This window comes from Streptomyces sp. RKAG337, from assembly GCF_023701715.1.
GTDB lineage: Bacteria > Actinomycetota > Actinomycetes > Streptomycetales > Streptomycetaceae > Actinacidiphila.
In genome coordinates, this window is sequence record NZ_JAJOZA010000001.1 from 339,629 (window position 1) to 397,299 (window position 57,671).

At 69.7% G+C, this 57,671-nt stretch carries 44 protein-coding genes and 2 pseudogenes (1 of these 46 cut by a window edge); 24 read left to right on the plus strand and 22 right to left on the minus strand.

Annotated features, from left to right (window positions below; all coding sequences use genetic code 11):
* A protein-coding gene (gene panD / locus LNW73_RS01540) for an aspartate 1-decarboxylase (protein WP_250988534.1) crosses the window boundary here: on the minus strand, positions 1-382 show its 5' portion. The gene continues 68 nt to the left of window position 1, outside the view; the window shows 382 of its 450 coding nt (coding positions 1-382); the start codon lies at positions 380-382; the stop codon falls past the left edge of the window.
* Between the two features lie 611 nt (positions 383-993).
* Between panD and LNW73_RS01545 the strand changes: the two genes are divergently transcribed.
* The gene (locus LNW73_RS01545; protein WP_250988535.1) at positions 994-1,986 is read left to right on the plus strand and encodes a helix-turn-helix domain-containing protein; all 993 of its coding nucleotides are present in this window, start codon (positions 994-996) and stop codon (positions 1,984-1,986) included.
* A 100-nt stretch (positions 1,987-2,086) separates the two neighbouring features.
* On the opposite strand, the gene LNW73_RS36600 is transcribed toward LNW73_RS01545, so the two are convergent.
* Positions 2,087-3,550 (minus strand): CHAP domain-containing protein, encoded by a 1,464-nt coding sequence (locus LNW73_RS36600; protein ID WP_374118023.1) that lies wholly within the window; start codon positions 3,548-3,550, stop codon positions 2,087-2,089.
* Between the two features lie 188 nt (positions 3,551-3,738).
* Positions 3,739-4,185 carry an RICIN domain-containing protein gene (locus tag LNW73_RS01560; protein WP_250988536.1) on the minus strand — a complete coding sequence of 149 codons (447 nt, stop codon included), beginning with the start codon at positions 4,183-4,185 and terminating at the stop codon, positions 3,739-3,741.
* Between the two features lie 969 nt (positions 4,186-5,154).
* On the opposite strand from LNW73_RS01560, the gene LNW73_RS01565 reads away from it, so the two are divergent.
* Entirely contained in the window at positions 5,155-5,562 is a 408-nt protein-coding gene (locus LNW73_RS01565) for an SgcJ/EcaC family oxidoreductase (protein WP_250988537.1), read from the plus strand.
* A 238-nt stretch (positions 5,563-5,800) separates the two neighbouring features.
* On the opposite strand, the pseudogene LNW73_RS01570 reads toward LNW73_RS01565, so the two are convergent.
* The 6 genes and pseudogenes from LNW73_RS01570 to LNW73_RS01595 all read right to left on the minus strand — a co-directional run.
* A pseudogene (locus tag LNW73_RS01570) lies at positions 5,801-6,289 on the minus strand (RNA polymerase subunit sigma-70); the annotation flags it as partial.
* Between the two features lie 68 nt (positions 6,290-6,357).
* Entirely contained in the window at positions 6,358-7,383 is a 1,026-nt protein-coding gene (locus tag LNW73_RS01575) for an AI-2E family transporter (protein WP_250979095.1), read from the minus strand.
* A 316-nt stretch (positions 7,384-7,699) separates the two neighbouring features.
* Positions 7,700-8,563, minus strand: coding sequence for an RNA polymerase sigma factor SigF (locus LNW73_RS01580; RefSeq protein ID WP_250988538.1), 864 nt, complete (start codon positions 8,561-8,563; stop codon positions 7,700-7,702).
* 207 nt (positions 8,564-8,770) lie between these two features.
* Positions 8,771-10,501 (minus strand): thiamine pyrophosphate-dependent enzyme, encoded by a 1,731-nt coding sequence (locus tag LNW73_RS01585; protein ID WP_250988539.1) that lies wholly within the window; start codon positions 10,499-10,501, stop codon positions 8,771-8,773.
* 94 nt (positions 10,502-10,595) lie between these two features.
* Positions 10,596-12,170, minus strand: coding sequence for an FMN-binding glutamate synthase family protein (locus LNW73_RS01590; protein ID WP_250992770.1), 1,575 nt, complete (start codon positions 12,168-12,170; stop codon positions 10,596-10,598).
* A gap of 406 nt (positions 12,171-12,576) precedes the next feature.
* Positions 12,577-12,900, minus strand: a complete 324-nt coding sequence (locus LNW73_RS01595; protein WP_250988540.1) for a plasmid stabilization protein — start codon at positions 12,898-12,900, stop codon at positions 12,577-12,579.
* A 654-nt stretch (positions 12,901-13,554) separates the two neighbouring features.
* Here LNW73_RS01595 and LNW73_RS01600 point away from each other — a divergent pair.
* Positions 13,555-13,776, plus strand: a pseudogene (locus tag LNW73_RS01600) (protein kinase family protein); the annotation flags it as partial.
* A gap of 503 nt (positions 13,777-14,279) precedes the next feature.
* Positions 14,280-16,880, plus strand: coding sequence for a discoidin domain-containing protein (locus tag LNW73_RS01605; RefSeq protein WP_250988541.1), 2,601 nt, complete (start codon positions 14,280-14,282; stop codon positions 16,878-16,880).
* A 173-nt stretch (positions 16,881-17,053) separates the two neighbouring features.
* Here LNW73_RS01605 and LNW73_RS01610 read toward each other — a convergent pair whose 3' ends face one another.
* Genes LNW73_RS01610 through LNW73_RS01620 form a run of 3 tightly spaced genes read right to left on the minus strand, consistent with a single transcriptional unit; the run spans position 17,054 to position 17,942 of the window.
* Entirely contained in the window at positions 17,054-17,419 is a 366-nt protein-coding gene (locus LNW73_RS01610) for a hypothetical protein (protein ID WP_250979089.1), read from the minus strand.
* A complete protein-coding gene (locus LNW73_RS01615; protein WP_250988542.1) occupies positions 17,416-17,748 on the minus strand; it encodes an ArsR/SmtB family transcription factor in 333 nt (110 codons plus the stop codon). Before LNW73_RS01615 ends, LNW73_RS01610 begins: the two co-directional genes overlap by 4 nt.
* Before the next feature lie 5 nt (positions 17,749-17,753).
* Entirely contained in the window at positions 17,754-17,942 is a 189-nt protein-coding gene (locus LNW73_RS01620; protein WP_250979087.1) for a hypothetical protein, read from the minus strand.
* 184 nt (positions 17,943-18,126) lie between these two features.
* Here LNW73_RS01620 and LNW73_RS01625 point away from each other — a divergent pair, with 184 nt between their 5' ends.
* The 7 genes from LNW73_RS01625 (at position 18,127) to LNW73_RS01655 (ending at position 27,828) form a co-directional block, all read left to right on the plus strand.
* On the plus strand, positions 18,127-20,259 hold the full coding sequence (locus LNW73_RS01625; protein WP_250988543.1) for a discoidin domain-containing protein: 2,133 nt from the start codon (positions 18,127-18,129) through the stop codon (positions 20,257-20,259).
* Positions 20,260-20,661: 402 nt separating this feature from the next.
* A complete protein-coding gene (locus tag LNW73_RS01630; RefSeq protein WP_250988544.1) occupies positions 20,662-21,744 on the plus strand; it encodes an ABC transporter substrate-binding protein in 1,083 nt (360 codons plus the stop codon).
* Between the two features lie 86 nt (positions 21,745-21,830).
* Positions 21,831-23,477, plus strand: a complete 1,647-nt coding sequence (locus tag LNW73_RS01635) for a sugar ABC transporter ATP-binding protein (protein ID WP_250988545.1) — start codon at positions 21,831-21,833, stop codon at positions 23,475-23,477.
* Positions 23,474-24,445, plus strand: coding sequence for an ABC transporter permease (locus tag LNW73_RS01640; protein WP_250988546.1), 972 nt, complete (start codon positions 23,474-23,476; stop codon positions 24,443-24,445). Before LNW73_RS01635 ends, LNW73_RS01640 begins: the two co-directional genes overlap by 4 nt.
* Complete coding sequence (locus tag LNW73_RS01645) at positions 24,442-25,485, plus strand: ABC transporter permease (RefSeq protein WP_250988547.1); 1,044 nt, start codon at positions 24,442-24,444, stop codon at positions 25,483-25,485. Before LNW73_RS01640 ends, LNW73_RS01645 begins: the two co-directional genes overlap by 4 nt.
* A gap of 132 nt (positions 25,486-25,617) precedes the next feature.
* Entirely contained in the window at positions 25,618-26,634 is a 1,017-nt protein-coding gene (locus tag LNW73_RS01650) for a LacI family DNA-binding transcriptional regulator (RefSeq protein WP_250988548.1), read from the plus strand.
* Positions 26,635-26,706: 72 nt separating this feature from the next.
* Positions 26,707-27,828, plus strand: a complete 1,122-nt coding sequence (locus LNW73_RS01655) for an aldose epimerase family protein (RefSeq protein ID WP_250988549.1) — start codon at positions 26,707-26,709, stop codon at positions 27,826-27,828.
* A gap of 70 nt (positions 27,829-27,898) precedes the next feature.
* On the opposite strand, the gene LNW73_RS01660 is transcribed toward LNW73_RS01655, so the two are convergent.
* Positions 27,899-29,683: a cellulase family glycosylhydrolase gene (locus LNW73_RS01660; protein WP_285392190.1), complete on the minus strand. Its 1,785-nt coding sequence runs from the start codon at positions 29,681-29,683 to the stop codon at positions 27,899-27,901.
* Positions 29,684-30,044: 361 nt separating this feature from the next.
* On the opposite strand from LNW73_RS01660, the gene LNW73_RS01665 reads away from it, so the two are divergent.
* The 4 genes from LNW73_RS01665 (at position 30,045) to LNW73_RS01680 (ending at position 35,802) form a co-directional block, all read left to right on the plus strand.
* Positions 30,045-31,259 carry a glycoside hydrolase family 6 protein gene (locus tag LNW73_RS01665; RefSeq protein WP_250988551.1) on the plus strand — a complete coding sequence of 405 codons (1,215 nt, stop codon included), beginning with the start codon at positions 30,045-30,047 and terminating at the stop codon, positions 31,257-31,259.
* 385 nt (positions 31,260-31,644) lie between these two features.
* Positions 31,645-33,993 carry an AbfB domain-containing protein gene (locus tag LNW73_RS01670; protein WP_250988552.1) on the plus strand — a complete coding sequence of 783 codons (2,349 nt, stop codon included), beginning with the start codon at positions 31,645-31,647 and terminating at the stop codon, positions 33,991-33,993.
* A gap of 331 nt (positions 33,994-34,324) precedes the next feature.
* Positions 34,325-35,173 (plus strand): alpha/beta fold hydrolase, encoded by an 849-nt coding sequence (locus tag LNW73_RS01675; protein WP_250988553.1) that lies wholly within the window; start codon positions 34,325-34,327, stop codon positions 35,171-35,173.
* A gap of 68 nt (positions 35,174-35,241) precedes the next feature.
* Positions 35,242-35,802 (plus strand): hypothetical protein, encoded by a 561-nt coding sequence (locus tag LNW73_RS01680; RefSeq protein WP_250988554.1) that lies wholly within the window; start codon positions 35,242-35,244, stop codon positions 35,800-35,802.
* Here the strand turns inward: LNW73_RS01680 and LNW73_RS01685 are convergent.
* Both LNW73_RS01685 and LNW73_RS01690 read right to left on the minus strand, forming a co-directional pair.
* Entirely contained in the window at positions 35,767-36,216 is a 450-nt protein-coding gene (locus LNW73_RS01685; protein ID WP_250992771.1) for an RNA polymerase sigma factor, read from the minus strand. The two genes, LNW73_RS01680 and LNW73_RS01685, sit on opposite strands and share 36 nt — an antisense overlap.
* A 228-nt stretch (positions 36,217-36,444) precedes the next feature.
* Positions 36,445-36,915, minus strand: a complete 471-nt coding sequence (locus tag LNW73_RS01690; protein ID WP_244809593.1) for an SLATT domain-containing protein — start codon at positions 36,913-36,915, stop codon at positions 36,445-36,447.
* Between the two features lie 164 nt (positions 36,916-37,079).
* On the opposite strand from LNW73_RS01690, the gene LNW73_RS01695 reads away from it, so the two are divergent.
* Positions 37,080-37,352, plus strand: a complete 273-nt coding sequence (locus LNW73_RS01695; RefSeq protein WP_250979074.1) for a GlsB/YeaQ/YmgE family stress response membrane protein — start codon at positions 37,080-37,082, stop codon at positions 37,350-37,352.
* 48 nt (positions 37,353-37,400) lie between these two features.
* On the opposite strand, the gene LNW73_RS01700 is transcribed toward LNW73_RS01695, so the two are convergent.
* Positions 37,401-38,999 (minus strand): Na+/H+ antiporter, encoded by a 1,599-nt coding sequence (locus tag LNW73_RS01700; RefSeq protein ID WP_250988555.1) that lies wholly within the window; start codon positions 38,997-38,999, stop codon positions 37,401-37,403.
* Positions 39,000-39,067: 68 nt separating this feature from the next.
* On the opposite strand from LNW73_RS01700, the gene LNW73_RS01705 reads away from it, so the two are divergent.
* From LNW73_RS01705 to LNW73_RS01715, 3 genes are all read left to right on the plus strand, one after another.
* The gene (locus LNW73_RS01705; protein ID WP_138354227.1) at positions 39,068-39,328 is read left to right on the plus strand and encodes a UBP-type zinc finger domain-containing protein; all 261 of its coding nucleotides are present in this window, start codon (positions 39,068-39,070) and stop codon (positions 39,326-39,328) included.
* A 364-nt stretch (positions 39,329-39,692) separates the two neighbouring features.
* Positions 39,693-40,964: a serine hydrolase domain-containing protein gene (locus tag LNW73_RS01710; protein ID WP_250988556.1), complete on the plus strand. Its 1,272-nt coding sequence runs from the start codon at positions 39,693-39,695 to the stop codon at positions 40,962-40,964.
* A 133-nt stretch (positions 40,965-41,097) separates the two neighbouring features.
* Positions 41,098-42,492, plus strand: a complete 1,395-nt coding sequence (locus LNW73_RS01715; protein ID WP_250988557.1) for a DUF1254 domain-containing protein — start codon at positions 41,098-41,100, stop codon at positions 42,490-42,492.
* 47 nt (positions 42,493-42,539) lie between these two features.
* Here LNW73_RS01715 and LNW73_RS01720 read toward each other — a convergent pair whose 3' ends face one another.
* The gene (locus LNW73_RS01720; RefSeq protein WP_250988558.1) at positions 42,540-43,979 is read right to left on the minus strand and encodes a DHA2 family efflux MFS transporter permease subunit; all 1,440 of its coding nucleotides are present in this window, start codon (positions 43,977-43,979) and stop codon (positions 42,540-42,542) included.
* Positions 43,980-44,109: 130 nt separating this feature from the next.
* On the opposite strand from LNW73_RS01720, the gene LNW73_RS01725 reads away from it, so the two are divergent.
* The gene (locus LNW73_RS01725; protein WP_250988559.1) at positions 44,110-44,565 is read left to right on the plus strand and encodes a MarR family transcriptional regulator; all 456 of its coding nucleotides are present in this window, start codon (positions 44,110-44,112) and stop codon (positions 44,563-44,565) included.
* A 101-nt stretch (positions 44,566-44,666) separates the two neighbouring features.
* On the opposite strand, the gene LNW73_RS01730 is transcribed toward LNW73_RS01725, so the two are convergent.
* The 3 genes from LNW73_RS01730 to LNW73_RS01740 form a co-directional block, all read right to left on the minus strand.
* Positions 44,667-45,224, minus strand: a complete 558-nt coding sequence (locus LNW73_RS01730; protein WP_250988560.1) for a PadR family transcriptional regulator — start codon at positions 45,222-45,224, stop codon at positions 44,667-44,669.
* Between the two features lie 90 nt (positions 45,225-45,314).
* Positions 45,315-47,336, minus strand: coding sequence for an oxidoreductase (locus LNW73_RS01735; RefSeq protein ID WP_250988561.1), 2,022 nt, complete (start codon positions 47,334-47,336; stop codon positions 45,315-45,317).
* 105 nt (positions 47,337-47,441) lie between these two features.
* Entirely contained in the window at positions 47,442-48,368 is a 927-nt protein-coding gene (locus LNW73_RS01740; protein WP_250988562.1) for a LysR family transcriptional regulator, read from the minus strand.
* Between the two features lie 105 nt (positions 48,369-48,473).
* On the opposite strand from LNW73_RS01740, the gene LNW73_RS01745 reads away from it, so the two are divergent.
* Positions 48,474-49,118: an ArsR/SmtB family transcription factor gene (locus LNW73_RS01745; protein ID WP_250979065.1), complete on the plus strand. Its 645-nt coding sequence runs from the start codon at positions 48,474-48,476 to the stop codon at positions 49,116-49,118.
* 9 nt (positions 49,119-49,127) lie between these two features.
* The gene (locus LNW73_RS01750) at positions 49,128-49,874 is read left to right on the plus strand and encodes an SRPBCC family protein (protein WP_250988563.1); all 747 of its coding nucleotides are present in this window, start codon (positions 49,128-49,130) and stop codon (positions 49,872-49,874) included.
* A 54-nt stretch (positions 49,875-49,928) separates the two neighbouring features.
* Here LNW73_RS01750 and LNW73_RS01755 read toward each other — a convergent pair whose 3' ends face one another.
* Positions 49,929-51,614, minus strand: a complete 1,686-nt coding sequence (locus LNW73_RS01755) for a discoidin domain-containing protein (RefSeq protein WP_250988564.1) — start codon at positions 51,612-51,614, stop codon at positions 49,929-49,931.
* 472 nt (positions 51,615-52,086) lie between these two features.
* Between LNW73_RS01755 and LNW73_RS01760 the strand changes: the two genes are divergently transcribed.
* The gene (locus LNW73_RS01760; protein WP_285392193.1) at positions 52,087-56,046 is read left to right on the plus strand and encodes a discoidin domain-containing protein; all 3,960 of its coding nucleotides are present in this window, start codon (positions 52,087-52,089) and stop codon (positions 56,044-56,046) included.
* Between the two features lie 157 nt (positions 56,047-56,203).
* Positions 56,204-56,707: a cupin domain-containing protein gene (locus LNW73_RS01765; protein WP_250988566.1), complete on the plus strand. Its 504-nt coding sequence runs from the start codon at positions 56,204-56,206 to the stop codon at positions 56,705-56,707.
* A gap of 32 nt (positions 56,708-56,739) precedes the next feature.
* Here LNW73_RS01765 and LNW73_RS01770 read toward each other — a convergent pair whose 3' ends face one another.
* Positions 56,740-57,519, minus strand: a complete 780-nt coding sequence (locus tag LNW73_RS01770; RefSeq protein WP_250988567.1) for a DUF6227 family protein — start codon at positions 57,517-57,519, stop codon at positions 56,740-56,742.
* Positions 57,520-57,671 lie beyond the last annotated feature (152 nt).

The following is a 57,671-nucleotide window of genomic DNA, read 5'->3' on the forward strand; positions in this document are numbered from 1 at the left end:
TGCCGGGAACCGGCTCGGACGGATCCGCGCCCAGCGCCACGATCCTGTTGCCCTCGCTGACATGCACGATCTTCGGCTCCAGGGCGCGCGCCTCGGCGTCGTCGACCTGGGCGTAGCTGATCAGGATGACCAGATCACCGGGGTGCACCAGATGCGCCGCGGCACCGTTGATCCCGATCACACCCGACCCGCGCTCGCCCTCGATGACGTACGTCTCCAGCCGGGCGCCGTTGTCGATGTCGACGATGTGAACCAGCTCACCCGGCAGAAGGTCGGCCGCCTCCATGAGGTCGGCGTCGATCGTCACCGAACCGACGTAGTGCAGATCGGCCTCGGTCACCCGGGCACGGTGGATCTTGGACTTGAACATGGTACGCAACATCGAGGCACTCCTGGAGCTAGGCTCCCTGCCTGCGTTTATGCAGGTCAAGGGCAGTTTCCCTACGGTACAACGAGTGGTTCATCAGGCGAGTCAAAGATCATCCGCAGATGACCGTCATCCGTCCCGCCACGACGGGACAAGCTTACGCAACCCCCATCGGGGACCCGATCGAGGCCACCGCTCCCTGACCATGCCCCCGGCCCAGGACAGGCGCAGCTCGGGCTGAAATGCGCACTTCCTGTGCGCCAGCGACGCCGTCTCTCTCGATTTTCCGGCGAGACAACGCAGCCGCCGAATAGCCGTGCGGCGCGAGAATACAGCAGTACCTCCCCGGCTGGTGAAACCGGCATTGGGGCGGGATGTTGACCGCGCCCGTGGGAGTCGCCGCACATGGCTCTCGGCCCGGCGCGCGGGGCAAGGGGCTCTGCCCCGGCGAGGCGCTCTCCGCCCGCGACATCGTCCCATGCCTACATGACAAGGCGAGCAGACCGGCTGTATCGCGGGCGTATCGCAAAACGCATACACCGCCACAACCGTCCTACGTTTTCCATTGGGTGAGCCGTGGAGGAAGACACCACCGGCTACAGGTGCCGCATTTGGAGGAATATTCCATGACCGTACGTCTGCACTTCGGGGATGAGGATTTCGCCCGGATCCGCCTGGCACAAACCCCGGACGCGTTGTGGGAATCGCTGTTGAGCATGCATCTGCTCCAAACGGCCGACGCTTCTTCAGGCGTTGTCCGCTGGCGGCACGGAGTGCGGCAGCGCTTAAGTCCCCGGGTGCGAGAACTGCTGTACCTCGCCCCTCCGGTCGGTTATTCGCCCGACTTCCTGACTCCGACCGCCGGTGAAGCGAGCATCGACATGGGTATCGGTGCGCTCCTTTCGACGCCCTGCCGGCAACTGCGCCGGGATACGGCCGAACTGGCCGCTGGTTCCGTCCCGCTGCCCGAGTCGCTGCGGCCGCTGGCGGACGGCGACAGCGCAGCCATCGAGCACCTGGCGCTGTGCATTCAGGAATATTTCCAGACTGCCGTGGCGCCGTTCTGGATACGGATCCAGTCCCGGTTCGCCGCCGAGAGGGCAGCTCATGTACGGCTCCTCACCGACCTGGACCCGGGCCGCGCACTCGCGGCGCTGCACCCCTGCTTGTCGTGGCAGGATCCCGTCCTTTCCGTCGCGGGTATCGGGGTCGACCGTGACGTGCATCTCGATGGACGCGGGCTGCTCCTACTCCCGTCGTACTTCTGCCGGCGCGCGCCCACGGTGCTCAAGGACCCGGGACTGCCACCGGTCGTCGTCTTCCCCATGAGCCAAGACGGTGTGACAACGGGCGAGCCGACGTTCGCCGAGGCCGGAGACATGGCGCTCGAATCGCTGCTCGGACGCACCCGGGCGCTGATTCTGGGCCTGGCGGCGGGCGGCAGCACGACGACGGAACTCGCGCGCGGCGTCGGGGTGAGCGCCGGGACTGCGAGCTATCACGCCGGAGTCCTGCGCAATTCCGGCCTGTTGACGACCCGCCGCATCGGCAGCGCCGTGCTGCATACGCTGACTCCGCTGGGCCACGCTGTTCTCAACGAGCGGATGTCGACTGCCTGAAGTCTCCGGTCGCTGGCCCGCAGGCGGAGGCCAGTGGTCGATAGCCGACCACCGGCCCCCGCCCCCCGGTCAGATAACACTGGCCAACGCGCTCACAGAGTCAGCAGGTATGGATGTCGTTGCCGTTGACGTCGCGGGCAACGTCATTGCCCTGGCCGCTGAGGTAGTACGCGGAAACGTAGTCCTTGCCGCCGGTGTCCATGTCCGTGTAGAGCCACCAGTGGTTGTAACTGCTACCCGTGCCGACCTGCGCGCCCCACACCTTGCAGAACACATAGTTGCGCCCCGTGTAGAGGGTGCCGTTGTGGTCCCGGCCTGTGGCGCTCTGGAAAGTGTCGACCCAGGACTTGCCGCCACTGTCGTCCCCGGCCCCGCACTCCGGAACGGGGGTTCCCGTCTCGTCCAGTGCCACGTCGTTGCCCTGGCCGCTGAGGTAGTACGCGGAGACGTAGTCCTTGCCGCCGGTGTCCATGTCCGTGTAGAGCCACCAGTGGTTGTAACTACTGCCGGAGCCCACCTGCGCGCCCCACACCTTGCAGAACACATAGTTGCGGCCGGCGTTCAGAGTGCCGCCGTTGTCGAGACCGCCGGCGGCCTGAAACGTACGGACCCAGTACCGGCCGCCGCTGCGGCCGCTTCCGCTGGTGGTGCCGTCGCAGGTGGGTAGGTCCTCGCCGTTCTCGTCCTGGGCGGAGTCGTTGCCCTGGCCGCTGAGATAGTAGGCGGACGTGAAGTCCTGTCCACCGGTGTCCATGTCGGTGTAGAGCCACCAGTGGTTGTAGCTGCTGCCCGTGCCGACCTGCGCGCCCCACGCCTTGCAGAACACGTAATTGCGGCCGGCGTTCAGCCTCCCGCCATGGTCACGGCCGGGTGCGGACGCGAAGGTCTTGACCCAGCTCTTGCTCGTACTGCCGTCGCCGACATCAGGGGCGCCCAGCGGGACATTGTTGGGGATGGCGTTGACGTATCCGTCAAGAGCCTCGGAATTCCCGAACGCGGTACCCGATGAAGAATTGAGGGTATCGAGACGGACCTTCGAAGTGTGGGCGTAGTGGGCCTGTTCGTCACCCTCCGGTCCCTTGGTGTTCTCCTCGCCGCCGACATCTCCGCTGACAATGGTTATCTGACTCCCGGAGACACCGACGACGAGGGCGACGTGGTGCACGACGCCCCTTTGACCGCCGGACGTGTCATGAAAAAGGACCGCGTCACCGAGTGTCGGCGTAAATTTCTCGCCTCCGTACTTGCTCGCGACCTGCTGGAAGCTGCGTGCGGCGGCGTTCAGCCCCTGGGTGTGAAAACCGGCCTGTCCCCACACCCAACTGGCGAAATCTGCGCACCAGTACTCGCCACGGTGCCCGTTGCCGGTGCAGCTGGTGTTGTATCCCGGACTGCACGCCGTGCCCGGTCCGCCGCCATTGACGGTGAGCTGGCTCCTGGCGATGTTGGCGATCTTGTCGACGGGGAAGGCCGGCCGAGCTTGCGCTTGAGGCTGAGGTGCTGCTTCAGCTCGTGGCGCCGGAGCGGTGAGGCAGAAGGCCGCCGTGAGCAGGGCCGTGATCATGACAGCCCACCGGCGTATGACCGATTCTCGATGTTCGACGCTTCTGTGCTCGACGTGCATCGTCGTCCTTCTCTGAGGAGGATGGGGGCGATCCGGCCTGGTACGGGCGGCTGCCTGCCCGCCGCAGAAGTGCGGCGGGCAGCCGCGGTCCCGGTGGGGCCTGGCGGGTCCGGCTTTACGGGGCTGCCTCAGCGCCAGAGCTGGTGGTCGTTCTTTCCACCGGCACAGCCCAAGGTGCGCAGTCCGAACTCGCTGTCGTCCAGGCATTCCTGCGTGGCCTGGCTCTGCAGCGAGATCGAGCTGGCGCGGTGATGGGTCGCTGTCCAGCTCTGTTGCGGTGAGGAGTCGCACCCGCGGGTGGTGAGCGTGCCGCCGTCGTCGTACAGGCATCGACCCGTGGCAACGTTCCGCAGCTGCACCGTGGCGTCATTCCACACGTGCACCCTCCAGTTCTGGAAGTTGGAGCCGTTGCAGCTGTACCCGCGCAGTCCGAACTCGCTGTCGTCCAGGCACGATCCCGTCGCCATATTTCCGTAGTGCTCGACTGCGTCGTTGGCGGCGCGCGGACTGAACGGGCTGGATGCGCTCGCCGACGCGGGTGCGGCCAGCCCGCCGCCCAGCAGGAGTGCGGACATCAGCACGAGGGAAAGCTTCGTGCGCTTTTGCATGGACAAGATAGGCCCTTCGTTTGTGGAGCCGACGCATATGAATGCAGATCTGAATGCGTAGGCGTTTGGGGTCGCTGAAGTACGTGCGGGTGTGTGAGGTCGGGGGCGTGGGTACCTCGGGTCGGCTATGTTCTGGCCACTCAGGCGACCGGGCCACCGGGCCACCGGGCCACCGGGCCACCGGGCTACCGGGCTACCGGGCTACCGGGCTACCAACGCTCAGCCGAGCGGGTCCTATTCAAAGCAATGCGTCAGGTAGGCCATGGTCACCCACCCCGTCACTCCCGTTTCCAGGTCCGTCCCCCGCATCCAGTTGGGGGGATCGCCGGCCCCGTCCTGCATCATGAAGCTCTGGCCCTTGTACGCGAGTCCCACGGTCGTGGAACCCGTACTCGGCTGCGTGTGGATGCGGACACCGTCCCCCGTGAACCGGCAGATCACAGCTTGTGGCGACATCGTCGTCCGGTGAGCCGCAGTGACCTGGAGGGAACCCTCCGGAGCAGCCGCACCGGCCGGAGAAGCCAGCGCTCCGCCGAGCAGGACGGTGGAAACCGTGGCCAGGAGTACCTTCGTGCGCAACGACATACAGTGCCCTTGTCTCGTGGTGTTCGGGGTTGGCGGGATGTCCGACGGGCCGCGATGTGAACGGGTCCGCCCCCGGGTGATGTCGTCCCGGGACATCCCGGACCGGCACCCACGAAGTCCTCACCCGTTACCGCCTGTTGCCAGAATCGCTCGTGCCGTCGACGGCAACAACGCCTTTCGAGCACAGTGGTAGACCGCAGGTCAGCTGCGGGGAGCACCTACGTCGGCGTCATCATCACGAGATCCCGCACGACCGGTGTCTGACGCGAGCGATGAGTTTCAGGACCCCCGCCGGTATGTACTGGTGGGCCTGTCGCAGGCCAGGAGGAATCCCAACACCAGGAGCGAACCATGACCGTGACCCGATCGCACGACGAAGCCGCAATCAAGGGCGTGCTGGAGGGCGTCTACCAGGCATGGGACGCCGGCGACGCCGATGCCTTCGTCGCGGACTACAGGGACGACGCCACCGCGATCCTGCCCGGCTCCTACCGCAGGTCCAAGGAGGTCGTCCGCGAGAACATGGCCGTCGGCTTCGCGTCCTATCTCAAGGGCAGCACGAGCATCGACAAGCTGGACAGCATCCGCTTCCTGGGCGAGAGTGCCGCGGTCGTGGTGAGCGAGACCGGCATCAAGTTCCCGGGCGAGAGTGAGGTCCCCGCCGAGCGCATCGTGTACGCGACCTGGGTGCTCGAGAAGCGTGACGGCGCCTGGCTGGTCGTGGCCTACCACAACAGTCCGGCCGTCGTACCGAGCTGACGCATGACCCCCGCGGTTTCGCGCTGAGGGGACTGCGCTCCGTCCGGTCGGGACGGGGCGCAGTCTGCCATCAGGAGGAATGAGGCGTTCGGCAGCAGCCGCGAGCTACGGGCGGGGCCGCTACGACGAATCTGCCCCGGTCAACTCCTCCGCCAGCCCGAAGGCAGCGAACACCTCGGCGTCCTGGAACACCGTGTTGCGGCTGATCCCAGCCGACGTGACGGTGAACACCCGCACCCAGGATCTCGGCCGACTCCGCCGCGGAGAAGTCCAGGACATCGCGCAGGATCAGCGCGGCCCGCTGCCGCGCCGAAAGGTGCTGGACCGCCGCGACGAACGCCAGCCGCAGCGAACCGCGGTCCACCGCGGCCTTCACCGGGTCCGCCCCGAGCAGCGCGTCCGGAAGGGGCTGCAGCCACGTCACCTCACCACGCACCAACGGCGCGGACGGATCCTCACTGCGGGCCACCAGCCCCGACGGCAGGGGACGCCGGCCCCGACCCTCGAGCGCGGTCAGGCACACATTCGTCGCGATCCGGTACAACCACGTGCGGACCGACGCCCGATCCTGGTCGTACCGGTCCCTCGCCCGCCACGCCCGCAGGTACGTCTCCTGGACCAGATCCTCGGCATCATGGACCGATCCCAGCATCCGATAGCAGTGCGCCAGCAGCTCCGACCGGTACGCGTTGATCCGCTGGTCAAAATCCTCTGCGACGGGCGCCATCGTCCCCCGCCTCTCCGGTGCCACAACTGCAGCGACCCTATCGCCATGGCAGGGCGGGGTTGCCGCGGTCAGGCGGCGTCGAGTTCGGGGAAGACGACTTCGTCGAGGACCAGGTTGACGGCCACGGCGACCGGGACGGCGACGAGTGCTCCGATGATCCCGAGCAGTGCTCCGCCGGCGAGGACCGCGACCACGGTGACGAGGGGGTGGACGTCGACCGCGTAGCGCATCGCCCGGGGCATGATCAGGTAGTCCTCCAGCAGGCGGAAGGCGATGTAGAAACCCGCGGTGGCGACCGCGACCGGCCAGGACACCGAGAGCGCCACCAGGCTCACGACCACGCCCGCGATCGTTGAGCCGACCATCGGGATCATGTCCATCACCGCGGTGAACACTCCCAGTGCCGCCGCGTACGGGACGCTCATCGGTGCGCACCACGCGAACGTGGCCACTCCGGCAATCGCGGAGGTGGCCACGTTGCCGAGCATGAACCGGCCGATGCGCACCAGGATCTCCTCGGTGATCTCCTGGGTGCGGGCGCGGCGGCTGCCGGGGACCAACTGGTAGAAGAAGCCTTTGATGGCAGGCATGCTGGCCATGAAGTACACCGTCAGGGTCACGACGACGGCGGTCGCGGTGAGGGCGCTGACGACGTACAGGCCGGCGCCCAACAAGCCACCGAAGATGCTGGATCCGCCGCCGGAGCCGATCTGGGTCTTGGCCTTGTCCGTGAGGTGGTAGCGGTCCTCCAAGCGGCCCAGGGTCGATTGGTGGTCGTGCAACTGCTGCAGCCAGCCCGGCACCGCATGGATGAGCGCTTCCACTTCGGTGACCACCGGGGGGACGACCACGGCGAGCAGGCCCGCCACGATCAGGAGCAACACGGCGCACACGATCAGCACCGCCCGCCCGCGCCGGTGCCCGCGCGCCACCAGCCACCCGACCAAGGGTTCCAGGCTGACCGCCAGCAGGAACGCCAGCACCACCAGCAGCAGCACCTGACTGGCCCGGAGCACCGCCTGCGCGACCTGCCACGCCAGGAACGCCCCCAGCGTGAAGGTGAATCCGGCGACGAACCAGGACCTGCGCCGCATGCCCCGCACTTTCGGGGCCGCCGGCCCCGAAAGTCCTGGTGCTGGTGGTATTTCGACTGGGTCCTGTGCGGGCCCGGATATCGACGACATGATCTGCCCTCTGCTTTCTGCAACCCGCGGGGCATCGTCATCACCGCAGGGCGGTCCCCGGCGGTCTGCCACACACCCACCGCGAAGACATCACGGCCAACCGGTCGACTTCCCCCTCGGCACCCTTCCAGACGTGCGGCGAAAGGCCCGCCTCGCGCGATGCGGGGCGGGCCTGTGTGATCTCGGAGGGGCGGGCCTGCGTGATCTCGCGGCTACGGGAGCGGAATCAGGTGGTGGCCTCCGCGAGCATTCCTTGCCGCAAGCGGTCCAGGACCTTGGTCAGGAGTCTGCTGACGTGCATCTGGGAGATGCCGAGCTCGACGCCGATCTGCGCCTGGGTCATCTCGTCACCGAAACGCATCTGCAGGATGCGCAGGTCGCGCTCGCCGAGCTGGGCCATCAACGGCTTGAGAACGTGCAGGTCCTCAACCCCTTGCAGGGCGGGGTCGAGGTCCCCGAGCCGGTCGACCAGACCACCGCTGTGGTCGTCGTCCTCGGTGGTGGTCATCTCCAGGGATCCGGCGGTGTAGCCGTTGCTGGCCACCAGGCCCTCGATGACTTCCTCGGTTGTCAGACCCAGGAGCTCGGCGAGCTCCGCAGCGGTCGGGGCGCGGTCCAGGCGGGTCGCGAGTTCCTCGGTCGCCTTGGCCAGCTCCAGACGCAGTTCCTGCAGGCGGCGCGGCACATGCACGGCCCAGCTGGTGTCCCGGAAGAAGCGCTTGATCTCCCCGGTGATGTACGGGATCGCGAAGGTGGTGAACTCCACCTCACGCGACAGGTCGAACCGGTCGATCGCCTTGATCAACCCGATCGTGCCGACCTGCAGGATGTCCTCGGACGGCTCGGGCCGGTTGCGGAAGCGGCGGGCGGCGAACTTCACCAACGACATGTTCAACTCGATGAGGGTGTTCCGCGCGTACTGATAGTCGCGCGTACCCTCCTCCAGTTCCTGCAGCCGGTCGAAGAAGATCTTCGACAGATCCCGGGCGTCCTTCGGAGCGACCTTCCCGGCATCCTCCACCCAGGGCAGGTCTGCCACCGTCGCGACGTGAGTGGTCGCGGAGACTATCGCTGCGGATGCGGTGGCCATGAGTTGACTCCCGGGGTTCGGTGGCTGCCTGACGTGCTGAGGCTGCGGATACCCGATACCGCCCTAGCCATTCCTGTCGCACGCCGAACATCTGTTCCGATATGCATTGCGGCACGTGGCGCGCACGGACGCCAACGGCCGTACTGCGCCATTGTGAAGGCGACTGCCCATGGCTGAAGGGACGGCGGGGTGCGGCCGGCCCGACGGTCAGCCTTCGTGGCTCTGCAGGAGTTCTTTGACCTTCGCGATGGCGAACCCCCAGCCCTGCTGGACGGTCGGCTTTCCGGGGACGGCGACTTCCTGGGGGTTGGTCAGTACATCGAGGAGGACCGGCCCCGGGGTGGCGAAGGCTCGGCGGACGCTTTCGGTGAGGGTGTCGGGGTCGGTGACGCGAATGCCGGTCAGTCCGAGGGCGGTGGCCACCGCGGCGAAATCGGGGTTGTCGAGTTCGGTGCCGAACTCGGCGAGGCCGGCCTGTTCCTGTTCGAGCTTGACCATGCCCAAGCGGCGGTTGTCGAAGACGACGAGCTTCACCGGCAACTGGTAGGTCTTGATGGTCATGAGGTCACCGAGCAGCATGCTCAGTCCGCCGTCGCCGCAGAACGCCACGACCTGACGGCCCGGTGCCCACAGCTGTGCGCCCATCGCCTGGGGCATGGCGTTGGCCATGGAGCCGAGGTTGTAGGAGCCGATCAGCCGGCGGTCACCGTGCATGGTCACGAAGCGGGAGAGCCACACGGTGGCCATACCGGTGTCGGAGGTGAAGATCGCGTCGTCGTCGGCGCAGGCGTCAATCGCGGCCGCCAGGGCTTCGGGCCGGATGTCGTGGTCGGGGTTGTCCAGGGCGCTGCGCAGTCGTCCGGTCCAGTGCTTGGTGTCGTGGGCGGGTTCGGCCAGGCGCTGCTGGCCGGTGCGCCAGCCGGCGAAGTGCTCGCGTGCGGTGTCGAGGTGCGCACGGTCGGGTTTGGCGTCCAGGTGGGGCAGGAGGGCGCGCAGGGTGGCTCCGGTGTCGCCGGCCAGTCCTGCGTCGATGGGCACCCGCCGCCCGAGGTTCTGTTCCTGGGTGTCGATCTGGACGACGCGGCAGCCGGTGGGGTACCAGTCGCGGTAGGGGAAGTCGGTGCCGAGCATGAGCAGGGTGTCGCACTCGTCCAGAGCGCCGGCGGCAGCCGGGTTGCCGATCAGGCCCGTCTGGCCGACCTGGTAGGGGTTGTCGCCCTCGAAGCCCTCCTTGGCCTTGAGGGTGAGCACCATCGGCGCGCCGAGGTGCTCCGCCAGGGCCAGGACTTCCTCGCGGGCGTCGCGGGCGCCGCGTCCCACCAGCAGGGTCACCTTGGACGCCGCGTTGATGATCTCGGCCGCCTGCAGGATGCCGGGCTCGTCGGGGCGGGTGAGCTGGCGGGTCCGGGGGAAGCGGGCGGGACGGTCCTGCGTCAGCTCCTGATCGCCCAGGTCGCCGGGCACTGTCAGGACCGCTACCCCGCCGTGGCCGATCGCGGCGCGTACGGCGGCCTCGAGCAGGCGGGGCATCTGGTCGGGTGAGGTGACAGTGGCACGGTAGACGGCGACGTCGCGGAACAGCAGGTCGTTGTCGACCTCCTGGAAGTAGTCGCTGCCCATCTCGGCCAGCGGTACCTGTCCGGCGATGGCCAGCACGGGAGTGCGGCTCTTCGCCGCGTCGTAGAGGCCGTTGAGCAGGTGGATCGCGCCAGGGCCGACGGTTCCCATGCACACCCCCAGGTTCCCGGAAAGCTGGGACTGGGCGCTCGCAGCGAACGCGGCGGCCTCCTCGTGGCGGCACCCCACCCACTCCAGACCATCAGTGGTGCGGATGGCGTCCGTCAGCGGATTCAGCGCGTCGCCGACCACGCCGAAGACGTGACCGACCTCCAGCTCCTGCAAGGCGTCGATGATCACACGGGCCACAGTGCGTGCCACGGGAGGGTCCTCCGGTTCGTCAAACGGTCGAGCAGGGAAGGGAGCGGGCAAGGAAGCGGGCGAGCAGGGAAGCGGGCGGGCAAGGCCGGCCGGTTCAGACGGTGAAGCGGTCAGGGTCCGCGGCTTTCCAGTCCGCCGCCCAGGACTCCGGCGCCTGGTGGATCAACTCGCCCGGTGCCAGGGGCGGGTACAGCTCGGTGTACGAGCGGATGGTGACGGGGTCGATGCGGCGGCGCAGCATGTGCGGCGCCAGGTCGGAGGGTTCGTCCACGCCCATCGAGGCCATGATCTGCAGGGCGCTCTTGACGGTGGCTTCCTGGAAGCGCTGGACCCGCCGCGACTTGTCGCCGACATCCAGGGCCCGGGCCCGGCGCGGATCCTGGGTGGTCACCCCGACGGGGCAGGTGTTGGTGTGGCACCGCTGGGCCTGGATGCAGCCCACCGCGAACATCATCGCCCGGGCGGCGTTGGTGTAGTCGGCCCCCTGAAGGAGGCGCTTGACCAGGTCACTGCCGGTGGCGACCTTTCCACTGGCCCCGATCTTGATCCGGTCCCGCAGGCCCGTACCCAGCAGGGCCTGGTGCACGGTGGTCAGACCGTCCGTCAGGGGCATACCCAGGTTGTCGGCGAACTCCAGGGGTGCGGCCCCGGTCCCGCCCTCGGCACCGTCGACGATGATGAAGTCCGGGGTGACGCCCTCGTCCAGCATCGCCTTGCACACCGCCAGGAACTGGCTTCGGGAGCCGACGCACAGCTTGAAGCCGGTCGGCTTGCCGCCGGAGAGCTCCCGCATCCTCGCCACGAAGGCCACCAGTTCACGCGGGGTGGAGAAGACCTGGTGGTAGGGCGGGGAGATCACGGTCTTCCCCTGCGGAACACCGCGGACCTGGGCTATCTCCGCGTTGACCTTGGCGCCGGGCAGCACCCCGCCGATTCCGGGCTTGGCCCCCTGGCTCAGCTTCAGGGACACGCACCGCACCTGCTCGTGCGCGGCCTTGTCGGCGAACATCGCCGGGTCGAAACCGCCCTGCTCGGTGCGGCAGCCGAAGTACCCGGTACCGATCTCCCAGACCAGGTCTCCGCCCGGCCGCAGGTGGTACTCCGACAGGCCGCCCTCACCGGTGTCGTGGGCGAAGCCGCCCAGCGCGGCGCCGGTGTTCAACGCGAGGATCGCGTTCGACGACAGTGAGCCGAAGCTCATCGCGGAGACGTTCAGCAACGCCATCTCATAGGGCTGACCGCAGTCCGGGCCGCCGACCCGCACCCGCGGCACATCCGTACGCACCGGGTGCGGGGCCATCGACGGGACCAGGAACTCGCTTCCCGTGGCGTACAGGTCCTGCTCCGTGCCGAAGGGCTCCTCGGCGTCGGTGCCCTTGGCACGCTCGTAGACGATGCTGCGGGTGTCGCGGTCGAAGGGCCGGCCGTCCACGTTGCGTTCCACGAAGTACTGCTGCAGCTCAGGGCGGATGCCCTCCAGGGCGAACCGCAGATGACCCAGCACCGGATAGTTCCGCAGCACCGAATGCCGCCGCTGCACCAGATCCCACACCGCAAGCACCAGCAGAGCCGTCAGCGGTCCCCCGGCACACCACCACCACGGCGAGACCACCAGCGCCAAAGCGGCACCGGCGACAGCGACACAACCCAGCAACGCGACCCACAGCATCCTCAGCACACCACGCGCCTACCCCGATCGCGCAGATCAAGCGGTTCCTGTGGGGCTGCTTCCGAGCCGGCCGAGTTCACCCCTGTCAGGCCTTGCCTGATGAAGGGCGGCGTGGATCAGTCGGCGCTGACAGCGGATGCGCTGGGCGAGGAGGTCACCGGCATGCCCGGACCATTGGCCGGGCGGGGCGGGAGGGCTCTCTGCCGCCCTGAGCAGGTCGGGCCGCGGACGACGACTGGGTGACAGCGGCGGGGCGGGCGCACGGGGTCCCCCGATGGATCGTCACGTGCTGATAATGAGGTGAGGTGAGGTGGGCGGGCCCGGGTGGCGAAGCCCGGACCCGCCCACCACCTCGGAGCACCCCGCGATGACCGTCAGGAGCGACGTGCTCTGGATGACGCTGCGATCAGCGGCCGAGGGCCTTTATGAGTTCGGCCTTGCGCATGGAGGAACGACCCTCGATGCGGCGACGCCGGGCTTCCGCGTACAGCTGGTCGTAGGTGCGGCTGGCCGGCCCGGTGCGGGAGCTCAGGCCGCTGCGCCGCGCCGCGGGGGTGTTCTTGTGCGTGGCGCGGGAGATCGTGCGCGCCGCCGCTACCGGAGCGCGATTCTTGCTGACCGCGCGGGTGGTGACCTTCTTGGCGCGCGGTGCGCTCGCGCCGCGCTTGGCCGAGCCGGCCTTGATGCGCTCGTTCTGCCGTTTCCCCTTGGCGGTGGAACCCTGCGGCATGTCTGCCTCCTGAATATCGCGTGTGGTCGGTGCCGCTCGGTTCTGTCCGGCGGTCCCCGCCGATCGTCGCGTCCGTGGATGAGCCCGGCATCCTGAGTGACGCCATTCGGGGTCACGCCGCGAGCATGGACTGTGCCGCGACCAGCTCCCTGGGGGCGACGACGCCGACCTTCCGGCCGTCGTTGGCCGGTCCGACGGGTGGGATACCGATGTCCTCCGGTCTCCGCCATCGCGGCGAAGAACCCGACCAGTCGACGGGCGCAGGCGCCAGGATGCCTGGTCGTCACGGCCGGCCGGGCCGCTGTCGGCGGGGGTGGGCACGCGCAGGAGTTTCGCGAGCCAGGGCACCTCGGTGAAGCGGCCGGTGTGGTAGGTCCCGGCAACCGCGCCGGAGCGCGAGCGGCGGGGTGAGTGGCAGCGCGAGCGGCAGCGCGAGCGGCAGCGCGAGCGGCAGGGTGAGCCTGGCTGAGCGTTACCGCGTGGGCAGGGGTGGCGCTCGACGTCGTCCGCTTCGGACGTGAGTGCGGTCCGAGGTTCCGTCATGACCCTGGACGCCGTCACCAACACTTCCCGGAGTGGCTGACCCTCTCAACGTAAGGTCGGTGCCGTGCGCGGGATTGCCGACGCCCTGGTTCGGGCACCGAGGAGCCGTCGATGCTGGACCAGGATGTGCTGCGCTCCGCGCGCCTCGCCGGCTACGGGACCGTGAGCACTCAGCTCTCCTTGCTGAGCGACCACCGGCTCGGGGAGGTCGTGGCAGCCGCTACCCCGCTCGGGTCGGGCATCGGCGGCAGGTCGGCAGAGCTGGACATCAACGGAACGCGCGTCTTCATCAAGCGGATCCCTTTGACGGACACCGAATTGCGCCCGGAGAACGCCTGAGCTCACGGCCATCATCGACCGGCACGCACGCCCCACCGTCCTCGTGGACTCCTTCTTCCGCCGTCTGCTCACCGAGAGCAAGCAGACGCCGTTCCCGGCCGCGGAGATCGAACGGCAGTTGGGCGCCGGCGCCACGATTCCGAGCTGATCCACGCCCTCGCCTCGACGGCCCTGCCGCGTTCACAACCCGAAGACAGCGACTTTCCGGGATACCCGCTGGTCATCGCTCCGCTTCAACATCTGTCGAAAATTCTGAGCCATTTATCGTTATTCGCCGAGCTTCTCCCGGTCCCCGTTCGCACTGCGTGCACAACTCTTGACATGCAGGAAACACAGGGAGAACCATCGCGGTGTAACGGGAGAGCGCTCTCTCACGCGTGATGGCTCACCCGTGAGGACGCACCCGCATGTCGCTGCCCGCATCGCGTCGTCCGGCCACCGCACGGCCGGACGGCCACCGAGTCCTGCCCCCGCACGTGGAAACAGGAGAGTTGCTCATGCTCGCACCCCCCACCGGTCCGCCGGCGCCGAGACCGACGGCGCCGGTGAACCTGCGCAACACGGCCGTGGCGGTCATCACGGCGCTCATCGCCTCGCTGCTCCTCTTCATCCCCTCGCACTCCGCGCACGCGGCCGGCACCCTCCTGTCGCAGGGGAAGACCGCGACAGCGTCCTCCACCGAGAACGGCGGCACCCCCGCCGCGGCCGCGGTCGACGGCAACACCGGCACCCGCTGGTCCAGCGCCGCCGCCGACCCGCAGTGGCTCCAGGTCGACCTCGGCGCCACCGCCACCATCAGCCAGATAGCCCTCAACTGGGAGACGGCGTCGGCCAAGGCCTTCAAGATCCAGGTCTCCGACAACGGCACGACCTGGACCGACGCGTACTCCACCACGACGGGCCCCGGCGGTAGTCAGACGCTGGACGTCAACGCCTCCGGGCGCTACGTCCGCATGTACGGCACCGTCCGCGCCACCGGCTACGGCTACTCGCTCTGGGAGTTCCAGGTCTACGGCACCACGGGTGGCACCACGCCGCCGACCGGCGGCACCCTGCTCTCGCAGGGCAAGGCCGCTACGGCGTCGTCCACCGAGAACGCGGGCACGCCCGCCGCTTCCGCCGTCGACGGCAACACCGGCACCCGCTGGTCCAGTGCCGCAACCGACCCCCAGTGGCTCCAGGTCGACCTCGGCGCCGCCGCGACCATCAGCTCCGTCACCCTCAACTGGGAAGCGGCGTACGCCAAGGCCTTCAAGGTCCAGACGTCCGACAACGCGTCGACGTGGACCGATGTCTACTCCACCACGACGGGCCCCGGCGGCAACCAGACGCTCAATGTGACCGGCACCGGGCGCTACGTCCGCATGTACGGCACCGCCCGCGCGACCGTATACGGCTACTCGCTCTGGGAGTTCCAGGTCTACGGCACTCCGGGCGGCACCGACCCCGGTGGTCCGATCGAGGGCGGCGGCGACCTCGGTCCCAACGTGAAGGTCTTCGACCCGTCCACCCCGAACATCCAGGGCACCCTGGACCAGATCTTCACGCAGCAGGAGTCGGCGCAGTTCGGCAGCGGCCGCTACCAGCTGTTCTTCAAGCCGGGCACGTACAGCGGCCTGAACGCGCAGATCGGCTTCTACACCTCGATCTCGGGTCTCGGCCTCAACCCCGACGACACCCAGATCAACGGTGACATCACCGTCGACGCCGGCTGGATGGCGGGCAACGCCACCCAGAACTTCTGGCGTTCCGCGGAGAACCTGGCGATCACGCCGTCCAACGGCACCGACCGGTGGGCGGTCGCGCAGGCCGCGCCCTTCCGCCGGATCCACGTCAAGGGCGGACTGAACCTGGCGCCCGCGAGTTACGGCTGGGCGAGCGGCGGCTACATCGCCGACAGCAAGATCGACGGCACCGTCGGCCCGTACTCGCAGCAGCAGTGGTACACCCGCGACAGCTCGGTCGGCGGCTGGACCAACGGCGTCTGGAACATGGTGTTCTCGGGTGTCCAGGGCGCTCCGGCGCAGGGCTTCCCGAACCCCGTGTACACGACGCTCGCCACCACCCCGGTGTCGCGTGAGAAGCCGTACATGTACCTGGACGGCAACGACTACAAGGTCTTCGTCCCGTCCAAGCGCGTCAACGCCGTCGGTACGTCCTGGCCGAACACGCCGGGCACCTCGCTTCCGCTGAGCCGGTTCTACGTGGCGAAGCCGGGGGTCTCCGCGGTGACCATCAACGCGGCCCTCGCCCAGGGCCTCAACCTGCTCTTCACCCCTGGCATCTACCACGTCGACCAGGCGATCAACGTGACCCGCGCGGACACCGTCGTGCTCGGTCTCGGCCTGGCCACCATCGTTCCGGACAACGGCGTGGCGGCGGTCAAGGTCGCCGACGTCGACGGCGTCAAGCTGGCCGGCTTCCTGATCGACGCCGGTACGGTCAACTCTCCGGTGCTGCTGCAGATCGGCCCGGCCGGATCCTCCGCAGGACACGCCGCCGACCCCACGTCCATGCAGGACGTGTTCGTGCGGATCGGTGGCGCGGGCCCCGGCCAGGCGACCACCGCGGTCGAGGTGAACAGCAACGACACGATCATCGACCACACCTGGCTGTGGCGCGCCGACCACGGCGCGGGCGTCGGCTGGAACACCAACCCGTCCGACTACGGGCTGAAGGTCAACGGCGCCAATGTGCTGGCGACCGGACTCTTCGTCGAGCACTTCAAGAAGTACGACGTGGAGTGGAGCGGCGAGAACGGCAGGACGATCTTCTTCCAGAACGAGATCGCCTACGACCCGCCGAACCAGGCCGCCATCCAGAACGGCAGCGTCAGGGGCTTCGCCGCCTACAAGGTCGACGACAACGTCACCACGCATGAGGGCTGGGGCCTGGGCAGTTACTGCAACTTCACGGCGGATCCGACGATCGTGCAGGAGCACGGTTTCGAGGCACCGAACAAGCCGGGCGTGAAGTTCCACGACCTGCTGGTGGTGTCGCTCGGCGGTATGGGCCAGTACGCCCACGTCATCAACGACGTCGGGTCGCCGACGTCGGGCACCTCGACGGTGCCGTCCACGGTGACGTCGTACCCGTAACCCGCTGAGTCCCACAACCCGCCGAGGACCCGTAACCGGGTGAGTCCCGTAACCCGCCGAGTACCCGGAACCCGCTGACGGCGGGAGAACGGGGCACGGGGCGGCCCGAGAGTGGGCCGCCCCGTGTCACAGCAGAAGGAGAGCGCTCTCCCCCTATGCGCCCCAGCAGGCGCTCAGAGGGTCCGCAGAAGTTGTTCTGCGCCGGCGACCGCGAGGAGACCGGCGCCCAGCAGCCACATGGCCACCCGGGTCCGGCCCTTGCGGCTCAGTTCGATGACCACACCGCACACGATCAGCGCCGCCCCGTACACGCCCACGACCAGGACCGAGGGCTGGTCACCGAGCCGCACCACCAGCACGGCCGCCGCGACGGCCATGAAGAACGCGGCGACGACGATGCGGATCCGGCGCGCCTGCCGGGGAGTCAGCGGCCGATGGCGGAAGTCGCGGATCAGGGCGAGCCGCTCCCGCGGTGTCGCGTCCTGCCATCGCGGGCCGAGCTGCTGGCTGTCGAGTTCTTCATCGCCGGTTGTGGTCACGGGCTGAGCCTAGGGCCTGGAACGTGGCCCGCGGCCACTTCACCGACCAGTCCGGTCAGGACGCGGCGTGACGCCCGCATCAGATCGGCGACATCCCCTGCAGACAGGGAGTAGACGACGGTGTCCTTCTCACGGGTCGAGGTGACGATCCCCGACCGGCGCAGGATCGCCAGCTGCTGCGAGAGGTTGGAGCGCTCCACCTCGATCGCGGCCAGCAGCTCGCGGACCGGCATCGGCCCGTCCTGCAGCAGCTCCAGGACCCGGATGCGGACCGGGTGCCCCAGCATCCGGAAGAGCTCCGCCTTCGCCTGGTACAGCGGAACCGGCACGGCCCTCACGTCCTCTCGCCCCCGTCGGCCGCGGGGAGCTCCACACCGTGGAGCCTGGCCAGCCCCAGCGATTCCTCCAGCGCGTCGAGGGCCCCGGAGATCGCCCCGTACTCGCCGGCGTCCACCGCTGCCGCCAGGGCGGCGCGCGCTTCTGCCACCTGCCCACGGACCGCCTCGGGTGTCATCTCCGTCATCGCACCTCCCGCATGCCGCCCCCCTTGATGAGGACATGATGTACGGAAGTGAAGAATTCTTCAATTCACCCGGCCAGGCCGGTTCGCGCTCACCGCGATGGAGCGCTCTCCCCCCTTCTCACATGATGACGGCACCGCCGCATCCACCCCCATGCAGAGAGCGCTCTCACCGATTGGAGATGCCATGACCGACAGTCCCGGCACCACCCGGCCCCGCCGGAGGCCCCATCGACACCCCTGGCGGTCCCTCGTCCTGCCCCTGGTCGCCGCGCTGGTCGCGGCCCTTTCCCTGACCGCGGCCGGAGCGCCCGCGCAAGCGGCTGACGCGCTGCTGTCGCAGGGAAAGCCGGTGACGGCGTCGTCCACGGAGAACGCCGGCACCCCCGCTTCCGCGGCCGTCGACGGCAACGCCGGGACCCGCTGGTCCAGCGCCGCCGCCGATCCGCAGTGGCTGCGGGTCGATCTCGGCGCGACCGCCACGATCAGCAAGGTCGTGCTCAACTGGGAGACCGCGTACGGCTCCGCGTACCAGATCCAGACGTCGCCGGACGGCACCGACTGGACCACGGTGTACTCGACCACCACCGGCGCGGGCGGCACCGAGACCCTGAACGTCACCGGCAGCGGCCGGTACGTGCGCATCAACGGGACCGCCCGGCACACCCAGTACGGCTACTCCCTGTGGGAGTTCCAGGTCTACGGCACCACCGGCCCCACCACCCCCACCTGCGGCACCGCCAACGCCGCGCTGAACCAGCCGGCGACCGCGTCCTCCACCGAGAACGCCGGCACCCCCGCCACCGCCGCGGTGGACGGCAACGCCGGGACCCGCTGGTCCAGCGCAGCCGCCGACCCCCAGTGGCTCCGGGTCGACCTCGGCACCAGCCAGAGCATCTGCGGAGTGCAGCTGAGCTGGGAGGCCGCCTACGCCAAGGCGTACCAGATCCAGACCTCGGCGGACGGCACCAACTGGACCACGATCCACTCCAGCACCATGGGACCCGGCGCGACCGAACTGATCACGCTGTCGGGAACCGGCCGCTACATCCGCGTGTACGGCACCCAGCGCGCCACCGCGTACGGGTACTCGCTCTGGGAGTTCCAGGTCTTCACCACCGGCGGCGGCACGCAGCCGCCCCAGGACGGCGCGGTGCTGCTCTCGTACAACAAGCCGGCCACCGCCTCGACCTACCAGAACGCCAACAGCTGCACCGGCTGCACCCCGGCCAGGGCCCTCGACGAGGACCCGGCCACCCGGTGGGCGACCAGCGACACCGACGGCTGGGTCGACCCCGGCTGGATCGCCGTCGACCTGGGCGCGACCGCACACATCACCAAGGTCGTGCTCCAGTGGGACCCGGCCTACGCCACCGCCTACCAGATCCAGGTCTCGCCTGACGGCGCCAACTGGACGAGCATCTACTCCACCACCACCGGCAAGGGCTTCAAGGAGACCCTGACCGTCGACGGCAACGGCCGTTATGTGCGGATGTACGGCACCGCGCGCAGCAGCAGCTACGGCTACTCGCTGTGGACCTTCGACGTCTACGGCACCGGCGGCAGCCCCACGGCGCCGCCCGCCCTGCCGCCGAACCCCGGCAACCCCGAACACCTGGTGTGGAGCGACGAGTTCAACGGCGCCGCGGGCACCCGGCCGGACACCGGCAAGTGGACCCAGGACGTCGGCAACGGGCAGAACGGCGAGCTGGAGTACTACACCAACGGTGACAACACCGCCATGGACGGCGCGGGCAACCTCGTCATCGAAGCGCGCAAGGAGGCCAACGGCCAGTACACCTCAGGCCGGATCAACACCTCGGACCACTTCGACTTCACCTACGGCCATGTCGAGGCGCGGATCAAGGTGAGCGGCACGCAGGGCCTGTGGCCCGCGTTCTGGATGCTCGGGTCCAACTTCAAGACCGGCACGCCGTGGCCGAACTCCGGTGAGATCGACATCATGGAGCATGTCGGCAAGGTCGCGGACTCGGTCTACTCCACCCTGCACGCCCCGGCCTACAACGGCGGAAACGGCTACGGCTCGCCGTACACCCTCGTGGGCAGCGACTTCGCCTCGGCCTTCCACACCTACGCCGTGGACTGGGACTCCACCCACATGACGTTCTCGGTGGACGGCCACGCCTTCTTCACCGCGGACAAGGCGGTGGTGGAGTCGACGAGGGGTCCGTGGGTGTACGACCACCCCTTCTACATCATCCTCAACAACGCGGTCGGCGGTGACTGGCCCGGGGCTCCCGACGCCACGACCGTCCTCCCGCAGAAGATGCAGATCGACTACGTGCGCGTCTCCCAGTAGTCGGCCACCGGTACGCCCGCGCGGGCGCCGGCTGTCGGTAGGGCCCCGTCCGCGGCTGGACGGGGCCCTACCGGCAGTTCGGCATGCATCGTTGGAAAGAAGGTCCCCGCAGGACAGCAACGATGGGTGCCGGATGGCGAGTTCCAGGCCGGACACATTTTGGAAATGCGGGAACCGAACGCTTGTCGGCGCCGCGCAGCGCGTATATAACGTTGTAAAGCCGAGTGGCGGGAGAGCCTCCTCAGCCGCCGGATCACCGGTATCGGCGCACGTCACCTCGCTGTCCGGGCACCCCGTTCCCCTCGCGCGGCGGTCCGTCGGCGTGCGCGCCCCGCAGAACTCCAGGACCGGACCACGTACTGCTCGGCGGCACCGCCGTCGTACCCAAGGAGTGTCGTGAGCATGACCACCCAGAGATCCCGCACCCTCGCCGCCGCCTGTGTACTCGTCGTGATGGCCGGCCTGGCGACCGCCGGCTGCTCGAAGCAGGAGACGACCGACCAGGCCACCGGCGACACCGGCGCGGGAGCGCAGACCGTCGCGCCGACCACCGCCGCCGCGGGCACGGGCTGCACGCTGCAGAGCTACGGCGCCACCAAGCTGGACCTCAAGAACGCGGTGGTCGGCTTCTCCCAGTCCGAGAAGGAGGCCAACCCCTTCCGGATCGCGGAGACCCAGTCGATCAAGGAGGAGGCCGCCAAGCTCGGCGTCAAGAAGCTGCTCACCACCAACGCCCAGTCCCAGCTGCCCAAGCAGATCAGCGACATCCAGGACATGCTCTCCCAGGGCGCCCAGCTGCTCATCGTCGCGCCGCTCAACTCCGACGGGCTGGAGCCGGCGCTGCAGGCCGCGGCGGCCAAGCACGTCCCGGTCATCACCATCGACCGCAAGCTCAACGCCACCGCCTGCAAGGACTATGTGGCCTTCCTCGGCTCCAACTTCGTCGAGCAGGGCAAGCGCGCGGCCGACGCGATGATCAAGGCGACCGGTGGCAAGGGCAAGGTGGCGATCCTGCTCGGCGCGTCGGGGAACAACGTCACCACCGACCGCACCAAGGGCTTCGTCGACCAGCTCAAGGCGCAGGCGCCCGGCCTGGAGATCGTCGCCCAGCAGACCGGCGAGTTCGCCCGCGACAAGGGCCAGCAGGTGATGGAGCAACTCATCCAGTCCAAGCCGGACATCACCGCCGTCTACGCCGAGAACGACGAGATGGGCCTCGGCGCGGTCACCGCGCTCAAGGGCGCGAACAAGAAGCCGGGCAAGGACATCAAGATCGTGTCGGTGGACGGCACCCGCAACGCCGTCCAGGCGCTGGTCAACGGCGAGTACAACGCCGTCATCGAGTCCAACCCGCGCTTCGGGCCGCTGGCGTTCGCCACCGCCCAGAAGTTCTTCGGCGGCGAGGGCATCCCGGAGAACGTGATCATCTCCGACCGGGCGTACGACGACAGCAACGCCAAGGCGTCGCTGGGCGGGGCCTACTGACCGGGCCCCGGCCGTGCATCGGGCCGCCCCCGCACCGGCGCGGGCGGCCCTGACCCCACCAGCTCCCCCCCCGGAAGGCCACGACCATGGCACCATCCGAAGCCGTCGAGGCGGCGTCCGTGCCGGCCGGCACCGCGGAACCACCCGGCGCCCCGGCCGTGTTGGAGGCCGTCGGCGTCAGCAAACGCTTCCCCGGCGTGGTGGCGCTCGACAAGGTGTCCTTCGCCCTGCGAGCCGGTGAGATCCACGCGCTGGTCGGCGAGAACGGCGCCGGCAAGTCGACGCTGATCAAGCTGCTCACCGGGGTCCACCGCCCGGACGGCGGAGAGTTGCGGCTCGCCGACGCCCCGGTCTCGTTCCACCGCCCCTACGAGGCGCAGCAGGCGGGGATCTCGACCATCTACCAGGAGGTCAACCTCGTCCCGCTGCTGAGTGTGGCCCGCAACATCTTCCTCGGCCGCGAGCCGAAGAACCGGTTCGGCCTGATCGACTTCCCCCGGATGCACCGCGAGGCCGCCGGGCTGCTGACCGGCTTCGGGGTCAGCGCCGATCCGCGCCGGCCGCTGCACACGCTCGGCGTCGGTACCCAGCAGATGGTGGCCCTGGCGCGGGCGGTGTCCGTGCGGGCCCGGGTGGTCGTGATGGACGAGCCCACGTCCTCGCTCGAACCCCGCGAGGTCGAGACGCTCTTCCGGGTGATCGGCGAGCTGCACGACCGGGGCATCGCCATCGTCTACGTCAGCCACCGGCTGGACGAGCTGTACCGGATCTGCGACCGCGTCACGGTCCTGCGGGACGGCAGACACGTGCACACCGGCGAGCTGCGCGACCTCGACCGGATGCGGCTGGTGTCGATGATGCTCGGCCGCGAGATCGCGGAGGTCCGGCGGCACGGCACCACCGGTTTCGGCGAAGGGCACCGGGCCGAGCGCCGCCCCGTGCTCACCGCGACCGGACTGACCAGTGGGCAGGTACTGCGGGACGTCGGCCTGGAACTGCATCCGGGCGAGGTCCTCGGCCTGGGCGGACTGCTGGGCTCCGGCCGCAGCGAGACCGCCAAGGCCGTCGCCGGGGCGCTGGCGCTGGACGGCGGCACGATCAGCGTCGGCGGCCGCACCCTGCGCCGGCTCACCCCCGCCGCGGCGATCAGGGCCGGGATCAGCCTGCTGCCCGAGGACCGCAAGGCGGAGGGCATCGTCCCCGGTCTGTCGGTACGGGAGAACATCGTGCTCGCCGCGCTGCCCCGGCTCTCGCGCGCCGGGATCGTCTCGCGCGGGCGGCAGGACCGCATCGTCGAGGTGTTCATGAAGCGGCTGCGGATCAAGGCGTCCAGCCCGGAGCAGAAGGTCGGCGAACTGTCCGGCGGCAACCAGCAGAAGGTGCTGCTGGCCCGCTGGCTCTGCCTGGAGCCCAAGGTCCTGCTGCTCGACGAGCCCACCCGGGGCATCGACGTGGGCGCCAAGGCCGAGGTGCAGGCGCTGATCGACGACCTCGCGCAGGAGGGACTGGCCGTACTGCTGATCTCCTCCGACATCGAGGAGCTCATCGAGGGCTCCGACCGCATCCTCGTCCTGCGCGGCGGCTCGGTGGCCGGTGAACTGACCGGCGACCGGGTCGAGGAGAGCGAACTCCTCGCCGTCCTGGCCGATGAGACAGCTGATGAGACGGCCGGCGGGACGAAGGAATCCGTGGCCCCCGAAGAACTCGCGGCCCCCAAGGAGGACCGGCGATGACCGACGTCCCGATCACCCTCGCCGCCCGCGGGTTCGACAGGTCCCGGGTCACCGGGCTGCTCCAGCGGTACGGCGTCTACGGCGCCGTCGCCGCGCTCCTGCTCTTCAACGCGGTCTTCACCGACCACTTCCTGACCGTCGACAATCTGCGCACCCAGCTCGTCCAGGTCTCCCCCGTCGTCATCGTCGCGCTCGGCATGGCGCTGGTCATCGGCACCGAGGGCGTCGATCTGTCGGTCGGCTCCACGATGGCGCTGGCCAGCGCGCTGCTGCCGCTCTACCTCGGCTACGGTCTGGCCCCGGCGCTGCTGCTCGCGCTGTTCGCCGGCGTCGTGGTCGGCCTGGTGAACGGCTCGCTGGTCGCGCTCGTGGGACTGCAGCCCATCGTCGCCACCCTCGCGCTCTTCGTCGGCGGCCGCGGTCTGGCGCTGGTCATCGCGGACGGACAGCTCAAACAGATCCAGAACCGCGACCTGTTGGGCCTGGGAACCGACAGCCTGCTCGGCATCCCGCTGGTCGTCCTGATCGCCGGGGTGCTCGCCGTCGTCATCGCGTTCCTCGTCCAGCGCACCACCTTCGGGCGGCAGCTCGTCGCGGTCGGCGGCAACCGGGCCGCCGCCGCGCTGGCCGGTCTGCCCGTCAAACGCGTGCTGATCGGCGTGTACGTGCTGTGCGGTGTCCTGGCGGCGCTGGCCGGCGTCCTCGCCACCGCGCGGCTGACCGCCAGCGATCCCTCCGCGCTCGGCAACCTGATGGAGCTGTCCGCCATCACCGCCGTGGTCGTCGGCGGCACCCCGCTGACCGGTGGTTCGGTGCGGGTCCTGGGCACGGTGACGGGCGCCCTGCTGATGCAGCTGCTGCACGCCACCCTGGTCACCCACAATCTGCACGACTCCACCGCCCAGATGGCCCAGGCGGCCATCATCCTCGTCGCCGTCTATGTCGCCCGGGAGCGTCGATCCCGATGAAGTCCCTCGCCAAAGCCACCTCCGCACCCACCGTTCCCCGTCAGGCGGTCCCGGCGTACACCGCCGGCCCGACCGCCCGCCCCACCGGCCGGCAGCGCGCGGCCGAACTGCTGCAGCGGCAGGGCGTCCTCGCGGTCCTGCTGCTGGTGGTCCTCGTCTCCTCGTTCGTCTTCCCGTCCTTCGCGAGCCTGGACAACGCGCGCGGGGTGACGGTCCAGGCGTCCTTCCTGTCGATCGTCGCCCTCGGGATGACGCTGGTGATCGTCTCCGGCGGCATCGACCTGTCCGTCGGTTCCGTCTTCGCGCTCGGCGGGGTGCTCGCTGCCTGGGCCTCGCAGTGGGGCGTGCTGCCCGCGCTCCTGGTGCCGCTCGCCGTCTGCGGGGCGATCGGGGCGGTGAACGGCCTGCTCGTCGCGCGGGCCGGCATGGCACCGTTCATCGTGACGCTGGCCTCGCTGCTCGGCGCGCGCGGACTGCTGCTCGCCCTCACGCACGAAGGCGCCACCACCTATCTGGTGCCGCGCGGCTCGGCCTTCGCCGAACTGGGCGGCGGCAGCCTCGGAGGCTTCGGATACCCGGTGTTCATCGCGCTGGCGCTGTTCGCGGCCGGCGGTCTGGTGCTGCAGCGCACCTCGTTCGGCCAGACCCTGTTCGCGGTCGGCGGCAGCAGCGACGCCGCCACGTTGATGGGTCTGCCGGTGGCCAGGACGAAGGTCCTGGTGTACGTGCTGAGCGGGCTGCTGGCCGGGCTCGCGGGCGCGCTCAACGCCGCCCGGCTCTCCTCGGGCGTCACCATCATCGGCGTGGGGATGGAACTCGACGCCATCGCCGCCGTCGTGATCGGCGGCACGCTGCTGGTCGGCGGCGCGGGCTCGGTCTCCGGCACCCTGTGGGGCGTCCTGCTGCTGGCGGTGATCCAGAATCTGATCAACCAGATCGGCTCGCTGAACTCCTCCTACCAGTCGGTGGTCAGCGGCGGCTTCCTGATCCTCGTGGTGGTCGCCCAGCGCTATCTGTCCGCGGCCCGCCGCAGTACCTGAACCGTCCGGCTCCGCCGCAGGTCGTGGACCGGGCGGAGCCGGAACCAGCACACTGGGGCCGGAAACCGCCGGGTCTCAACCGCCGGGCCCGACAGCCCGGATCTCGACAGCTCGGCCGAAGGAAGGACATTCGTGGGCGCCAGCCTCAAGGACGTCGCGCAGCTGGCGGGCGTTTCCATCAAGACCGTCTCGAACGTGGTCAACAACTATCCGCACGTCACCCCCGGAATGCGCGCGAAGGTGCAACGGGCCATCGACGAGCTCGGCTACCGCCCCAACCTCACCGCCCGGCATCTGCGCAAGGGCCGCACCGGAATCATCGCGCTCGCCGTCCCCGAGCTGGGCAACCCGTACTTCGCGGAACTCGCGGGCGCCGTCGTCGACGCCGCCGCCCGGCACGACTACACCGTCCTGCTCGACCACACGGCGGGGGAACGGCAGAAGGAGATCCTGGTCTCGCAGGGCTTCCGCGCCCATGTCATCGACGGCCTGATCCTCAGCCCCATCGAGCTGGAGGCCGCCGACCTGCTGGGCCGGACCGACGACGCCCCGCTGGTGCTGCTCGGCGAGCGCGAGTACGACGCCCCCTACGACCAGATCGCCATCGACAACGTCTCCGCCGCGCGCACCGCCGTACGCCATCTCACCGGGCTCGGGCACCGGCGGATCGCGTTCCTCGGCGCCCGCAGGGAGAGCGCCAGGCAGCCCGCCCACCTGCGGCTGCGCGGCTGGCGGGAGGAGCTGACCGCCGCCGGACTGCCCTGCGACGACTCGCTGGTGGCCGCCACCGACGGCTACGGCCGGGTCGACGGCGCCGCCGCCATGAACGCCCTGCTGGACCGCGGGGAGCGGCCCGACGCCGTCTTCGCGTACAACGACCTGATCGCGATCGGCGCGATGCGCGCGCTGACCGACCGCGGGCTGCGGGTACCGGACGATGTCGCCGTGGTCGGCTTCGACGACATCGAGGAGGGGCGGTTCTCGACCATCGCCCTCACCACGGTCTCCCCCGACAAGCAGGCCATCGCCCGGCTGGCGGTCGAACGGGTGGTGGCCCGGCTCGCGGGCGCCCCCGACCTGGTGCCGGAGCGGATCCAGCCCGGCTACACGCTGGTGGCCAGGGAGTCCACCGCCCGCCGCCCCTGCTGACCGCGGTCGCCCTTCCCGGGCACCGCCTGCCGCGTAACCGTCCTGGCACCACACTCTTCCCGAGGACTCACCATGCCCCGACCCGCAGCGCACCGTGAACCGTTCGGCGTCACCCCGGACGGCCGGGCCGTCGACCGCTGGACGCTGCGGTCGACGACCGGAGTCACCGCCGAGGTCCTCACCTACGGGGGCATCCTGCACGCCCTCACGGTCCCGGACCGCGCGGGCCACAGCCGTTCCGTCGTCCTGGCACTACTGCCGGACCTGGCCGGCTACGCCGCGCCGAACCCGTATGTCGGCGCCCTGGTCGGGCGCTACGCCAACCGCATCGCGGGCGGCCGGTTCACCCTCGACGGGCAGGAACACCACATACCGGCCAACGACCACGGGCACGCCCTGCACGGCGGCCCCGAGGGTTTCAACAGCCGGGTGTGGCAGGCGGAACCGGTCGGAGACGGCGCCGACGTACGGCTGACGCTGTGCAGCCCCGACGGCGACATGGGGTTCCCCGGTGAGCTGACGGTGACGGCGACGTACGCGCTCGACGACCGGGGCACGCTCTCCGTCACCTTCGAAGCCGTCACCGACCGGCCGACCGTCATCAACCTCACCCATCACGCCTACTTCAATCTGGCGGGAGCGGGAGCGGGTGTGAGGACTGGGGCGGGAGTGGGCGTGGGGGCCGGGGCAGCAGCGGGCGCTGTGCTGGACCACTGGCTGAGCGTCGGCGCGGACCGCTATCTCCCGGTGTCGGCGGACGCGATCCCGCTCGGGCCGGCCCGGGAAGTGACCGGCACGCCCTTCGACTTCACCGCACCGCGCCGGCTGGGCGACGGCCTGGCGAGCGACGATCCGCAGCTGAAGGACGCCGACGGATACGACCACTGCTGGGTCCTGCGCCCGCCGGAGGGCCCTGACGGTCTGCGGTCCGCCGCCCTGCTGCGGGATCCCGGGTCAGGACGGGAGCTCCAGGTCTGGACGACCGAGCCCGGCCTCCAGGTCTATACGTCCAACCACCTCGACGGCTCGCTCAGCGACGCCGAAGGCAATCGCCATGAACGGCACGGCGCCGTCTGCCTGGAGACCCAGCACTTCCCCGACTCGCCCAACCGGCCGTCCTACCCCACGACCGTGCTACGACCCGGCACCGCTTTCCGCAGCCGCACCGAGTTCCGCTTCCCGCACCTGCGCTGAGTCTTGGTGGGTGGTCCCGTGGGGCGGCGGGTGCGCCGCCCCACGGGACCGGTCAGGAATGCCGATCCGGTCAGGACGCGGTACAGGTCAGCGTGGGAGCCGTGTTGGTGCCGCTCCAGGTGCCCTGGATTCCGAAGGAGGTCGACGCGCCGGGAGCGATCACGCCGTTGTACGCGAGGTTCGCGGCGCTCACCCCCGTACCGGACTGCTGGACGGCCGCGTTCCAGAAGCTCGACACGTGCTGCCCATCGGGCCAGGTCCAGTTGACCGTCCAGGACTTACTGGGAGCTGTCCCCGAATTGGTGACGGTGACAGTGGCGTTGAAGCCCGGTGTCCACTGGCTGTCGACATGCCAGCCCGCCACGCACCCGGAGCCACCACCCCCGCCGGGGGCCGTGGTGGCGGTGACGGCACCGGACGCGGGCGAGGCGTTCCCGGCCGCGTCATGGGCCTTGACGGTGTAGACGTACGCGGTCGACGGGGTCAGACCCGTGTCGGTGTAGGTGGTCCCGGTGCTGCTGCCGGCCAGTGCGCCGCCACGGTAGACGTCGTAGCCGGTGACGCCCACGTTGTCGGTGGCCGCGCCCCAGGACAGGGAAGCGGTGGTGCCGGTGGTTCCGGTGACCGCGAGGTTCGGGGGCGCGCCCGGCGGCTGGGTGTCGCCGCCTCCGCCGCCGGAGCCGAAGGAGGGCGCCTTGATGCTGCTCAGATAGGCGTCCTTGGCGGTGTTGACGGTGGTCCAGTCGTCGTTGAGGATCCCGCCGGTGTCACCGGAGTTGGGGTTCCATGACCAGAAGGTCCACTGGAAGGCGTCGCCTCCGTACTGGGCCGTGGGGCGCAGATACTGCACGAGTGTCCTGAGCCAGGTCTGGTCCACGGAGGACTGCAGGGTGGTGCCGAACTCCCCCAGCCAGACCGGGGCGGTGTTCTGCTGGAAGAGATAGCCCCAGTTCTTGTTCCAGATGCCCGCCATGTTGTTGGGGAAGGTGGGGTCGCTGAACCAGGTCTGGGCGAAGACGCTGGTCGCGTAGTCGTGTGCGGAGTACACGAGCCGGTTGGCGATGTTCAGCCGGACCGGGTTCTGGCCGGCGCCCTGCAGGTTGCCGCCCCACCAGTACGAGTCGCCGTTGTAGGTCTGGATGCCCTCGACGAAGACGAGGAGGGACGGGTTGGCCGCGAGCACCGCGTTCCCGCCGCGCTCGGCCGCCAGCCGCCAGTCGACGGAGGTGTCGCCGCAGCCCCAGCAGGCCGGGTCGTGGGGTTCGTTGTGCAGATCGATGCCGATGACGGCGGGGTTGCCCCGGTAGCGGGTCGCCAGCGCGGTGAGGTCGCCGATCCAGGTCGACTCGGGGACCGCTGCGGTGTACCAGAGCGCGGACTGGGCGCTGGAGTCGGGACGGTGCCGGTCCAGGATGACCTTGAGGCCGATCGTCCCGGCATAGTTGACGATCTTGTCCATCACCTGGAGCGACGTCAGGCCCGGGAGATCGGCGTTCATCCCGCCGGAGGTGTTGATGCCGTTCGGGACGGTGCCTTTGAAGATGTCGTCGCTGTACGGCAGCCGGATCGTGTTGTAGCCCAGCGACTTCATCTGGTCGATCATGCTCTTGCAGTCGCGCGACCAGAGGCCGTGCGGCACGTAGTTGGCGGTCTCGAATCCGAACCAGTTCACTCCGGCGATCCGGACCGGCTGGTTGGCCGCGTCCAGGATCTGCCGTCCGCTGGTGTGCCAGTAGCCCGCTCCGACGGCGGATGCGTTGGCCACGGCTGCGGCGGGCTCGGTACGGGCGGGTAAGGCGGTGTCGGCGGCCTGCGCGCCCTGGGTTCCGGCGAGCGGGATGAGCAGCGCGGCCATGACCGCGACGGTGGTGCCGGCCGTGCGCAGTCGGCGCAAGAGATGGAGCACGTCCCTGTTCCTCTCTGACGGTTCAGCTCGGATGGTGCGGCTCTGGTGGTGCGGCTCTGATCATTCGCGCGTGGGAGCGCTTCCACTCTTCTCGGAACATCACCTCCGCAATACCCGTCGAGGGACTGGCCAGAAGCAGGGATCTGCGGCACGATTCCTTCAGTTTTCATAGCCACGAATGACCACCACGGCCCCGCGCCATAGAAGCGACGCCCGCAGGCGGCGTCAAGATGCCGAGCAGCGTTCATCTCTTGAACGAACATTCCTGATGCGAATCGAAGAGGAAGTGGGCACAATGAACCGAACATCCATGGGAGCGCTCCCACATCTCCGTCGCTGGGCCACGTTTCTGACCGCCACAGCGGCCGCCACCGCGACCGCGTTCTGCGTCCTGCCCACCCCGGCCGCAGGCGCCACCACCACGACCACCGACCACTCGCTCCCGGCCGCCACCCGCTTCTACACCGACCTCGACAGCAAGGCGGCGCACCAGGCGGTGGCCGACCTCAGGGCGCACGACTACACCGGCGCCCTGTCGATGGCGAAGCTGGCCTCCTGGCCGGTGGCACAGTGGTTCAACGGCACGAGCACGCCTCAACAGACCACCGCCGACATGACGAAGCTGCAGGCCAGAGCGGCGCTGCAGCACCAGGTGCCGGTGGCGGTGGCCTACAACGTGCCGGGCCGTGACTGCTCCCAGTACTCAGCGGGCGGCGCGTCGAACTCCGCCGAGTACGCAGCGTGGATCGACGCCCTCGCCCGCGGCATCGGCGGCCATCGCACCGTCGTCGTCCTGGAGCCGGACGGTCTGGCACTGAGCCCGGCGTACTGCGGCGGCACCGCCGCTCAGCAGGCGGACCGGATCGCCGAGATCCGTGGCGCCGTGCAACGGCTGGAGCGACAGCCCGGCGCGGTCGTCTACCTCGACGCCGGGCACAGCGCCTGGCAGAACGTGGGCGTGATGGCCGGGTTGCTGGTCGAGGGCGGCATCGCCCAGGCGCAGGGCTTCTTCCTGAACGTCTCCAACTACCGGACCGACGCGGACCTGATCCGTTACGGCACCCAGGTCGCGCAGTGCACCTGGTACCTGCGCAACGTCCCCGGTGCGGCAGCCGGCGACTGCGCGAACCAGTACTGGCCGGCCGCCGACGCGGACGCCTGGTACGCGAGCCATGTGCCCGCGGATGCCGTGCTCCCGCACTTCGTGATCGACAGCAGCCGCAACGGCCAGGGTCCGTGGACCCCGGCCGCCGATTACAGCGATCCGCAGACCTGGTGCAACCCTCCGGGACGCGGGCTGGGCACCCGGCCCACCGCCGCCACCGGAGTCCCGCTGCTCGACGCGTTTCTGTGGATCAAAGTCCCCGGGGAGTCCGACGGCAGTTGCACGCGCGGCACTTCGGGACCGACCGATCCGGAGTACGGCATCACCGACCCGGCCGCCGGCGTCTGGTGGGCGGACCAGGCCCACGGGCTCGCCGATCGCGCCCGCCCGGCACTGACGTGGAACCTGGGCCGGCCGTAAGCCGGTACGCGGTGCGGCACACCTGACCGGACCGCACCGCGTACCTCCCCACACCCGGCCACCACACGCGCCACCTCGTCCGACCGGGGTGGTGCTGCGCTTTACATCGTTAAATGACAACGATGGGCCTCTCCACCCCCGCGCCGACGGTAAAGCTCCAGGCAGCGCCGGTGCCGCGCCCCTGCCGTGGGCACAACAACCCCAGTACCGCAGTGGCTGATTGCTGCCGGAGGTCTGGACAGTGACTGGGCGGCGTGCTGTCATTCCGCTGGGCATGGCATTTCCAACGTTAGAAGAGTTGCTGCCAACACCCCTTGATCCGGCAGGACTTGCACGGCACGACGACGGACCCGGCACGGCCCACCCCCACGAAGGAGCCGCTCTGATGAAACGTCCACCCGGCACCGGGCACCCGCCCTGGCGGCGCCGGCTCGTCTCCGCGTTCGCGGTGCTGGCGCTCGCCGCCGGCGCGCTCGCCGCCCTCGGTCCGGCGCCGGCCAGTGCCGCCGCCTGGTCGCCGAAGCCCTCCCCCATGACCACCCCCTGGACGAACCAGGTTCCGGTCGACAACCCGCTGCCCGAGTACCCCCGCCCCCAGCTCACCCGGCCCGACTGGGCCAATCTCAACGGCATCTGGGACTTCGCCGTCACCGGCCGCGACGCCGCCCAGCCCGCGGCGTTCACCGAGCAGATCCGCGTCCCGTTCGTCGCCGAGTCCGCGCTGTCGGGCATCCAGCGCAAGATCACCCAGAACGACAAGCTCTGGTACAAGCGCACGTTCACCGTCCCCGGCACCTGGAACGGCCGCCGCGTACAGCTCAACTTCGGCGCCTCCGACTGGCAGACGACGGTGTGGGTCAACGGCCGCCAGGCCGGGACGGCGCACAAGGGCGGCTACGACGCCTTCGGCTACGACATCACCTCGCTGCTGACCGGCGGTTCCAACACCGTCGTGGTCTCGGTCTACGACCCGACCCAGACCGGCGGCCAGGCCGTCGGCAAGCAACGGATCAACGAAGTCGCCCCGCACCCGGGCGGCGGGATCTTCTACACCGCCGCCTCCGGGATCTGGCAGACCGTCTGGCTGGAGCCCGTCGCCGCCGCGCACATCACCCGCGTGGACATGAACCCGAACCTGGCGAACAACACGCTGCGCGTCACCGTCAGGGGTGACGGCATCAGCGGCCAGAGCGCCAGGGTCACCGTCTCCACCGGAGGCACCACGGTCGGCACCGCGACCGGGCCCGTCGGCACGGAGTTCTCCGTCGGCGTGCCCAACGCGCATCGGTGGAGCCCGGACGACCCGTTCCTGTACGACGTGCGCGCCGATCTCACCAGCGGCGGCGCGACCGTCGACTCGGTCGGCAGCTACACCGGGATGCGGTCGATCGCGGTCGCCAAGGTCGGCAACATCATGCGGCCCGTCCTGAACGGCACGTTCGTCTTCCAGAGCGGCACGCTCGACCAGGGCTTCTGGCCGGACGGCATCTACACCGCGCCGACCGACGCCGCGCTCAGGTCCGATCTGCAGGCGCACAAGGACCTGGGCTTCAACATGGTCCGCAAGCACATCAAGGTCGAACCGCAGCGCTGGTTCTACTGGGCCGACCGGCTCGGGCTGCTGGTGTGGCAGGACATGCCCGCCATGGACACGGGCAAGTCACCGGACAGCGCGGCCCGCGCCCAGTGGGAGACCGAGTTCCACGCGGTCATCGACCAGCACCGCAGCTCCCCCGCGCTGATCCAGTGGGTGGACCAGAACGAGGGCTGGGGCCAGTACGACCAGGCCCGTATCGCCAACGACGTCAAGGCCTACGACCCGTCCCGGCTCGTCGACAACATGAGCGGTGTCAACTGCTGCGGCTCCGTCGACGGCGGCAACGGGGACGTCGTCGACAACCACAACTACGTCGGTCCTGGCAACACCGCTCCGAGCCCCACCCGCGCCGCCGTGCTGGGTGAGTACGGCGGGCTAGGCTTCAAGGTGGCGGGCCACGAGTGGTATCCGGGCGGCGGGTTCAGCTACGAGGACCAGCCGAGTCTGGCGGCCCTCAACAACCGGTTCACCGGACTGCTCGACGCCATCCGCCTCAACCAGTTGCCCGCCGGTCTCTCCGCGTCGGTCTACACCGAGATCACCGACGTCGAGAACGAGGTCAACGGCCTGCTCACCTATGACCGTCAGGTCATGAAGGTCGACGCGGCCCGGGTGAAGGCCGCCAACCGGGCGCTGATCAACGCCTCCCTCAACCCGCCGCCACCGGTCGTCCTCCCCGTCGGCCAGTACAAGTCCCTGCGGGTCACCACCCCGGGCTTCACCAACCGGTATCTGCGCCACTCCGACGCGCTGGCGTACACGGAGGTCGTCGACGGCAACAGCGGCGCGGTGCTGAAGAGCGACGCGACCTGGAAGATCGTCACCGGCCTCGCCAACAGCGCCTGCTACTCCTTCGAGTCCCGCAACTTCCCCGGCGAGTTCCTCCGCCACCAGAACTTCCGGGTCCGGCGGGATCCCGACGACGGATCGGCGCTCTTCAAGGCCGACGCCACCTTCTGCGCCGTCCAGGGCAACGGCGGCGTACGGTTCTCGGCCGCCAACTACCCGGGGAGCTACATCCGGCACATCAACGCCGAGGTCTGGCTGGCCACTCCGGGCGGCGGTCACACCTGGGACAACCCGGCCACCTTCACCGAGGACACCACCTGGTCCGTCGATTCACCGTGGGCGCCGTGAACTGACCACGACGCCGGCCCACGGGACGCCCTGACCGGCGGCTGGACGGGGTTCCGCCTCCCTCCTCGCCCCTCCAGCCGCCACCCGGCGCCCCGCGTGTGACCCACCGCACACGGAAATCCGGGCCGCCCGGGGATTGCACCGACCGCCGCCGCCCTCTCCACCGGCACAGGGACAGGGACAACACACGGAAGGCGGTCCCATGCCGGTCCAGAGGACACCCGGAGCCCGCACACCGCGGACGGCGGGAACAGCGACACCGAAGGCGACGACCGGGGAGACAACGGCCGGGGAGACGACGTCCTCCCGGCCCTACCCTCCCGTTCCGGGAGTGCGCCACCACCACGTCCTGGCCGACGGCGTCCGGCTGCACTACGCCGAGGCCGGCGACCCGGGCGCACCGCCGGTGCTGCTCGTCCACGGCTTCCCCCAGCACTGGTACACCTGGCGGCACCTGCTGCCGGGGCTGGCCGGTGAGTACCGGCTGATCTGCCTGGACATGCCCGGCTTCGGCTGGTCGGAGGCGTCACCCGGCGGCTACGGCACGGACCGGCGGGCGGCGGACCTCGTCGCGGTGCTGGACGCGCTCGGGCTGGAGCGGGTGCGGCTGCTCGCCCATGACTGGGGTGCCTGGGCGGGGTTCCTCGCCTGCGCCCGGTCTCCGGAACGCTTCAGCCACTTCCTCGCGCTGAACATGGTCCACCCCTGGCCCACCCGCCGGAACACCCTCCGGCACGCCTGGCGCTTCTGGTACACCGTGCTGCTGGAGTGGCCGCCGCTCGGCCGCCAGGTCCTGCGGCGCTGGCCGGCGTTCACCCGCTACCTGCTGCGGCGCGGGGTGGCCGATCGCGCGGCCTGGCGCGCGGGCGAGGTCGAGGAGTTCGCCACCGCGGCCCGGCAGCCGCGGAGCGCGCGAGCCGGTGAGGGGATCCACCGCGCGTTCGTGGCGCACGACATCGCGGCCCTGCGCCGCAAGGAGTTCCACTCCCTGCGGCTGACCGTCCCGACCGTGCTCCTGGCGGGCGAGCGCGATGTGGTCATCCCGCCAGGGCTGCTGGCATGCGGTGAGCCCTTCGCCGACGCGCTGGCCGTCGAGGTGCTCCCGGGCTGCGGGCACTGCCCGCAGCACGAGCGGCCGGAGTTGGTCGTGGCGGCGGCCAGGCGTTTGTTCGCGAGCTGAGTTGATGCGACGCTCTCCCGCAGACAGTGCGAAGGGGAGCCGATCCGATGAACGAAACGCGATGAACGATGCCCGATGAACGACGCCCGGTGAACGGCGACGCCGACTGGCCGCAGGCCGGTCTCGATCCGCTGCGGCGTCTGCGGGTGGTCGCGGGGGCCTCGAAACACGCCGTGTTCGTCGAGCACCACTTCGACGCCGCCCCGGACCAGGTGTGGGCGGTGGCCGCCGACCTCGAGGGCGAACTGCCGCACCTCATCCCCGGCCTGCGCTCGTTCACCGCCGAACGGTCCGCGGATCGGCGGGCGGACGACGACCGGCTGTCCGACGAGCGGCTGTCCTTCCGGGCGGTGAGTGTTCTCGGCCACCGGGAGCGGTTCGAGGTCGTGCTGCGGCCGGGCTGGTGTCTGATGCAGAGCCGGCTGCTGGCCGGTGGCATGGCCGCGGTGCCCGACGGGTCGGGCACCCGGTTCGCCTTCTTCAGCGCCTACCGCTCCCCCGCCGGCGCCGCCCTCCAGTGGCTGCGCCGGCCCGGGGCGCGGGCGCGCGGCGCCGCCCTGATGGCCGCGCTGCAGCGGCGGATCGACGCACGGTCACTTCCCGGCGCCGCCCCAGGCGCCGCGGAATGACCTCCTGGCCCGGAACAGCCGGGATCTGACGGTTCCCAGCGGGACCGCGAGCACCCGCGCCACTTCCTGTTCGTCCAGCCCTTCGACATGGCGGAGCATCAGAACGGCGCGGTGTTCGGGCGACAGTCTCCGCAGCACGTCGCCGATGTCCTGGGCGAGTTCCGGATCGCCGGGCACGGGCAGTTCTGACAGCTCCGCCGGGACCGTTCGCTGCCGCTGCTTCGCGAGGCGCACGGCCTCGCGGACGGCGATCACCCGCACCCAGCCGAAGAGCGCCGCGGGCTCCTTCAGCTTCCGGATGTGGCGGAAGACCGCGATCAGTGTCTCCTGGGCCGCGTCGTCCCCGTCCTCGAGGGCCACCGGGCCGCAGATCCGGCCGACGTACGGGGTGAGGACGGTGAGCAGTTCGTCCATCGCCAGCCGGTCGCCGCGCTGCGCACCCGCCACCAGCCGGGCCAACGCGGCCGGATCCCGCTCCCCCGCACGGCCTTCGCCGGCTTCCTCCGCCACTGCGCCCCCATCGGCCGGGGCCGACTCTAACACCGGCTACGGGCCGTCCCGCGAGGGCCGTTCCCGTGGCGTTCAGGGGCTACCGCGCACGTCAACCACCCTTCCGGCGGGCCGGGATGATGCCGCCGGGTCTTACACGATGCCCGGGCCGGCGTCCGAACCCGACCGCGCTCCGCGCCGGTGGACGGCCCAGCTCTGGATCTCCGCGGCCGAGACCGCCTCGATCGCCTCCACCAGCACCCGGCGGGCGTCGGCGTCCCGTTCGTCCTCCGGCAGCAGCCGGTACCGCTCGACGGCCGGGCGCAGCCGCGACCAGGACTCGGCGGCCAGCACGTAGCGCTCGGTGTGGTTGAAGACCTGGCGGAACCCGCCGATGAACACGGCGATGCCCGCCACGGTCGCCGTGACGGCGGCGGGCGCCTGGATTCCGGCCGCGACCACCGTGGCGGAGCCCGCCGACAGCGCGCCCAGTTCGGTGGTCCAGTGCCATCTGCGGGCGCCGTCGCGAGTGCGCGCGTACCAGTCCAAGTCCGTGAGGGCATAGGCCAGTACGGGGTCGTCGGGGGCCGGTGGCGGGGCGGGAGTCCGTCTGCGTATCAACACGCGAACATGTTGCCCCGCGATCGGGGCAGACGGAACGCATCAGGGAAGACCGTTGTCCGAAGTGGCACCCGGGAACCCCTCGCACCTGGGCTGCGTCCCTTTCGGTGCGGAGGGAACGCGGGTTCGCCCCGCGGAAGTGGTACGTCGAAAGGAAGGCACGCACCATGGGCATTATCGCCTGGATCGTCCTCGGACTCATCGCCGGGGTCATCGCCAAGGTTCTGCTGCCCGGACGTGATCCCGGCGGCATCATCATCACCACGCTGATCGGTATCGCGGGCGCGTTCGTCGGTGGCTGGCTCTCCGCCCGTCTCCTCGACAAGCCCGTCGGGGACCATTTCTTCGACCTGGCCACGTGGGGTGCGGCCATCGGCGGCTCGCTGGTCCTGCTGATCCTCTACCGGATATTCTTCGGCGACTCGCGCGCACGCCGCTGACCGTGCGGCGCTGACCCGCGCAGCACCCGCAGCAGCGGCCGGCCGCCGTCAGCCCGTCTCCTCGCGGTAGGCGGCGGCCTCTTCCAGATCCAGTCGGCGCAGCAGCGTCCGGAGCATCTCGTCATCGATGCGCCGGGCGTCGCGCAGTTCCACGAACACCTCGCGTTCGGCCCCGATCATCCGTCGGGCGAGCCGCCGGTACGTGCCGTCCGCGGACTCCCCGGTGGCCTCGTTGACCGCGCCCAGCCGCTCCCACACGGCGTTGCGCCGCCGGTCCATGACGGTGCGCAGCCGGTCGGCGAGCGGCTGCGGCAGGTCGTTCCACTCCTCGGCGAGCAGTTCGGTGAGCAGGCGTTCCGCGGCGGCCGAGGCCTCGCTCTGGGCCTGTGCCTCGGCGAGCGTCTCGGCGCGGACGTCGGGGGACGGGATCTTCAGCCAGCGGATCAGCGGCGGCAGGGTGAGGCCCTGGACCACCAGGGTGGCGATCACGGTGGTGAACGTCAGGAAGAGCACCAGGTTACGGGCGGGGAAGGCCTCGCCGTCGTCCATCGTCAGCGGGATCGAGAACGCGATGGCGAGCGAGACGACGCCGCGCATCCCGGCCCAGCCGACGATGACGGGCCCGGTCCAGTTCGTGTCGGGTTCGCGCTCCCGGATGCGGGACGAGAGCTTGCGGGGCAGGAACGTCGCGGGGAAGACCCAGGCGAAGCGGGCGGCCACCACGACGATGAAGACCGCGAACGCGTACCAGATGGACTCCCCCACCCCGTATTCGCCGAGCCCGCCGAGCACCACGCGCAACTGCAGCCCGATGAGGGCGAAGACCGTCGACTCCAGGATGAAGCCGACCATCTTCCACACCGCCGCCTCCTGGAGCCTGGTCGCGAAGTCGACCTGCCAGGAGCGGTGTCCCAGGTAGAGCCCGACGACCACGACGGCGAGCACGCCCGACGCCCCGACGCGCTCGGCCGCGGCGTAGGCCACGAACGGGATGAGCAGCGACAGGGTGTTCTGGAGCAGCGGTTCCTTCAGATGGGTGCGCAGCCAGTGCAGCGGCACCATGAGGATGAGGCCGACGACGACACCGCCCGCCGCAGCGACGGCGAATTCCCTGATGCCCTCGCCCCAGGTGGCTCCCTCTCCCACGACGGCGGCCAGGGCGACCTTGTAGGCGGTGATCGCGGTCGCGTCGTTCACCAGTGACTCGCCCTGCAGGATCGTGGTGATCCGGTTGGGCAGCTTGAGGCGCCGCGCGATGGCGGTGGCGGCGACCGCGTCGGGCGGGGCGATCACGGCGCCCAGCACCAGGGCGGCGGTCAGCGGCAGGTCGGGCACCACCAGGTAGGCGACGTATCCGACGGCGATCGTCGCGAACAGCACATAGCCGACGGAGAGCAGCGCGACCGGCCGCGCGTTGGCCCGCAGATCGAGGTAGGAGCTGTCGAGGGCGGCCGTGTGCAGGAGCGGCGGCAGCAGCAGCGGCAGCACGATCTCCGGGTCGAGGGTGTAGTCGGGGATGCCCGGCACATACGACGCGAGCAGCCCGGCGGCGACCAGCAGCAGCGGCGCGGGCACGGGCGTGCGGCGAGCCGCGGCCGCGATCACCGCACTGCACGCGATCAACATCAGCAGTGGCATGGCATCCATCAGCTTCGGCCCGTTCCCATCTCGTTCTCGTTCTTCGAATGCTCGTCACTCGCTCTAACCTGGCAATCATGAGCGAGTGCCCGCATGTTCCCGACCTGCCGCGCCTCGAGCCGGCTCCGCTGAGCGACACCTGCCTGGAGTGCCTGGCCGTGGGCAGCCATCCGGTGCAGCTCAGGCTATGTCTCGTCTGTGGCCATGTCGGCTGCTGCGACTCGTCGCCGTACCGGCATGCCACGGGGCATTTCGAGGAGACCGGGCATCCGGTGATGCGGAGCTTCGAGCCGGGCGAGAGCTGGAGCTGGTGCTTCGTCGATCTGCACCTGGTCTGATTCCCGGCATCCGGCGCTGAGGCGCTGAGGGCGGTACCCCGCGGGACAGCAGGCAGCAGACAGCAGCAGGCCCGGCAGGTTCGCACGGGGGTGGCGGCCTGCCGGGCCTGTGGAACAACGGTAGCGAGGACACCAGAGAAAATTCGACGTCTGGCCCGTAACCCGTGCTGCGGATACACGACACGGCGCAGGCACGCATTAATCCCGCCGGTCGCGCGCCGAAATGTCCTCGCCAACCGGTTGGCCGAATCCTGCCGGTGACATTCGGGGTCTGTCAACGAGTGGAGCCATCGACGGCGTCCTGCCCCACGCGGCACACAAGCCGCGCACAGCAAGGGATTCCGTACCGATGGAGAGGAACTCCATGTCGAAACTCCACTTCGGCCGGGGCGTACTGGGCCTGACGGCCGCGCTCGCGGCCGGCGCGACCCTCTTGGCCGGGCCCGCCACCGCCGCCACGACCGCCCCCTCCCCCGCACCGCACTCGGCGCCGGGACTCCCTACCGGGCACGCCGCCACCCAGTCCGCCCTCGACGGCACCGTCACCGCGGGCGCTCCCGGTGTACAGGCCCAGGCGCAGGTGGGCGGGGACACCTGGTTCGGTGCGGCCGGCACCGCGGATCCGGCGTCAGGACGTCCGTTCCGGCCCGGTGACGAGTTCCGGATCGGCAGCATCACCAAGTCGTTCGTCGCGACGGTGCTACTGCAACTGGAGGCCGAGAAGAAGCTGAGCCTGGACGACACGATGGACCGGCTGCTGCCGGGCGTGATCCAGGGGAACGGCAACGACGGCCGGCACATCACGCTCCGTCAGGTGCTCAACCACACCAGCGGGCTCTTCAACTACACGGAAGACCCCGCGATCCGGACCCGAATGGGCGGTCAGGGATTCCTCGACCACCGCTACGAGACATACCGGCCGCAGCAGATCGTCGCGATCGCCGTCTCCCACCCGCCGAACTTCGCACCGGGCACGTCCTGGAGCTACTCCAACACCAATTACATAGTCGCCGGCATGGTGGTGCGGAAAGTGACCGGCCATTCCTACGCCCAGGAGATCGAACGGCGCATCCTGCGGCCGCTGGGTCTGCGCTCGACGAGCGTGCCCGGCACCTCGCCCACGATTCCCGGCCGCCACGGCCGCGCCTACTCGGTGCTCTTCCCCCAGACTCCCGACCGGCTCTACGACGTCACCGAGTTCAACCCTTCGCTGGCCGGCTCGGCGGGCGAGATGATCTCCACCACCGCGGATCTGAACCGCTTCTTCAGCGCTCTTCTGCGCGGCCGGCTGCTCCCGGCCCAGCAGCTCGACGAGATGCTGACCACCGTGTCGACCGGCCCGGACACCCCCGACCTCCGGTACGGTCTGGCCATGATGTCCGTGCGGCTGCCCTGCGGGGTGACCGTCTGGGGCCATGACGGCGGGATCTTCGGTTCCTCCTCGTCCGCCACCACCACCCGCGACGGCCGGCACAGTCTCTCCTCCAACATCAACGCCGACTGGGTCGAGAGCCCGGTCTCTCCCGTGGTGGCGGAGTTCTGCCCGTCCTCTCCCGCCCACGACACCGCATCCCCGACCACAGCAGCACCCGCCGGCGCGTTCCGGACCACCGTGGCACGGACCACGGGCTTCTGACCGCACCGCCGGTCCTGGTCCCGGTCCGGTCACCGCCATGCGAGGGCGGGACCGGGGCCGGGGCCGTTCCGGCGGGTCGGGGCGGGTGCGGGCTCCGGCTGCGACCTGCGGATTCCGCCCCTACGCTCGGTCCATGGACACGCCTGCGGCCCACCCAGGACGGCTCGGCTCCGTGGTCATGGACGGCGAGCTCCCGCGCCGCGAAGACCTCGGCATCGTCTTCGACGAGCTCGACCACCAGATGGCCACCCAGGCGTATCTGTGGGCGCTGCCCCTGGTCTCGTACGCGCAGTGGCAGCGGGTGCACACCGACGAGTTCGGGGCGGGCCCCAGCGATCTGGTCCACTACGAGAGCTATCGCGACCGGCTGGGCCTGATCACCGCCAACACCACCACTCCCTACGTCCTCGGCTTCATCGACCTCGGCATCACCGGACCGCTCGTGGTGGACCTGCCGGCCGGGCCCACGGCGGGCGGTGTGTCCGACTTCTGGCAGCGCGAGATCGGTGCGATGGGTGAGATGGGCCCCGACCAAGGCGAGGGCGGGCGCTATCTCATCGTCCCGCCAGGCCAGGACGTGCCCGACGACGCCGACGGCTACCACGTCCTCACCGCGACCGGCATGAACGTGATGTTCGGCTTCCGCACCCTGGGAACCGACGCGGCGCAGGCCCAGCGGCTGGTGGACGCCGTAGGGCTCTACCCCTACGCGCACCGCGACGCGCCCCCGCCGACCAAGGTGCTCTCGCCGGCCGGCCGGACGTGGTCCGGCGTCCAGCCGAAGGGGCTGGAGTACTGGGAGCGGCTGCACGAGATCTACCAGTCCGAGGTCGTCGACGAACGCGACCGCTTCTTCCTCGCCATGCTCCGGCAGCTGGGCATCGAGCAGGACAAGCTCTTCACCCCGGACGAGCGCATGACGCGCATTCTCACCGAGGCCGCGGCGGCCGGCGAGCTGATGGCGCAGGCGAACGCGTTCGCCAAGCGGTTCCCCGGCTCCCGCTACTGGCCCGACCGGCAGTGGGACCTGGTCCTCATGCTCGACCGCTCCGACCAACGCGCCGCCGGCTACGACCAGCTGCTGGAGCGGACGGCCTGGTTCTACGAGGCGGTCAGCTTCTCCGCGGCCATGAAGAGCCGGACCCCCGGGCTCGGACAGGCCTATCTGGGCACCTACACCGACATGGACGGCCGCTGGCTCGACGGCGCCCGCCGGTACACCCTCCGCGTGCCCGCCGACCCGCCCGCGAAGCTGTTCTGGTCCGCGACGGTCTACTCCGCCGACACCCGCTGTTTGATCGACAACCCGCAGGAGCGCGGCGACCGCGGATCGCGCGACCCCGAGCTCGAGTACAACGAGGACGGATCGGTCGACCTGCACTTCGGACCGGAGGCCCCGGCCGGCAGGGAATCCAACTGGGTGCAGACCGTCCCCGGCCGCCACTGGTTCTGCTACTTCCGCCTCTACGGCCCCCTGGAGCCGTACTTCGACCACAGCTGGAAGCTCGACGACATCCGCCCCGCCTGAGATCACTGTCCGAGCTCCCTGCCTGAGGCCCTCGCCCCCGCCCCGGATCATCGGCCGACCGCCGGGACCGGCACCACGGGCGCCGGAACAGCGGCCCCGCTGTGGTTCCGCACCAGCAGGCAGGCGAGGGCACCCGCCAGCACCGCCGTGATCGGCAGGACCGCGGTGACGTGCAGGGTGGCGATGAAGGCGTCGGCGTACGTCCTGCCCGCGTGGAGCTCCGCGGCGAGCCGGCTCTGGAGCAGGCCGCCGACGGTCGCCGCCCCGATGACGGAGCCGATCTGACGGATCGTGTTGTTGACGCCGGAAGCCGCTCCGGCGAGCCGGGGATCGACATTGCGCATCGCCTCGGTGGACATCGGGGCGATCACGCAGCCGACGCCGAGGCCCGTGCCGATCGTCGCCGGGACGAACGCGTACCAGGGGGTGGCGGGACCGGCGATCAGCACGATCGAGAGCATCCCCGCCGCGTACATCACCAGACCCGACATCAGCAGGTATTTGCCGCCGATCCGGTCCGAGAGCCGCCCCGCGAACGGCCCCACCACCATCGACACCGCCGAGGAGGGGGCCAGCACCAGACCCGCCTTGACGGCGCTCAGGTGCAGCACCGACTGCAGATAGAGGTTGAAGGGCAGCACCAGGCCGATCATCGCCATCGACACCAGTCCGACCAGCACGGTCAGCACGGTGAAGTTGCGGTCGCGGAAGAGGGCGAACGGCACCAGCGGCTCACGGTCCTGGTGGCGGCGCTGGTGCAGCAGAAAGGCCACGGTCAGTGCGACTCCGGCGGCCAGCAGCGCCCGGATACCCGTACCCCAGTGGTAGTGCTCGCCCTCCTGGAGGCCGAACGCCAGCGAGAACAGCGCCGCGGTGGCGATCAGAACACCTGTCAGGTCGAAGCGATGCCCCCGCCCGGAGCGGATGTCGGGCACGACGAGGAAGGTCAGCGCGAGGGCGGCCACCCCGATGGGCACGTTGACCAGGAAGATCCAGCGCCAGCCGACGGTGGAGACCAGGACTCCGCCCAGTGTGGGTCCCGACAGGGTGCCCAGACCGGCGACGGTGCCCCAGATCCCCATCGCGGTACCGCGCCGTGCGGCGGGGAAGACCGAGACGATCAGGGTCATCGTCTGAGGTATCAGCAGGGCCGCGCCCAGCCCCTGGACGGCTCGGGCCGCGATCAGCGCCCCGGCGTTCGGCGCCAGCCCGCAAGCGATGCTGGCCAGGGTGAAGACCGCGAGTCCCGCCGCGAACAGATTGCGCGGCCCGCGCAGGTCGCCGAGCCGGCCTGCGGTGATCAGGAGGACCGCCAGGACCAGGGCGTAGCCGCTGACCACCCAGAGCGTCTGGTCGAGGGAGGCGCCGAGCCCGTCGATCATCTCCGGGATGGCGATGTTCACGATCGTCAGGTCCAGCAGTGTCATGAAGAAACCGAGGGAGAGCGTCAGGAGGACCGCCCAGGGGTTCCCGTGCCACTTGCGCATGATCGAAGGCCTTCCGTCCGTCCACGGCCCGGTGTCTCCCGCGCCCTGCCCCGACGATATTCCATCTTTTTCGATGCATCAAGACCAATGCATCAAGAAAGATGTATCGATGGCGATGTATCTTGGTCGCATGAACGGAGTCGAGCTGTTCCTGCTGGGACGCACCCTGATGAAGATCGGCGAGGAGGCCATGCCGGAACCGGCGGGCGGCGGCACCCACGCCGGCAGCGTCCGCTCGGTGCTCGTCGTGGCGAGCGACATCGCCACCCATCCGGACAGCGCCATCGGCGAGATCTCCGCGCGCACCGGTCTGCCGCAGAGCCAGGTCTCCAACGCCGTGGCAAGGCTGAAGGAGGCGGGCTCGGTGGTCACCTCGGCCGACCCGGCCGACCGCCGCCGCCTGCTCGTCCGCCAGGCGCCCGAGATCTCGGCCCGGGTGGAGCAGGTCCGGGCCACGACGATCGAGAGCGCGCTCATCGCGATGCTCGGCGCCGACGACCCGCGCCGCGTTCAGGAGGTCACCGATGCCCTGGACGTACTGGCCCGGCACTTGAACCCGCAGACGGCCGGCCGGCCGAAGGAGTAGCGGGTCGGGCACCCGTCCCGTCGCGACATCAACGTGGATCATCGGAGGCGGGATCGGCGCGTCGTAACGTCAGCCCGTCGCGACATCAGCGCGTCGTAACGTCAGCCCGCGTCGACCTCGTCCACGGCGCCCGGCCGGCGGAACTCCGCCAGGGCTTCGGTGAGCCACTCGATCCAGAACGTCTCCAGCCCGATCCCGGCGCGCAGCACCAGATGCCGCAGCCGGTCCTCACCACTCGGGTTCCCGGCGGCGAAGTCGCGCTCCTCGATCGCCGTGTACTCGGCCAACTGCCGCCGGTGGTCCGCGAGATGCCGTTCCAGCTCGGGTTCGAGGCCGTCCCGGCCGACGACCGCCGCCGCGCGCAGGCGCAGCAGCAGGGCGTCGCGGATCGGCTTGGGGTCCTGACTGGTGGCCACCCAGGTGGTCAGTTCCGCACGGCCCGCGGGCAGCACCTCGTACTCGCGCCTCTGGCCCCGGGACGGCGACTGGGCGAGCGCGTGGATGAGGCCGCCCTGCTCCAGCTTTCCCAGCTCGCGGTAGATCTGCTGGTGGGTGGCGGACCAGAAGAAGCCGATCGAGCGGTCGAACCGACGCGTCAGCTCCAGCCCCGAGGACGGCTTCTCCAGCAGGGCGGTGAGGATGGCGTGCGGCAGCGACATGGTCTTACGACACCTCTCTGGGACCCGGTCGTCCGGCCGGGGCGTCCCGGCCGGACGATGGACGTACTGGGAGGCATCCTAGGATCGGCGTCAGAGCGCCGCCGCCAGCTCGGTGCCCTGGCGGATGGCGCGCTTCGCGTCGAGTTCGGCGGCGACGTCGGCGCCGCCGATGAGGTGCGCCGAGTGCCCTGCCTCGCGCAGCGCCTCGTACAGGTCGCGGCGCGGCTCCTGGCCGGTGCAGAGCACGACGGTGTCGACGGCGAGGACCTCGCTCCGGCCGTCGACCGTCACATGGAGGCCGGCGTCGTCGATGCGGTGGTAGGTGGCGCCGGCGACCATCGTGACGCCGCGGTGCCGCAGTTCGGTGCGGTGGATCCAGCCGGTCGTCTTGCCCAGTCCCGCGCCGACCTTGCTCTCCTTGCGCTGCAGCAGGTGCAGGCTGCGCGGCGAGGTGGCCCGCTCGGGCTTCCGCACTCCGCCCCGCGTCCCGTAGCCGGGGTCGATCCCCCACTGGCGGAAGAACGCCTCGGGGTCGAGGCTCGCCGAGTCGCCCCCGTCGCTGAGGAACTCCGCCACGTCGAACCCGATGCCGCCGGCGCCGAGGATGGCGACGGACTGCCCGACGTGGGCCCCGTCGCGCAGCACGTCCAGGTAGCTGAGGACGCTGGGGTGGCCGACTCCCTCGATGTCCGGGGTGCGGGGGACGACACCGGTGGCGAGCACGATCTCGTCGAACCCCTCGGCGGTGAGGGTGTCGACGGTGACGGCGGTCTTCAGCCGGACGTCGACGCCGTGGAGCTCCAGCTGCTCGCGGTAGTAGCGCAGCGTCTCGTTGAACTCCTCCTTGCCCGGGACCTTGCGGGCGATGTTGAGCTGTCCGCCGATCTCGGTCGCGCCGTCGAAGAGGGTGACCGCGTGACCGCGTTCGGCCGCCGAGACCGCGAAGGCGAGTCCGGCCGGCCCGGCCCCGACCACTCCGACGCTCTTGCGGAGCCTGGTCGGCCGCAGGATCAGCTCGGTCTCGTTGCAGGCGCGGGGGTTCACCAGGCAGGACGTGATCTTCCCGCTGAACGTGTGGTCCAGGCAGGCCTGGTTGCACCCGATGCAGGTGTTGATGGTGGCGGACCGCCCGCGCCGGGCCTTGGCCACGAAGTCGGGGTCGGCCAGCAGCGGGCGGGCCAGCGAGACCATGTCCGCGCAGCCCTCGGCGAGCAACTGCTCCGCCAGCTCCGGGGTGTTGATGCGGTTGCTGGTCACCAGGGGGATGCCCACGGAGCCCATGACCTTCTTCGTCACCCAGGTGAAGGCGCCGCGCGGTACGGAGGTCGCGATGGTCGGGATCCGCGCTTCGTGCCAGCCGATGCCGGTGTTGATGATGGTCGCGCCGGCCGCCTCGATCTCCTGGGCGAGGGTGATGACTTCCGCGAGGGTGGATCCGCCCGGTATGAGGTCGAGCATCGAGAGCCGGTAGATGAGGATGAAGTCCGGGCCGACCCGCTCGCGGACCCGGCGCACGATCTCGACGGGGAAACGGATCCGGTTCCGGTACTCGCCGCCCCAGCGGTCCTGCCGCTGGTTGGTGGGCGCCGCGATGAACTCGTTGAGCAGGTATCCCTCGGACCCCATGATCTCGACGCCGTCGTAGCCGGCGAGCTGCGCGAGCCCGGCCGCCCGTACGAAGTCCTCGACGGTCTGCTCGACCTCGTCATCGGTCAGCGCGTGCGGGGTGAAACCGCTGATGGGCGCTTGGAGGGCGCTCGGCGCGACGAGATCGGCGTGGTGCGCGTACCGGCCGAAGTGCAGGATCTGCATCGCGATCTTCGCGCCCTCGCGGTGCACGGCCGCGGTGACCGCGGTGTGCTGCTCCGCCTCGGCCTCCGTCGTCAGCTTGGCGCCGCCCTCGTACGGGCGCCCCGCGTCGTTGGGGGCGATTCCGCCGGTGACCATGAGCCCGACACCGCCCCGGGCGCGGGTGGCGTAGAACTCGGCCATCCGCTCGAAGCCGCGGGGAGCCTCCTCCAGACCGACGTGCATCGAACCCATCAGCACCCGGTTGGGCAGGGTGGTGAAGCCCAGGTCCAGCGGGCTCAGCAGGTGGGGGTAGTCGCTCATCAGGGGGCCTCCTCGCGCGAACTCGTAGCGCAAGTTCTAGACGAGTCGAGCCGATTATGCAACAAGTTGCATAGACAGGGGTGGCCACCACGCGGGCCACGAGGTCTAGGCGGGAGCGCCCTCCGTCCGCTCCGTCCGCTCCGTCCGCTCCGGCAGTGCGGCGCGGGCCTGCCGGACCAGGGCGCGGGCCGCCGGGCCGGCCGGCCCCTCCGTGCGCCAGGCGAGCGCGAGGCGTCCGCGAAGCTTCGGCCGGCTCAGGTTCACGGCGTGCAGTTCACCGGGGTAGGAACGGGCGAGGGACTCGGGCAGGATCGCCACGCCCAGCCCCCGGATGGCGAACTGCGCGAGGACGGTGGGATCCCCCGCCTCGAACGCGATCCGCGGCCGGAAGCCCGCCGCGGCGCAGGCGTGGTCGACCACGGTGCGCAGCCCGGTGCCGCGCGGCAGGCACATCAGGGGACGGCCGGCGAGGGCGTCGAGGGCGATCGAGGTCCGGGCCGCCAGCGGATCGCCGGGGGCCACGGCGACGACGAACGGCTCGTCGACGACGACCTGCACCCCGATCCCCGGCGGGAGCTCGCCCGCCAGGCTGACGACCGCCACGTCCAGTCGCCCGGTGAGCAGCGCCTGGAGCAGATTGTCCGAGGTGTCCTCGATGAGGCCGATCTCCACCGCCGGGTGGCTGTGATGGAAGTCGGCCAGCAGCCCGGCCACGTCGACGCCCTGCCCGAGCGACGTCACGGTGCCGACCGCGACATGCCCGCGGACCAGCCCGGTCAGCTCCTCGACGGCCTGCCGGGCGCCGGCGACCGCGGCGAGCGCCGCCCGCGCGTAAGGCAGCACCGCGGCGCCCACCTCGGTCGGCCGGACCGTGCGGCCCGAGCGGTCCAGCAGGTCCTGGCCCAGCTCGCGTTCCAGCTGCCGGATCTGGGCGCTCACCCCGGGCTGCGCCACATGGAGCTTGGCCGCGGCCTTGGTGAAACTCGCCTCTTCGGTGACCGTCACGAGGTATTCCAGCTGGCGCAGTTCCATAACGCGGAACGCTAGCAGTCACGCCTTCCAGTCCTATGGCTTATGGTCTCCACCGACAAGAAGATACGTCTGGACAAAAATAATTGTCGGTGAGAGTGTGGAGCCATGTTGGACGTGACAGTGATCGAGGACCCGGCGGCAGCCGAGGTCTCGCTTGCGCCGATAAGGGCCCGGCTGCTCGCCGAACTGATGGAGCCCGCCTCGGCGACCATGCTGGCCGCCCGGGTCGGGCTGCCCCGTCAGAAGGTGAACTATCACCTCAAGGCGCTGGAGCGGCACGGCCTGATCGAGCTGGTCGATGAGCGCAGGAAGGGCAACGTGACGGAGCGGCTGATGCGCGCGACGGCCGCGTCGTACGTCATCTCCCCGCTCGCGCTGGCCGCGGTGCAACCCGATCCGGCCCGCTCCCGTGACCAGCTCTCCGCCCGCTGGCTGCTCGCGGTCGCCGCGCGCCTGGTGCGCGACGTCGGCACGCTGCTCACCGGCGCGGCCAAGGCCCGCCGGCCGCTCGCGACGTTCGCACTGGACGGCGAGGTGCGCTTCGCCTCCGCCGCCGACCGGGCGGCGTTCATCGAGGAACTGGCGGCCGGCGTCGGCGCGCTGGTCCTCAAGTACCACGACGCGTCGGCGGAGGGCGGCCGCGACCACCGCGTGGTCGTCGCCGTCCACCCCACCGTCAAGATGCCGCCGGCCGGCCCGGCCGAGCCGCTGCCCGCCGCGGACGTATCACCCACTGACAAGCCCGTATAAGGAGTCACCATGTCCAAGGAATTCGAGATCGTCCGGGAGTTCGAGGTCCAGGCGACCCCCGAGCAGGTCTGGGAAGCGCTCACCGAGGGGACGGCCGGCTGGCTGTGGCCGATGGAGTACGAGCACCGCGAGGGCGGCGCGGCCCCGTTCGGCGGCACCGTGACCGCCTGGGATCCGCCGCACCGGCTCACCGGCCGGGTGGAGACCCCGGAGGGCGCGGAGAACCAGACGTTCAATCAGCTGGACCACGTCATCGAACCGCGCGAGGGCGGCCGCGCCTGGGTGCGTTATGTGCACAGCGGCATCTTCGTGGACGACTGGGACAACCAGTACGACGGCGCCGACAAGCACACCGACTTCTATCTGCACACGCTGCGGCAGTACCTGGAGCACTTCCCCGGGCTGACCCCGGTCTACGCCGCCGTCGAGGGCCCGGCGGCGTCCGGCGCGCCCGATGCGTTCACCGTGCTCGGGCGGGCGCTGGGGCTGCCCGACGACGCGGCGGCGGGCACCGCGGTACGGGTCGGGCTGCCCGGCCCGGACGCGGTCGACGCCGTGCTCGACTACCGCAACCAGTACTTCATCGGGCTGCGCACCGCCGACTCGCTGTACCGCTTCTTCGGCAGGAACGCCTTCGGCGGAACGGTCGGTGTCGTGGTGCACCGGTTCGGCACCGGCCAGGACGCCGACGCCGAACCGGGCGTGAAGAGGACCGAGGCCGCCTGGCAGAACTGGATCGACGGAGTGTTCGCCTGACGGTCCGCGGTGAACGCGCTGGAGTGCGCCGTCAGCCGGCCCTCAGGACCCCTCTCAGGACCCGTAGACCTGGAACTCAGCGACCTGTCCGGCCGGCCACCCCGTGTTGGCGGTGAAGCTGAGCCGCAGGTACCGGACGGTCGCGGTGGCCGGGAAGGTGATGGTGGCCTTGTTGCCGGTGGCCGGGTCGAAGGTGTGGCCGGCCGGGCCGGCCACCGTGGCGAAGTTCGAGCCGTCGGTGCTGCCCAGGACGGAGAGCGTCTGGGTCCTGGCCCCCCAGGCGGTGGCGGGCGGCACGGACAGGACGACCCGCTTGGTGCCGGTCGCGGCCCCGAGATCGACCTGGAGCCACTGCGGGAACGCGTTGTTGGCGCTCTCCCAGTAGCTGTTGGCGTCACCGTCGACGGCGTTGCCCGAGCCGTAGCCCTGTGTGTGACTGCTCTCCGACGTCGGCCGGTGCAGCGCGAGGTTCGGGTCGGCGGGAGGGGGCCCGCCGCCGGCGACCGGGGCGGTCGGACGGACCGGGGTCAGCGCGAGCTGCCCCTTGAGCATCCTGCCGCCGTCGGCCGTGAGCCGCAGATAGTAGTCCGCCGAGCAGGCCGTCCCGTCCTCGTCCAGCCCCAGCAGGCCGGAGCCGACCGGGACGGTCGCCGACGTCTCGGCCGTCTTGGCGATCTGGTTGCCCTCGTTGTACTCGTCGAACATCGAGATGTAGATGCCCTGGGCGCCCGCCCGGACCACGTTGTAGAACTGCCGCCACATGAAGTCGCCGTGCGCCCGCTGGCGTCCGCCGACGTCTCCGGGGAGCACGCACGGCTGGTAGTCGATGCCGTGGGCGTTGCAGTCGGCCTGGTCGGGCACCGTGCACAGGTCGTAGAAGTGGTCGGAGTCGCCCGCGTTGCCGATGCGGCCCACCATCCACGGGGAGAGCATGTGGAAGGCGTGGTAGACGTCGAGGTACCCGGGTTTTGAGTCGTTGACGCCGGTGCGCCAGTACGTCGGCACTCCGCCCATCACGTAACAGCCCTGGCCCTTGAACCAGTTGACGACGTCGAGGCAGGCCGCCGGGGACCAGGGGTGGTTGTCGTCGGCGAAGCCGAAGCCCCAGATGCCCACGACCGGCTTGCCGTTCTGCCGCGCGTACGCGGCGGACGACGTGAGCGCCGACATCTTGGCGGTCCAGTCGGCCTTGATCTCGGGCTGCATGTTCGCCCAGCCGCTGACGTCGTACATGACGTAGAACTTGCGGTCGTTGGCCTCCGCCGCGGTTCTGACCTTCCCGGCCATCGCGTCGCGGGTCGCGCCCTCGCCGCCGTTCGGGTTGAACCGCTGCAGGGCGGCGGTGTCGCAGCCGTTCTGCCGCATCGACAGGAAGTGGGCGTCGACCGTCTGCTGGTCATAGGAGGAGAAGAGTGTCGCGGGCTGCCCGTTGCCGAGGTTGCCGTAGGCGGTCCGGTAGGCGCCCGTGTAGTCCCGCATGTCGGGCCATGCCCTGATCGCGTTGTTGGACGGGGACGGCGGCTGGGACCAGTTCTGGCTCCAGTGCCACCAGCCGTTGATGGGCGCTCCGTCGCCGGGGGCGGCGAACCAGCCCTGATAGCCGACGGTGATCTTCCCGACCACATCTCCTGGAGGGCTCGCGGCAACGGCCGCCGCCCCGAGCGTCCCGGTGGCCGGCAGGGCGCCGAGGGCGACTCCCGCCGTCACCGATCCGATGAACACCCGGCGTGAGATCCCCATGTGGACTCCTCCCGTTGTGCACGGTTGCGCGCCGTTGACCGGTCAGCGGCAGATCGTAGCCACGGCGAAACACCAACGCAATAGAGCGTGCTCGATGAGCAATATATGTGAAGAGATCTGCAAATTAGGCCCACTTGCAGCTCGCAACGGGTGGAGTCCGGCATTCCATCCGTCGAACATCCCCCGACCGTCCCACAGTTCCCTGCCGGACCAGTTGGTTCCGGACACCCACAAGCCGATCTTGCGGGGGCGTAGACGTGGCTGTAGCACGTCTGTAACACTCTGCTAACTCAACGCAAATTAATCGCAGGGTGATGTTCATTCCTCACCGTTCTCCGCAACTTCGACGGCGAGAGCGTGGCCGTGGCCTCACTCGCCCCCCACTCCTGACACTCCGGACGAGAGATAGAGGAACGCAGTGAGATCGAAGCGGATACCCAAGCTGGTCGCGGGCTCGCTCGCGGCCAGTCTGATGCTTCTCGGCGGGCCGGTGCTCCGGGCCGCGGCGGCCGAGGCCGCCCCCGACGCCGTGGCGGGGAAGACGGCCTCGGCCAGCGCCTCCAGCGGTGGCGGCACAGCCGCAAACCTCAACGACGGTGACCAGTCCACGTACTGGGAGGGCAGCGGCAGCGCCCTCCCGCAGTGGGCGCAGGTCGACCTCGGGCGCAGCAGGACCATCGACCAGGTCACCCTGAAGGTCCCGGCGGGCTGGTCGAGCCGCACCCAGACGCTCGCCGTGCAGGGCAGCGCGGACGGCACCAGTTACGAGACGATCGTCGGCTCCGCCAAGTACGTCTTCGCTCCCGGCTCGGGCAACGCCGTGAAGATCAGGTTCCCGGCGGCCAACACCCGCTTCGTCCGGGTCGCCGTCACGGCGAACACCGCCAAACCGGCCGCTCAGATCTCCGAACTGCAGGTCTCCGAGGCGGCGGCCTCGACCGTCAACCTCGCCATCTCCAAGACCATCACGGCGAGCAGCTCCAACTCCCCCTACGTGGCGGGCAACGCCAACGACAGCAACCAGGCCAGCTACTGGGAGAGCAACAACAACTCCTTCCCGCAGTGGATCCAGGCCGACCTGGGCGCCACCGTCGGCGTGAACCAGCTGGTGCTGAAACTGCCGGCCGGGTGGGAGACCAGGACCCAGACGCTGTCGGTACAGGGCAGCACCAACGGCTCGTCCTTCACCGACATCGCCGCTTCCAAGGGCTATGTCTTCAATCCCTCCGCCGGCAACACGGTGACGGTCGACTTCAACACGATCAACACCCGGTACGTACGGCTGAACATCACCGCCAACACCGCCTGGCCCGCTGCCCAGCTGTCCGAGTTCGAGCTCTACGGACCGACGACGGGTGACACACAGGCGCCGACCGCGCCGGCCAGCCTGGCCTACACACAGCCGGCGTCCGGCCAGATCAAGCTGACCTGGAACGCCTCGACGGACAACGTCGGCGTCACCGGCTACGACGTGTACGCCAACAACGTGCTGCGCACCAGCGTGGCCGGAAACGTACTCACCTACACCGACAGCCAGCCCGACTCCGCGACCGTGGCCTACTACGTCAAGGCCAAGGACGCAGCCGGCAACGAGTCGGGCAACAGCAACACCGTCACCCGCACGGGGACCGGCGGCGGCGGCTCGAACCTGGCGGTCGGCAAGGACATCACCGCCTCGTCCACCATCCAGAACTTCGTCGCCACGAACGCGAACGACAACAACGTGGCGACCTACTGGGAGGCGAACGGCGGCAGCTACCCGAACACGCTGACCGTCGCGCTGGGCTCCAACGCCGACGTCAACTCGGTCGTGGTGAAGCTCAACCCCGACGGAGCCTGGTCGACGCGTACCCAGACCATCCAGGTCCTCGGACGTGAGCAGAGCTCCTCGTCCTTCACCAGCCTGACCTCACCGACCGTCTACACGTTCAACCCGGCCTCGGGCAACACGGTGACGATCCCGGTCAGCGGACGGGTCGCCGACGTCCAGCTCAAGATCACGTCCAACTCCGGAGCGGGCGGCGGCCAGGTCGCCGAGTTCCAGGTGATCGGCACGCCGGCTCCGAACCCGGACCTGACGGTGTCGGCGCTCACCGCCACGCCCGCCTCGCCGGTCGAGACGGACCCGATCACGCTCTCCGCGACGGTCAGGAACATCGGTCCCGCGGCCGCCGGCGCGACCAACGTCAACCTCTACCTCGGCACCACGCTCGCCGGCACCGCGCCGGTCGCCGCACTCGCGGCCGGGTCGTCCGCCACCGTCTCCGCCACCATCGGCGTACGCAACGCGGGCTCGTACCCGCTGAGCGCCAAGGTCGACGAGGCCAACACCGTCATCGAGCAGAACGAGGCGAACAACAGCTTCAGCAGCCCGAGCCCGCTGGTCGTCACGCCGGTGGCCAGCTCGGACCTGATCGCGTCGCCCGTCAGCTGGACCCCGGGCAACCCGGCGGCCGGCAACACGGTGACCTTCTCGGTGGCCATCAAGAACCAGGGCACCGTGGCCTCCGCGAGCGGCGCCCACGGCATCACCCTGACGGTCACCGACACCACGTCCGGATCGGTCGTCAAGACCCTGACCGGCGCCTACAACGGGACGATCGCGGCCGGCGCCACGGCGAGCCCGGTCAATCTGGGCACCTGGACGGCCGGCAACGGCAAGTACAGCGTCAAGACCGTCCTGGCCAACGACGCCAACGAGCTGCCGGTCAAGCAGGCCAACAACACCAGCACCCAGTCGCTCTTCGTCGGACGCGGCGCCAACATGCCGTACGACATGTACGAGGCCGAGGACGGCGTCCTCGGCGGTGGCGCGGCCGTCGTCGGACCGAACCGGACCGTGGGCGACGTCGCGGGCGAGGCGTCGGGCCGTAAGGCCGTCACCCTCAACTCGACCGGTTCGTCCGTCGAGTTCACCACCAAGGCCAGCACCAACACCTTGGTCACCCGCTTCTCCATCCCGGACGCCGCGGGCGGCGACGGCATCAACTCCACCCTGGACATCTACGTCAACGGCAGCTTCCTCAAGGCCATCGACCTGACGTCCAAGTACGCCTGGCTGTACGGGAACGAGACCGGTCCCGGCAACTCGCCCGGCGCCGGCGGCCCGCGGCACATCTACGACGAGGCGAACATCATGCTCGGGACGACCGTCCCGGCCGGAGCGAAGATCAAGCTCCAGAAGGACGCCGCCAACACCACCACCTACGCGATCGACTTCATCAACCTCGAGCAGGCCACGGCGATCGCCAACCCCGACCCCGCCAAGTACACGGTGCCGGCGGGCGTCACCCACCAGGACGTCCAGAACGCGCTCGACAAGGTCCGGATGGACACCACGGGCACCCTGGTCGGCGTCTACCTGCCTCCGGGCGAGTACCAGACGGCCAGCAAGTTCCAGGTGTACGGCAAGGCCGTGAAGGTGGTCGGCGCCGGTCCCTGGTTCACCCGCTTCAACGCGCCCTCGACCCAGGCCAACACCGACATCGGTTTCCGCGCGGAGGCCACCGCGAACGGCTCCTCGTTCTCCGGCTTCGCCTACTTCGGGAACTACACCTCGCGGATCGACGGTCCGGGCAAGGTGTTCGACTTCTCCAACGTCGCCAACATCTCCATCGACAACGTCTGGAACGAGCACACGGTGTGCCTGTACTGGGGCGCCAACACCGACAACATCTCCATCACGAACAGCCGTATCCGTGACACGTTCGCCGACGGCATCAACATGACGAACGGCAGCACGGACAACCACCTCAACAACATCGAGGCCAGGTCGACGGGCGACGACAGCTTCGCGCTCTTCTCCGCCATCGACGCCGGCGGGGCGGACGAGAAGAACAACGTCTTCGAGAACCTGACGTCGATCCTGACCTGGCGCGCCGCAGGTGTCGCGGTCTACGGCGGCTTCGCCAACACCTTCCGGAACATCTACATCGCCGACACCCTGGTCTACTCGGGCATCACGATCAGCTCGCTGGACTTCGGCTACCCGATGAACGGCTTCGGCACCGACCCGACCAACCTGCAGAACATCTCGATCGTGCGGGCCGGCGGGCACTTCTGGGGCAGTCAGGTCTTCCCGGCCATCTGGGTCTTCTCGGCCTCGAAGATCTTCCAGGGCATCCGCGTCAGTGATGTGGACATCGTGGATCCGACGTACAGCGGCATCATGTTCCAGACGAACTATGTCGGCGGACAGCCGCAGTTCCCGGTGAAGGACACCATCTTCACCAACATCTCCATCACCGGAGCCCACAAGAGCGGCGACGCGTTCGACGCCAAGTCCGGCTACGGCATCTGGGCCAATGAACTGCCCGAGCCCGGCCAGGGCCCGGCCGTCGGCACCGTCACCTTCAACAACCTCCGGATGAGCGACAACTTCCAGAACATCAAGAACACCACCTCGACCTTCACCATCGTCCAGAACCCGTAAGGAGCAGAGAGCCGGTCAGCTGGACGCGAGTGCCGCCGGGAGTCCTGACGCTCCCGGCGGCACTCGCGTTTCCGGGTGGGGAGGATGCGGCGATCCGGCCGCGGAGCCGCGGACTCCGGGGTGACAATGCTGTGATCCACTCTCGAAGGAGCTGACCATGTCGTACCCGGAGCCCCGCTACCTCGGGGACAAGGGTGAGATCAACGCGGTGTTCCGGCCCTCGGACACCGAGGCGGACCTGACCTCCCCCTCGGGGAACCGCACCCACTACCTCGCGACCCACGCCACCACCGGGGGTGAGTTCGGGCTCTACAAGGTCGACATGGGGCCGAAGTCGCCCGGGCCGAGCACCCACTTCCACAAGTCGATCTCGGAGTCCTTCTTCGTGCTCTCCGGCGAAGTGGGCCTGTACAACGGTGAGAAGTGGATCACCGCGGGCGCCGGAGACTTCCTGTACGTCCCGGTCGGCGGGCTGCACGCCTTCAAGAACGACTCCGACGAGCCCTCGTCCATGCTGCTGCTCTTCGCCCCCGGCGCTCCGCGCGAGGAGTACTTCGAGCGGGTCGCGGAGATGGCGCGGCGCGGCGGCCAGGAGTTCGCGGACTTCCTGGTCCGGCACGACAGTTTCTTCGTCGACCAGGAGGAGGAGCCCGCCCGCTAGGTCGTGTCTTCAAGTCCCGTCCGGCTCCGGGGTCAGAGGGATTCGAGGCGCCGCTCCGCCGAGTCGCGGGCCGTGTCCCTGCGGTCGTAGACCTCGCAGACCGGGTGCCGGTCCGGCGTCATCGAGTGGTCCACCTCCCAGAGGCTGATCTCCTCGCCGCCCGGGAGCAGGAACGCGTGCTCGTACAGGGTCCAGCCGGCGCAGCGCTCCTCGATCATCCTGCTGTTGTTGCCCGCGAACGCTATGTCGTGGCCAACGGCGGAGAGCACCCGCAGGCGGACCGTTTCGCCGGGGAGGTCGGGGTTGACCGCCCGGCGCAGCAGCCGTACCGCGTGGTCGGCGGAGTTGGCCGCCTCGTACCTCCGCCGGCGGCGCGTGACGGACGGGGCGAAGTGCAGATCGGGCCGGCTTTCCTGCGGGTCCCCGAGTGCGCGGCTGTGCTCCAGGTCGCCGAACCGGATGTCCACCGCCAGCTCGGCCGAGAGCAGCGCCGGCTCGTCCGCGAACACCTCGTGGACCAGGTGTTCGCGGGGGCCGGTGTCGTGCTCCAGTTCCCAGAGGACGGGTGTCGTGCCGTCCGGCAGCAGGAAGTCATGCCGCAGGGTGCGGCGGCTGAGCAGCCGGCCGGGCTCCCTGCTGTAGCGGTTCGAGACCAGCTCGGTGCGGTGCACGATGGCGGTGCGCAGCCGCGCGAGCAGTGCCGCGGTGACCGGTGCCGGCCGCCCCGCGCGGGCAAGTAACCCGTCGAGGTGGTCGGACGGGGTCCGGTCGTTGAAGTCGTCTCGCGGCATGGTGGGTTCCGGGTAGGTCATGTGGCCCTCTTGATGATCACGTCCCTGCCGTTCAGGCGCTCAGAGTAGTGGTCCGTACACACTCTGTGCCAGTGGTTGTGCGATGTTCGTGCCGGCCCCGGAGAAGGTCGTGGTCAGAGCCCGCGGCGCCCATCGGATGACGCCGGGTCAGG

Excerpts from the sequence above, each read along its gene's own strand:
- LNW73_RS01545 (WP_250988535.1), top strand. The coding sequence starts at position 994 with ATGACCGTACGTCTGCACTTCGGGGATGAGGATTTCGCCCGGATCCGC.
- LNW73_RS36600 (WP_374118023.1), bottom strand. The coding sequence starts at position 3,550 with ATGATCACGGCCCTGCTCACGGCGGCCTTCTGCCTCACCGCTCCGGCG.
- LNW73_RS01560 (WP_250988536.1), bottom strand. The coding sequence starts at position 4,185 with ATGTCCGCACTCCTGCTGGGCGGCGGGCTGGCCGCACCCGCGTCGGCG.
- LNW73_RS01565 (WP_250988537.1), top strand. The coding sequence starts at position 5,155 with ATGACCGTGACCCGATCGCACGACGAAGCCGCAATCAAGGGCGTGCTG.
- LNW73_RS01575 (WP_250979095.1), bottom strand. The coding sequence starts at position 7,383 with ATGCGGCGCAGGTCCTGGTTCGTCGCCGGATTCACCTTCACGCTGGGG.
- LNW73_RS01580 (WP_250988538.1), bottom strand. The coding sequence starts at position 8,563 with ATGGCCACCGCATCCGCAGCGATAGTCTCCGCGACCACTCACGTCGCG.
- LNW73_RS01590 (WP_250992770.1), bottom strand. The coding sequence starts at position 12,170 with ATGCTGTGGGTCGCGTTGCTGGGTTGTGTCGCTGTCGCCGGTGCCGCT.
- LNW73_RS01595 (WP_250988540.1), bottom strand. The coding sequence starts at position 12,900 with ATGCCGCAGGGTTCCACCGCCAAGGGGAAACGGCAGAACGAGCGCATC.
- LNW73_RS01605 (WP_250988541.1), top strand. The coding sequence starts at position 14,280 with ATGCTCGCACCCCCCACCGGTCCGCCGGCGCCGAGACCGACGGCGCCG.
- LNW73_RS01620 (WP_250979087.1), bottom strand. The coding sequence starts at position 17,942 with ATGACGGAGATGACACCCGAGGCGGTCCGTGGGCAGGTGGCAGAAGCG.
- LNW73_RS01625 (WP_250988543.1), top strand. The coding sequence starts at position 18,127 with ATGACCGACAGTCCCGGCACCACCCGGCCCCGCCGGAGGCCCCATCGA.
- LNW73_RS01630 (WP_250988544.1), top strand. The coding sequence starts at position 20,662 with ATGACCACCCAGAGATCCCGCACCCTCGCCGCCGCCTGTGTACTCGTC.
- LNW73_RS01635 (WP_250988545.1), top strand. The coding sequence starts at position 21,831 with ATGGCACCATCCGAAGCCGTCGAGGCGGCGTCCGTGCCGGCCGGCACC.
- LNW73_RS01640 (WP_250988546.1), top strand. The coding sequence starts at position 23,474 with ATGACCGACGTCCCGATCACCCTCGCCGCCCGCGGGTTCGACAGGTCC.
- LNW73_RS01645 (WP_250988547.1), top strand. The coding sequence starts at position 24,442 with ATGAAGTCCCTCGCCAAAGCCACCTCCGCACCCACCGTTCCCCGTCAG.
- LNW73_RS01655 (WP_250988549.1), top strand. The coding sequence starts at position 26,707 with ATGCCCCGACCCGCAGCGCACCGTGAACCGTTCGGCGTCACCCCGGAC.
- LNW73_RS01660 (WP_285392190.1), bottom strand. The coding sequence starts at position 29,683 with ATGGCCGCGCTGCTCATCCCGCTCGCCGGAACCCAGGGCGCGCAGGCC.
- LNW73_RS01665 (WP_250988551.1), top strand. The coding sequence starts at position 30,045 with ATGGGAGCGCTCCCACATCTCCGTCGCTGGGCCACGTTTCTGACCGCC.
- LNW73_RS01670 (WP_250988552.1), top strand. The coding sequence starts at position 31,645 with ATGAAACGTCCACCCGGCACCGGGCACCCGCCCTGGCGGCGCCGGCTC.
- LNW73_RS01680 (WP_250988554.1), top strand. The coding sequence starts at position 35,242 with ATGCCCGATGAACGACGCCCGGTGAACGGCGACGCCGACTGGCCGCAG.
- LNW73_RS01685 (WP_250992771.1), bottom strand. The coding sequence starts at position 36,216 with ATGGACGAACTGCTCACCGTCCTCACCCCGTACGTCGGCCGGATCTGC.
- LNW73_RS01695 (WP_250979074.1), top strand. The coding sequence starts at position 37,080 with ATGGGCATTATCGCCTGGATCGTCCTCGGACTCATCGCCGGGGTCATC.
- LNW73_RS01700 (WP_250988555.1), bottom strand. The coding sequence starts at position 38,999 with ATGGATGCCATGCCACTGCTGATGTTGATCGCGTGCAGTGCGGTGATC.
- LNW73_RS01705 (WP_138354227.1), top strand. The coding sequence starts at position 39,068 with ATGAGCGAGTGCCCGCATGTTCCCGACCTGCCGCGCCTCGAGCCGGCT.
- LNW73_RS01710 (WP_250988556.1), top strand. The coding sequence starts at position 39,693 with ATGTCGAAACTCCACTTCGGCCGGGGCGTACTGGGCCTGACGGCCGCG.
- LNW73_RS01715 (WP_250988557.1), top strand. The coding sequence starts at position 41,098 with ATGGACACGCCTGCGGCCCACCCAGGACGGCTCGGCTCCGTGGTCATG.
- LNW73_RS01720 (WP_250988558.1), bottom strand. The coding sequence starts at position 43,979 with ATGCGCAAGTGGCACGGGAACCCCTGGGCGGTCCTCCTGACGCTCTCC.
- LNW73_RS01725 (WP_250988559.1), top strand. The coding sequence starts at position 44,110 with ATGAACGGAGTCGAGCTGTTCCTGCTGGGACGCACCCTGATGAAGATC.
- LNW73_RS01730 (WP_250988560.1), bottom strand. The coding sequence starts at position 45,224 with ATGTCGCTGCCGCACGCCATCCTCACCGCCCTGCTGGAGAAGCCGTCC.
- LNW73_RS01735 (WP_250988561.1), bottom strand. The coding sequence starts at position 47,336 with ATGAGCGACTACCCCCACCTGCTGAGCCCGCTGGACCTGGGCTTCACC.
- LNW73_RS01740 (WP_250988562.1), bottom strand. The coding sequence starts at position 48,368 with ATGGAACTGCGCCAGCTGGAATACCTCGTGACGGTCACCGAAGAGGCG.
- LNW73_RS01745 (WP_250979065.1), top strand. The coding sequence starts at position 48,474 with ATGTTGGACGTGACAGTGATCGAGGACCCGGCGGCAGCCGAGGTCTCG.
- LNW73_RS01750 (WP_250988563.1), top strand. The coding sequence starts at position 49,128 with ATGTCCAAGGAATTCGAGATCGTCCGGGAGTTCGAGGTCCAGGCGACC.
- LNW73_RS01755 (WP_250988564.1), bottom strand. The coding sequence starts at position 51,614 with ATGGGGATCTCACGCCGGGTGTTCATCGGATCGGTGACGGCGGGAGTC.
- LNW73_RS01760 (WP_285392193.1), top strand. The coding sequence starts at position 52,087 with ATGCTTCTCGGCGGGCCGGTGCTCCGGGCCGCGGCGGCCGAGGCCGCC.
- LNW73_RS01765 (WP_250988566.1), top strand. The coding sequence starts at position 56,204 with ATGTCGTACCCGGAGCCCCGCTACCTCGGGGACAAGGGTGAGATCAAC.
- LNW73_RS01770 (WP_250988567.1), bottom strand. The coding sequence starts at position 57,519 with ATGACCTACCCGGAACCCACCATGCCGCGAGACGACTTCAACGACCGG.